General features: G+C 44.0%; 41 protein-coding genes (2 of these 41 running past the window's edge). 23 read left to right on the top strand and 18 right to left on the bottom strand.

From position 1 onward, the window contains the following. The 5 genes from acnD to MCT08_RS09015 form a co-directional block, all read left to right on the top strand. Positions 1-1,818: the 3' portion of a Fe/S-dependent 2-methylisocitrate dehydratase AcnD gene (gene acnD / locus MCT08_RS09035; RefSeq protein WP_274678279.1), read on the top strand. Its footprint begins 804 nt before the window's first position; 1,818 of the gene's 2,622 nt are visible here — the last part of the coding sequence; its start codon lies off the left edge, out of view; its stop codon occupies positions 1,816-1,818. A 12-nt stretch (positions 1,819-1,830) separates the two neighbouring features. After that, positions 1,831-3,006, top strand: coding sequence for a 2-methylaconitate cis-trans isomerase PrpF (gene prpF, locus MCT08_RS09030; RefSeq protein WP_274678278.1), 1,176 nt, complete (start codon positions 1,831-1,833; stop codon positions 3,004-3,006). A 29-nt stretch (positions 3,007-3,035) separates the two neighbouring features. Further along, positions 3,036-4,913: a propionyl-CoA synthetase gene (locus MCT08_RS09025; RefSeq protein ID WP_053309860.1), complete on the top strand. Its 1,878-nt coding sequence runs from the start codon at positions 3,036-3,038 to the stop codon at positions 4,911-4,913. A gap of 226 nt (positions 4,914-5,139) precedes the next feature. Beyond that, the gene (locus MCT08_RS09020) at positions 5,140-5,622 is read left to right on the top strand and encodes a GNAT family N-acetyltransferase (protein ID WP_053309859.1); all 483 of its coding nucleotides are present in this window, start codon (positions 5,140-5,142) and stop codon (positions 5,620-5,622) included. Between the two features lie 29 nt (positions 5,623-5,651). After that, positions 5,652-7,070 (top strand): bifunctional NUDIX hydrolase/phosphatase PAP2 family protein, encoded by a 1,419-nt coding sequence (locus MCT08_RS09015; protein WP_053309858.1) that lies wholly within the window; start codon positions 5,652-5,654, stop codon positions 7,068-7,070. 47 nt (positions 7,071-7,117) lie between these two features. Here the strand turns inward: MCT08_RS09015 and MCT08_RS09010 are convergent, their stop codons facing one another. Continuing rightward, a complete protein-coding gene (locus tag MCT08_RS09010; protein ID WP_261926790.1) occupies positions 7,118-7,924 on the bottom strand; it encodes a Cof-type HAD-IIB family hydrolase in 807 nt (268 codons plus the stop codon). A gap of 191 nt (positions 7,925-8,115) precedes the next feature. Between MCT08_RS09010 and queE the strand changes: the two genes are divergently transcribed. Both queE and queC read left to right on the top strand, forming a co-directional pair. Then, complete coding sequence (queE, locus tag MCT08_RS09005; protein ID WP_168522272.1) at positions 8,116-8,766, top strand: 7-carboxy-7-deazaguanine synthase QueE; 651 nt, start codon at positions 8,116-8,118, stop codon at positions 8,764-8,766. A gap of 10 nt (positions 8,767-8,776) precedes the next feature. Continuing rightward, on the top strand, positions 8,777-9,460 hold the full coding sequence (queC, locus tag MCT08_RS09000; protein WP_053309855.1) for a 7-cyano-7-deazaguanine synthase QueC: 684 nt from the start codon (positions 8,777-8,779) through the stop codon (positions 9,458-9,460). A gap of 197 nt (positions 9,461-9,657) precedes the next feature. Here queC and MCT08_RS08995 read toward each other — a convergent pair whose 3' ends face one another. The 3 genes from MCT08_RS08995 to MCT08_RS08985 form a co-directional block, all read right to left on the bottom strand. Beyond that, positions 9,658-10,008: a DUF2750 domain-containing protein gene (locus tag MCT08_RS08995; protein WP_053309854.1), complete on the bottom strand. Its 351-nt coding sequence runs from the start codon at positions 10,006-10,008 to the stop codon at positions 9,658-9,660. A 118-nt stretch (positions 10,009-10,126) separates the two neighbouring features. After that, entirely contained in the window at positions 10,127-10,741 is a 615-nt protein-coding gene (locus tag MCT08_RS08990; protein ID WP_274678277.1) for an OmpA family protein, read from the bottom strand. Position 10,742: 1 nt separating this feature from the next. After that, entirely contained in the window at positions 10,743-12,053 is a 1,311-nt protein-coding gene (locus tag MCT08_RS08985; RefSeq protein ID WP_168522267.1) for a TolC family outer membrane protein, read from the bottom strand. Positions 12,054-12,474: 421 nt separating this feature from the next. Between MCT08_RS08985 and MCT08_RS08980 the strand changes: the two genes are divergently transcribed. Continuing rightward, a complete protein-coding gene (locus tag MCT08_RS08980; protein WP_274678276.1) occupies positions 12,475-20,952 on the top strand; it encodes a Calx-beta domain-containing protein in 8,478 nt (2,825 codons plus the stop codon). A 97-nt stretch (positions 20,953-21,049) separates the two neighbouring features. On the opposite strand, the gene MCT08_RS08975 is transcribed toward MCT08_RS08980, so the two are convergent. Continuing rightward, on the bottom strand, positions 21,050-22,243 hold the full coding sequence (locus MCT08_RS08975; protein WP_168522263.1) for a class I SAM-dependent methyltransferase: 1,194 nt from the start codon (positions 22,241-22,243) through the stop codon (positions 21,050-21,052). A gap of 267 nt (positions 22,244-22,510) precedes the next feature. Between MCT08_RS08975 and yccX the strand changes: the two genes are divergently transcribed. After that, positions 22,511-22,786, top strand: coding sequence for an acylphosphatase (gene yccX / locus MCT08_RS08970; protein WP_053311586.1), 276 nt, complete (start codon positions 22,511-22,513; stop codon positions 22,784-22,786). 30 nt (positions 22,787-22,816) lie between these two features. On the opposite strand, the gene MCT08_RS08965 is transcribed toward yccX, so the two are convergent. From MCT08_RS08965 to MCT08_RS08940, 6 genes are all read right to left on the bottom strand, one after another. Further along, on the bottom strand, positions 22,817-23,146 hold the full coding sequence (locus tag MCT08_RS08965; protein ID WP_053311585.1) for a TusE/DsrC/DsvC family sulfur relay protein: 330 nt from the start codon (positions 23,144-23,146) through the stop codon (positions 22,817-22,819). A gap of 118 nt (positions 23,147-23,264) precedes the next feature. Continuing rightward, positions 23,265-23,933, bottom strand: a complete 669-nt coding sequence (locus MCT08_RS08960; RefSeq protein WP_053311584.1) for a Bax inhibitor-1/YccA family protein — start codon at positions 23,931-23,933, stop codon at positions 23,265-23,267. Positions 23,934-24,153: 220 nt separating this feature from the next. Then, the gene (locus MCT08_RS08955; RefSeq protein WP_274678275.1) at positions 24,154-24,921 is read right to left on the bottom strand and encodes an amino acid ABC transporter ATP-binding protein; all 768 of its coding nucleotides are present in this window, start codon (positions 24,919-24,921) and stop codon (positions 24,154-24,156) included. A 21-nt stretch (positions 24,922-24,942) separates the two neighbouring features. Next, positions 24,943-26,040, bottom strand: coding sequence for an amino acid ABC transporter permease (locus MCT08_RS08950; RefSeq protein WP_053311582.1), 1,098 nt, complete (start codon positions 26,038-26,040; stop codon positions 24,943-24,945). 1 nt (position 26,041) lies between these two features. Next, a complete protein-coding gene (locus MCT08_RS08945) occupies positions 26,042-27,247 on the bottom strand; it encodes an amino acid ABC transporter permease (RefSeq protein WP_274678274.1) in 1,206 nt (401 codons plus the stop codon). Positions 27,248-27,316: 69 nt separating this feature from the next. Next, complete coding sequence (locus MCT08_RS08940) at positions 27,317-28,345, bottom strand: amino acid ABC transporter substrate-binding protein (protein ID WP_053311580.1); 1,029 nt, start codon at positions 28,343-28,345, stop codon at positions 27,317-27,319. 458 nt (positions 28,346-28,803) lie between these two features. Here MCT08_RS08940 and MCT08_RS08935 point away from each other — a divergent pair, with 458 nt between their 5' ends. Next, positions 28,804-29,724: a precorrin-2 dehydrogenase/sirohydrochlorin ferrochelatase family protein gene (locus MCT08_RS08935; protein WP_261915530.1), complete on the top strand. Its 921-nt coding sequence runs from the start codon at positions 28,804-28,806 to the stop codon at positions 29,722-29,724. 90 nt (positions 29,725-29,814) lie between these two features. On the opposite strand, the gene MCT08_RS08930 is transcribed toward MCT08_RS08935, so the two are convergent. Both MCT08_RS08930 and MCT08_RS08925 read right to left on the bottom strand, forming a co-directional pair. After that, the gene (locus MCT08_RS08930) at positions 29,815-30,297 is read right to left on the bottom strand and encodes a YajQ family cyclic di-GMP-binding protein (RefSeq protein WP_053311577.1); all 483 of its coding nucleotides are present in this window, start codon (positions 30,295-30,297) and stop codon (positions 29,815-29,817) included. Between the two features lie 15 nt (positions 30,298-30,312). After that, on the bottom strand, positions 30,313-31,374 hold the full coding sequence (locus tag MCT08_RS08925; RefSeq protein ID WP_053311576.1) for a 3-deoxy-7-phosphoheptulonate synthase: 1,062 nt from the start codon (positions 31,372-31,374) through the stop codon (positions 30,313-30,315). A 208-nt stretch (positions 31,375-31,582) separates the two neighbouring features. On the opposite strand from MCT08_RS08925, the gene MCT08_RS08920 reads away from it, so the two are divergent. Both MCT08_RS08920 and MCT08_RS08915 read left to right on the top strand, forming a co-directional pair. After that, complete coding sequence (locus MCT08_RS08920; protein ID WP_168522256.1) at positions 31,583-32,473, top strand: putative PEP-binding protein; 891 nt, start codon at positions 31,583-31,585, stop codon at positions 32,471-32,473. Positions 32,474-32,591: 118 nt separating this feature from the next. Next, positions 32,592-33,071 (top strand): PaaI family thioesterase, encoded by a 480-nt coding sequence (locus tag MCT08_RS08915; protein WP_053311574.1) that lies wholly within the window; start codon positions 32,592-32,594, stop codon positions 33,069-33,071. Between the two features lie 22 nt (positions 33,072-33,093). On the opposite strand, the gene MCT08_RS08910 is transcribed toward MCT08_RS08915, so the two are convergent. Next, entirely contained in the window at positions 33,094-34,446 is a 1,353-nt protein-coding gene (locus tag MCT08_RS08910) for a hypothetical protein (protein WP_168522254.1), read from the bottom strand. A 100-nt stretch (positions 34,447-34,546) separates the two neighbouring features. Between MCT08_RS08910 and MCT08_RS08905 the strand changes: the two genes are divergently transcribed. After that, positions 34,547-35,380: a CvfB family protein gene (locus tag MCT08_RS08905; RefSeq protein WP_053311572.1), complete on the top strand. Its 834-nt coding sequence runs from the start codon at positions 34,547-34,549 to the stop codon at positions 35,378-35,380. Between the two features lie 175 nt (positions 35,381-35,555). On the opposite strand, the gene rsmF is transcribed toward MCT08_RS08905, so the two are convergent. From rsmF to MCT08_RS08885, 4 genes are all read right to left on the bottom strand, one after another. Continuing rightward, entirely contained in the window at positions 35,556-36,980 is a 1,425-nt protein-coding gene (rsmF, locus tag MCT08_RS08900; RefSeq protein WP_274678273.1) for a 16S rRNA (cytosine(1407)-C(5))-methyltransferase RsmF, read from the bottom strand. A gap of 105 nt (positions 36,981-37,085) precedes the next feature. Beyond that, positions 37,086-39,725: an MlaD family protein gene (locus MCT08_RS08895; RefSeq protein ID WP_261926813.1), complete on the bottom strand. Its 2,640-nt coding sequence runs from the start codon at positions 39,723-39,725 to the stop codon at positions 37,086-37,088. After that, positions 39,718-40,974 carry a paraquat-inducible protein A gene (locus MCT08_RS08890; protein ID WP_274678272.1) on the bottom strand — a complete coding sequence of 419 codons (1,257 nt, stop codon included), beginning with the start codon at positions 40,972-40,974 and terminating at the stop codon, positions 39,718-39,720. Before MCT08_RS08890 ends, MCT08_RS08895 begins: the two co-directional genes overlap by 8 nt. Positions 40,975-41,001: 27 nt before the next feature. Beyond that, positions 41,002-42,804 carry an ABC transporter ATP-binding protein gene (locus MCT08_RS08885; RefSeq protein WP_274678271.1) on the bottom strand — a complete coding sequence of 601 codons (1,803 nt, stop codon included), beginning with the start codon at positions 42,802-42,804 and terminating at the stop codon, positions 41,002-41,004. A gap of 92 nt (positions 42,805-42,896) precedes the next feature. Here MCT08_RS08885 and MCT08_RS08880 point away from each other — a divergent pair, with 92 nt between their 5' ends. The 10 genes from MCT08_RS08880 to rlmKL all read left to right on the top strand — a co-directional run. Continuing rightward, the gene (locus MCT08_RS08880; protein WP_274678270.1) at positions 42,897-43,370 is read left to right on the top strand and encodes a GAF domain-containing protein; all 474 of its coding nucleotides are present in this window, start codon (positions 42,897-42,899) and stop codon (positions 43,368-43,370) included. A gap of 99 nt (positions 43,371-43,469) precedes the next feature. Then, on the top strand, positions 43,470-44,093 hold the full coding sequence (gene proQ, locus MCT08_RS08875; protein ID WP_053311566.1) for an RNA chaperone ProQ: 624 nt from the start codon (positions 43,470-43,472) through the stop codon (positions 44,091-44,093). Between the two features lie 17 nt (positions 44,094-44,110). After that, complete coding sequence (gene prc, locus MCT08_RS08870; protein WP_274678268.1) at positions 44,111-46,105, top strand: carboxy terminal-processing peptidase; 1,995 nt, start codon at positions 44,111-44,113, stop codon at positions 46,103-46,105. Positions 46,106-46,246: 141 nt separating this feature from the next. Beyond that, positions 46,247-46,921 (top strand): hypothetical protein, encoded by a 675-nt coding sequence (locus tag MCT08_RS08865; RefSeq protein WP_168522242.1) that lies wholly within the window; start codon positions 46,247-46,249, stop codon positions 46,919-46,921. Between the two features lie 185 nt (positions 46,922-47,106). After that, on the top strand, positions 47,107-49,713 hold the full coding sequence (gene pepN, locus MCT08_RS08860) for an aminopeptidase N (protein ID WP_274678267.1): 2,607 nt from the start codon (positions 47,107-47,109) through the stop codon (positions 49,711-49,713). 48 nt (positions 49,714-49,761) lie between these two features. Further along, entirely contained in the window at positions 49,762-49,980 is a 219-nt protein-coding gene (locus tag MCT08_RS08855) for a DUF2835 domain-containing protein (protein WP_053311562.1), read from the top strand. A 182-nt stretch (positions 49,981-50,162) separates the two neighbouring features. Then, the gene (locus MCT08_RS08850) at positions 50,163-55,004 is read left to right on the top strand and encodes an NAD-glutamate dehydrogenase (protein WP_274678266.1); all 4,842 of its coding nucleotides are present in this window, start codon (positions 50,163-50,165) and stop codon (positions 55,002-55,004) included. 46 nt (positions 55,005-55,050) lie between these two features. Continuing rightward, positions 55,051-56,061: a quinone-dependent dihydroorotate dehydrogenase gene (gene pyrD, locus MCT08_RS08845; RefSeq protein WP_053311560.1), complete on the top strand. Its 1,011-nt coding sequence runs from the start codon at positions 55,051-55,053 to the stop codon at positions 56,059-56,061. 179 nt (positions 56,062-56,240) lie between these two features. Beyond that, positions 56,241-56,786: a cell division protein ZapC gene (locus MCT08_RS08840; RefSeq protein ID WP_168522236.1), complete on the top strand. Its 546-nt coding sequence runs from the start codon at positions 56,241-56,243 to the stop codon at positions 56,784-56,786. A gap of 499 nt (positions 56,787-57,285) precedes the next feature. Beyond that, positions 57,286-57,671: the beginning of a bifunctional 23S rRNA (guanine(2069)-N(7))-methyltransferase RlmK/23S rRNA (guanine(2445)-N(2))-methyltransferase RlmL gene (gene rlmKL / locus MCT08_RS08835; RefSeq protein ID WP_274678265.1), read on the top strand. It continues 1,744 nt past the right edge of the window; the window shows 386 of its 2,130 coding nt (coding positions 1-386); it begins with the start codon at positions 57,286-57,288; the stop codon falls past the right edge of the window.

Here is a 57,671-nt window from a genome sequence, read left to right as displayed (position 1 = left end):
ATAACAGAATTTCTGCGTAACCAGCGCGTGGTTTCGTGTTATCTGGAATTTTTTGGTGAAGGGGCGCGTAATTTGACCATCGGTGATCGCGCTACCATCTCTAATATGACACCTGAATACGGCGCAACCGCAGGGATGTTTTATATTGATGAACAGACTATCAATTACCTAAAGCTAACGGGACGAGATGCCGAGCAAGTGGCGTTAGTGGAACAATATGCAAAGCAAACGGGATTGTGGGCGGATGATTTGCAACACGCGGAATATGAGCGTGTGTTGGAATTTGATTTATCACAAGTACAGCGCAATCTTGCAGGACCTTCTAATCCACATCGTCGCTTACCCACCTCCGAACTCGCTCAGCGCGGTATCGCTGGTGAATGGCAAGAAAAAGAGGGTGAATTGCCAGATGGTGCGGTGATCATCGCCGCCATTACGTCGTGTACCAATACCAGTAACCCACGCAATGTGGTTGCAGCAGCGCTGTTGGCCAAAAAAGCGAATCAGCTTGGTTTGGTGCGTAAACCTTGGGTGAAAACGTCATTCGCTCCAGGTTCAAAAGTGGCCAAGTTATACCTAGAAGATGCGGGATTACTACCAGAGTTAGAGCAGCTTGGTTTTGGGATTGTCGGCTATGCATGTACCACCTGTAATGGTATGAGTGGTGCGCTGGATCCGCTCATCCAAAATGAAATCATCGAACGCGACCTTTACACCACAGCTGTGTTATCGGGCAACCGCAACTTTGACGGTCGTATTCACCCTTATGCCAAACAAGCATTCTTAGCTTCACCACCGTTGGTGGTGGCTTATGCGTTGGCGGGAACGATTCGTTTTGATATTGAAAAAGATGCATTGGGCATTGATGCACAAGGTAACCCGATCTATCTCAATGACTTGTGGCCGAGCGATGAAGACATTGATGCTGTTGTTAATCATCACGTAAAACCGGCACAGTTCAATCAAATCTATATTCAGATGTTTAAGCCAGAGAGTGAAGCAGCAAACAACAATCCGCTTTATGATTGGCGGCCAATGAGTACCTACATCCGTCGTCCTCCTTATTGGCAAGGTGCACTAGCTGGTGAGAGAAGTTTGTCTGGTATGCGTCCTCTGGCGATTTTGGGTGACAATATCACTACCGACCACCTATCACCATCGAACGCTATTTTAGCTTCTAGTGCCGCAGGTGAGTACCTGACCCAAATGGGGGTTCCAGAAGCTGATTTTAATTCGTATGCAACCCACCGAGGCGATCACCTCACCGCGCAGCGTGCCACTTTTGCTAACCCCAAGTTATTCAATGAAATGGTGCAACAGCGGGGTAAGGTTCAGCAAGGATCACTGGCGCGCATTGAGCCTGAAGGGCAGGTAACACGTATGTGGGAAGCCATTGAAACCTACATGAATCGTAAACAACCGCTCATTATTATCGCAGGAGCCGATTACGGTCAGGGTTCATCTCGTGACTGGGCGGCTAAAGGAGTGCGTTTAGCTGGCGTTGAAGCGATTGTGGCTGAAGGTTTTGAACGCATTCATCGCACCAATTTAGTCGGTATGGGCGTGCTACCACTGCAATTTAAAGCAGGGACTGATCGTCACACATTAGAGCTCGATGGTACTGAACTTTATGATGTTGTAGGTGAGATCAAACCGGGTGTCGATTTAGCTTTGGTTATCACTCGTACTCAAGGCGAAAGAAACGGTGAGAAACTAGACGTTGCGGTGACGTGTCGTTTAGACACGGCTGATGAAGTGAATGTCTATAACGCAGGCGGTGTATTACAACGTTTCGCGCAAGATTTTCTGGCTCAGTAGGGAGAAAGATAAGTGAGTAAATCATTAAAAATCCCAGCTACCTATATGCGTGGTGGTACGAGCAAAGGCGTTTTCTTTCGTCTTGAAGATTTGCCCATAGCGGCGCAACAAGCTGGAGAAATCAGAGACCAGCTGTTGCTACGTGTGATTGGTAGCCCTGATCCTTATGCTAAGCAGATTGATGGTATGGGGGGGGCTACATCGAGCACCAGTAAAACCGTCATTGTCAGTAAAAGCGAGCGAGACGATCACGATGTTGATTACCTGTTCGGACAAGTTTCTATCGATAAACCGTTTGTCGATTGGAGTGGAAATTGCGGCAATCTTTCCGCTGCAGTAGGCCCGTTTGCTCTTCATAGTGGCTTTATCGACGAAGAGCACATTCCCAATAATGGTGTGGTAACGGTGCGCGTGTGGCAAGTGAATATTGGAAAAACCATTTTAGTGCATGTGCCGATTTGTAATGGTGAAGTACAAGAAATGGGCGATTTTGAATTAGACGGCGTGACGTTCCCTGCTGCCGAAATTCAGGTTGATTTTATCAACCCCGCAGATACAGCGGCAGATGATAATCGCTCCATGTTCCCAACAGGAAATTTGGTTGATGATCTGGAAGTACCCGGTTTAGGCACCTTAAAAGCCACCATGATTAATGCAGGCATTCCAACCATTTTTGTTGAAGCGAATGCGATTGGTTATCAAGGTATTGAGCTGCAAGATCAAATCAATAGCGATGAAAAAGCGTTGGCGATGTTTGAATCGATTCGTGCTTATGGCGCATTAAAAATGGGATTGATTGAACATCTCGAACAGGCACAGCAACGTCAACATACGCCAAAGGTCGCGTTTGTGGCAAAAGCGCAAAACTATCTGTCATCGAGCGGTAAAGCGGTTTCTGCAAGCGAAGTGGATATTCTGGTCAGAGCCTTATCGATGGGCAAATTGCATCATGCCATGATGGGTACGGCGGCGGTCGCCATCGCATCAGCCGCTTGTGTGCCCGGAACTTTGGTGAATATGATGGCCGGTGGCGGCGAAAAAGAGTCGGTCACTTTTGGTCATCCATCGGGCTCATTGAAAGTGGGGGCGAGTGCTACCAGAATCAATAATAATTGGACGGTAGAAAAGGCGGTAATGAGTCGTAGTGCGCGAGTATTAATGGAAGGTTGGGTGAGAGTCCATCTTTAAAATAGAAAAATGACGTGAAGGAAAATGTTATGTCTGCATATTTAAAGGAATATCAATGGGCTCAATCCGAACCAGAATCATTTTGGCAAACGCAAGCTAAACAGATTGATTGGTTTGAATTTCCGAAAACCATATTACAAAAAGACAGCAACGGTATTGAACGCTGGTTTGCTGATGGTGTGCTTAATACCTGTTGGCTGGCGTTGGATTATCACTGTGAACAAGGGCGAGGTGAACGAACCGCCTTGATTTATGATTCTCCTGTAACGGGCAGAAAACGCCAATATACATATACCGAATTACGTAACCAAGTGGCAAAAGTCGCTGGCATGCTGGCTGAACAAGGCGTGACTAAAGGCGATAGGGTAATCATCTACATGCCGATGATCCCTGAAGCTGCGATGGCAATGCTCGCATGTGCAAGACTCGGCGCGATTCATTCTGTGGTCTTTGGTGGTTTTGCCCCCAATGAACTGGCAGTGCGAATTGAAGATGCCGAGCCGAAAGTGATCATGACGGCATCGTGCGGTATCGAAGTCGATAAGATTCTGCCTTATAAACCGCTGGTGGATCGCGCGATTTTAGACAGTCACTGGAAGCCAGAAAAAGTGTTGGTATTGCAACGCTCCGAGCATGTGGCTGAACTAAACCATGAGCGAGATATTGAATGGAATAGCGCGGTTAAAGCTGCACTTCCTCACGGTTGTGTTCCGGTGTTAGCAACTGATCCGCTTTATATTCTTTATACTTCTGGTACGACAGGTAAGCCGAAGGGCGTGGTGCGTGACAACGGTGGTCATGCGGTAGCGATGAAGTATTCGATGTCGACTATCTATAACATGCCGCAAAACGGAGTATTCTGGGCAGCTTCGGATGTGGGGTGGGTTGTTGGGCACTCCTATATTGTCTATGCGCCGCTTATTCATGGTTGTACCACTATCTTGTATGAAGGGAAACCGGTGCGGACACCAGACCCTGCCGCGTTTTGGCGAGTGTGTGAAGAGTATCAAGTCGAAGCGCTATTCTCTGCCCCGACCGCTTTTCGGGCCATTAAGAAAGAAGATCCTAATGGCGATGGTTTGAAGCGTTATGATTTGTCCAAGTTAAAAACTATTTTTATGGCCGGAGAAAGGCTTGATCCACCGACCTTAGAGTGGGTAGAACTGCACACCAACAAACCAGTTATTGACCACTGGTGGCAAACCGAAACTGGCTGGGCGATAGCGGGTAACCCTACTGGTTTAGAACTTATGCCAGTTAAGGCCGGCTCTGCAACTAAGCCGCTTCCCGGTTATCAGGTTGAAATTCTCAATGAATTTGGTGAAGTATTACCCGCGAATCAACAAGGGTTTGTTGCACTTAAACGGCCGCTACCACCAAGCTGTTTACCGACAGTGTGGCGCAACCATGATCGTTTTGAATCCGGCTACCTAGCGCAATTTGAAGGTTATTATGTTTCCGGTGATGGTGGTTATCTCGATGAAGACGGTTATCTGTTTATCATGGGGCGAATTGACGATGTGATCAATGTCGCTGGGCATCGATTATCGACGGGTGAAATGGAAGAAATTGTCGGTGCGCATCCTGCTGTTGCTGAATGTGCAGTCGTTGGTGTGTACGATGAACTGAAAGGGCAGTTGCCATTGGGTTTGGTGGTACTTAAAGATGGTATCAAGCTCGATGAGCTGGAATTAGAAAAAGAGTTAATTGGTAAAGTGCGTAGTGAGATTGGAGCAGTCGCTTGCTTTAAGCATGCCTTGGTGGTCGAACGTTTACCCAAAACGCGTTCAGGTAAAATTCTAAGACGGGTGATTCGTCAAATTGCCGATGGCGATGAATACGCCGTACCTTCAACAATTGATGATCCAGCTAGCCTTAGTGAGCTTGAAAAAGCGCTGCATCACTAGGTTTATTGACCATGGTATTAACGCCTCACATGCTGTGAGGCGTTTTTCAATGTGAGTAGCAAATAGTGATTTACTTAAATTATTATTAGGGTACTTTGTTCTCTATATCTTAACAATGAGACAGCTTTAGAAAGTGTTTGCATGAAAAGTGACTACGTCGAGATGTATTTTTTCAGAGCTATCTTATAAAATCGTGCCCCAGCTTTCTTCATTCATGGTGCAAAATATGTCGCAAATAACGATTGCCCCAGCCGGTGATACCGATTTGGCATCATTGAACCAACTAATGTATGACCTTCACCATGAACATCATCTCGCTTGCCCGCAATATTTCAAAACCGCAGAAGAGATAGAACAAGAGAAAAGCATTGCTCGCTATCTCGATGATCCAGAATGCTTAGTTTATGTCGCAAAAAAGCAAGGGGCGATTGTCGGTTTTATTACGGGGCATTTTTGTGAGCTGATCTCGACAGTTAGCCAACCTGTGCAAATGGGAAGTATTGATGAGCTTTATGTTGAGCCAAAAGAGCGCCAACAAAAGATCGCGCAGATGTTGCTAAACAAAATAGAACAAACTTTTGAAGACTATGGTGTAAGCGAAGTTTTTGTTGAAGTGTGGGATTTTAATCAGGGTGCGCAGTCTTTTTATCAGCAGTCAGGTTTTTCTCATCATATTCATTGGTTACGTAAGTCAATCGATAACAAATAGGTCGGTGGCTGATATTGATAGGTTTTAATGTGTTTAAGCAGTTTTTATTGATCAGCGGGATATTACTTTCACTGCTGTTTTCAACGAGTGGTCTTGCGCTAGAACAGGGTAAGAATATTCGTGGTGCCCTATGTTTGGTTAAAGCCGATGACAAGATTGTATTGGTCAATGAGATCATCACAAAACAGATTTCGTTACCTGGTGGCACCATCACCCCAGGAGAAACACCAGAGCTAGCCGCTCAGAGAGAAACATGGGAAGAAACCGGTTTAGTGGTGACGGTTGGAGCAGTATTAGGCTATACCGATAGTGCGGTTATTTATAGCTGTCGCAGCGATTCAGACGTTATTGCGTTTAAGTCCAAGAATGTATTTGATGGGCATGAATTACCGATCTGGTTTGCGCCTCATTACGGAGTTGAAGTCGCCAGCGCAATGTTGGTTGACCCGAATGAAATAAATGCATCCCAGTACCGCTACCCAGAACAGTGGCAATTTATCATAGACATGGCTACTCAAGCTGAGGATCAGCCAGTTAATTATGTCTCTGAGCTTATGGCGGCAGCGCCTAAGATCCACCAAATTCAATTACATTGGATAGTGTCACTGCAACAAGCGGTTACCTTATTGCCAGAACCACTGTTGAATGGTGTCAACCTAATGGCTAATTGGCTGACAAAATTGGCAAGCCCTTTATTTTTGATTGTTTTATTTCCATTGATTGCAGGCTATTTTGGAAAACAATCCGTTTTCAAAATGTTTTTTGTTGTCTCCGTGACATCGATACTTTCTTTGGTTGCAGAGCAAGGTTTTACCTTGCCAAGACCGCATGCTTATATTCCCTTTTTGGAGCAACACCAAGGCTATGGCAATGGATTTCCTAGTTTACCGATGGCGTTATGGGTTGGTGTCGGGATTATCTTACTTAGATCTTGTGGAAGGTTGTATTGGAATCGATGGGTTGCCTTATGCTTGGCGATAATGTCACTGTTTATGTTGAGTCAATTTTATATTGGTGAAGCATTCTTAACGGATATGGCAATGGGCGGATTACTCGGCTTTTTGATAGCATGGCATATCATTCGTTTAGAGTTGAAGCCTGATGTTGATATCAATACTCTGTTGAGTTCACGGGGTGTTTGGTGGGGCTTAACGATTTCAGTCGCGATTTTGACCGTGATATGGCCGTTTCCTATTTTCACTTTGTGGCTTGCAATATTGACCACTGCTTCAATGTTGGTGCTGGTTATGAAAAAAATAGAGTTCCGTATGACGGAGACGCAAATGTGGTTAGCCGTTATCGTGTTACTCGGGGGCAACTACCTCATTTCATATGCAGCAACATTTATTGCCTATAGCGGCTTGCTATCGTTAGTCGCTGAAACGCTACGCTTTCCAGTATTGATGGTTATTTTTGCTCTCTCATGGAGAAAAAAAGCGTATAAATAGAACGCCCCAATTGACGATGAGGCGTTTATTCGGTTAATACTTCAGCGTTAATTGAGCGCAAATTTCTCAATAGCAATAGCAACACCATCTTCATCATTACTTAGCGTAATATGATCTGCAATTTTCTTGGTTTGTTCCATCGCGTTGGCCATTGCTATGCCGAGCCCGGCAAACTCCAACATGTGGTGATCATTCTCTGCATCACCCATGCATATTACTTGATCGGCCGTTATTGCTAAGTGATCAGCAATCGCTTTAACGCCAACACCTTTATTACTCTGAGTGTTGAGAAACTCTAAAAAGAATGGCGCACTCTGAACAATGGTAAATTGTTGGTACAGTTCTTCAGGCAATTTAGCCACCGTATCGCTCAGTAGGCTTGGCTCGGCGACGATCATAGCTTTGATAATTGGGTGGTCATCTTCCAGTGCCTCAAAGTCCATTTCAGTGATAGACAACCCATTGATTCTTGCTTCCAGTTCAGTGTATTCACTGATATGTGGTGTAATTAGACCGTGTATTTGGCTGAAGGCGTGCGTATTTACACCAAATTGGCTTGCCAGTTTTGCTACTTGTTTTGCTGATTTTCCGTCGATGATCTGGTGGTGGATGATTTCACCAGTACCAATGTTTTGCACCATAGAGCCGTTGTAATAGAGTACAAAATCATCGTTAGAGTTCAGATTAAGTTCTTCCAATTTATCGCGCATACCGTCTATTGGGCGACCAGATGCAAGTACCACGGTGATACCTTGCTCCCGAGCTTTGGCGATAGCTTGCTTGGTTCTTTCTGTAATTTGCTTTTTGCTATTGAGCAGTGTGCCATCCATGTCTAATGCGATGAGTTTGTACATGTCTTACCTAAATTTAAAAAAGAAGAAGTGTGCAGCTTATTCAAGTTAGGATTCCAGTGCCACTGATTTAAGCAATTTTTTAGTTAATAGCGGGGGATTAATTTGACCTGAAGCTAGGCTTCCATTAAGGTCAGCGACCTATATTTTTGATACCAAGTTAGGCTGAGTTTACGTTGTACAAAATTAACGAAATGTTCGAAACCATCCAAGGTGAAGGTGTTTATACTGGTGTGCCTTCTGTTTTTATTCGTCTGCAACAATGCCCTGTAGGGTGTGCTTGGTGCGACACGAAACAAACTTGGGATGCTACGCCGCAAGATGAGCGCTCCACAGATGACATTTTAGCTAAGACTCAAGACAACCCAACTTGGTGTTCAGCCAGTGCTAAAGAGATTATTTCGCTTTATAAAAAACAGGGCTATCAAGCTAAACATATTGTCATTACTGGTGGAGAGCCCTGTATCTATGATTTACGACCGCTAACGCAAGCGTTTGAAGTAATAGGCTGCCAGTGTCAAATTGAAACAAGTGGAACATCACCGATACAAGCAACAGAGAAAACATGGGTTACGGTGTCACCAAAGGTGGCCATGAAAGGTAAATTACCCGTTTTAGATTCGGCGCTACTTCGAGCGAATGAAATTAAACACCCAGTGGCGACATCAAAAGATATCGATCAATTAGATGAGTTACTCTCAAGAGCAAATGTACCTACATCGACCATTATCGCCCTGCAACCGATCAGTCAAAAAGAGAGAGCAACGCAATTGTGTATTGATACATGTATTGCGAGAAATTGGCGTTTATCAATCCAAACTCATAAGTATCTCAGTATTGCATAGAGGATAAATCATGAAAAAAGCCGTTGTTGTATTTAGTGGTGGACAAGACTCGACCACTTGTTTGGTTCAAGCCTTAAATGAGTTTGATGAAGTGCATGCAATTACTTTCGATTACGGTCAGCGTCATAAATTAGAAATTGAGGTTGCCAAAGCGTTAGCAACAAAATTAGGTGTGGCGGCACATAAAGTCATGGATGTTGGCCTATTGAATGAATTAGCGATCAGCTCTTTGACCAGAGACGATATTCCTGTATCGCATGAGTTGCAAGACAATGGCCTACCAAACTCCTTCGTACCTGGCCGTAATATTTTATTTCTAACTTTAGCGGGTATTTACGCCTACCAAATTGGTGCAGATACTGTGATTACTGGGGTTTGTGAAACTGATTTTTCAGGCTATCCGGACTGTCGCAATGACTTTGTTGAAGCAATGAATAGTGCTTTAGTACAAGGTATGGATCGTCAATTTAAGATCAGTACACCACTGATGTGGTTGAATAAAGCAGAAACGTGGGCGCTGGCTGATCAGTACGATGCACTAGAGCTAGTGAGAAATGAAACGTTGACCTGTTACAACGGCATTATTGGTGATGGATGCGGCGATTGCCCATCATGTGAATTACGTAAGGTTGGTTTAAATAATTACCTTAGCAATAAGTCTGAAATAATGAATGAACTCAGACGCAAGCAGTGAACCGAAAGTGCTTATACCCTTCCGACTTGAAGTTGCAGCGGTGTTGGCTACGTTCGCTCACCCCAATCACATAGTGTATCTATGCTCATGGGGATGAACTCACTTGCCGCCTACCTGCAACTTCAAGTAGTTTTGATAGGATAAAACGAAAATGCTCCGCCTAAGGCGGAGCATTTATCTAAGATAACAGCGAATGGTTAAAGGTACATTTTAGCCAGATCAGCAGGCTCAACCTCTTTACCTTCTAGGCTTGCATTCCAGTTTGTACCGATCAACACACCATCTTCATCCAGCGTAATGAGCCAATCTTCAACAAAAATATCTAAAGGAATTTCTAACACTTCAAAATCAGACCACTCTTCTACATTGTGAGTTTCAGCATCTTCTTTCGCAGACCAAAAAGGCATCACTTCACTGTTTTCGAATTCCGTAGAGTCGCATGCAAGCCAACCATCTTCGTTTTTTAGCCCCCAAACTAATTGGGTTTCTTTTGTTTGTGCTACAAACAGTTCTAAGTTTGCTTGAAGGTCAGCAGTTAATTTGCTCATTATCTTTATCTCATAAGGTTACGACGTGGCAAGGATAGCATTTTGTGCCGTCAAACACATTACAATTTTGGAAAGTAAAAAGGGCAAAAATGCCCTTTATATCAATACCGTTTGTTGACTACTGCTCGCGTTTAGTGAAAATAGACCATTCTTCCTTAATTGAACCTTTATGACCAACAACGGTTGCAATCACTTTTCTGTTCATAGCATGGCTAACTTCATCATCGCCACTTTCGGCAAGGTTAGTATCACCAAAGCCAACGATACGAATCCTACTTTGGCTAATACCATAGCTAATTAAGGTATTTTCCACATTGTAAGCTCGCTTTTTCGACAGTGCTAAATTGTACTCAGCGCTTCCTACTTTGCTTGCATAGCCTTGCAGCTCAATAGACGTCGATGGATACTGTTTTAAAAACTCTGACATTGAACGGATTTGTCCACGAAATACAGGATTAATATCCGCAGAGTCATTAGCAAACAAGATCCTTAATTGAAGCTGTTCTTCGGTTTTAATGTAGGTACCACAGCCATCGTTATCAATATCTGATCTTAAAGGAGTATCAGGGCATAAATCTCGAGCATTAATCACCCCATCTCTGTCGTCGTCTTGTAAATCATCAATCTGTGTCGCCAAAGGCGTGGTGATATACTCATACTCATCATCAGCGTATAAAGTTGCTGAAATAATGAGTGCTGAGCTAGCCATGATCGGCAATAAATATTTTAACATTTTAATACTCCACCGCTTCGTGCCATTCTTTCGGAGTGTCAACTCTTAATGCTGTTAATAGCGTACCAGTTGCATTCATGACACGGTATTTTGCATATTGTTCATCGTATTTCGCATCTAAGTAGCCTTTGCGAGCTTCAAAAAGCTCGTTCTCGGTATTCAATACATCAAGCAATGTACGTTTACCCAAACGGTATTGTTTTTCATATGCGATAACAGTGTCGGATGCAGAATCAACATGATCAGCCAAAAATTCTTTTTGCTGTAAAGTTAAATCCAGTGCGCTCCAAGACAAACGTAATCCTTCTTCAACCGTGCGATAGGTCCTGTCTCTTAAATCTTTTGCTTTATTCATTTGATAGGCTGCACTTTGGGTACGATCTGAATCTGAGCCACCGTTGTACAAGTTATATCTCATCCGAAGCATGGCAGAAAATTCATCACTGCTACCTTCGATACCACCCGCGTCATCACGCCATGTCTGAGCTGCTTCAAAAGAGAGCGTAGGGTAGTTTGTGCCTTGAGTTTGCTTATATTGAAACTTGGCTGAATCGACATCGGCCTGTGCGACTTTAATTACCGGATGATTCTCATACGCTTTGGCAATCGCTGAATCTATAGTAAAAGGCAAAGCTGATTGGTCAGCGCGAGGGAAAATTAACCCTTGAGGTGTCTGACCAACAATACGTTTGAACTGAGTATGTACATCAAACAAGTTATTCTGCGCGGCTAATAAATTTGCGTGTGCTTTTGCTAAACGAGCCTCAACCTGAGATAAGTCAGCTGTAGAACCTATTCCTGACTCAACGCGTTTTTGAATGTCACGATATATTTTTTTATGCACTGCTAGGTTGGTTTCGGAAAGCGTTAGAATCTCAAAAGCTTTCGTTGAGTCGAGATAGATCTTAGTAACCTCTAATGCGATGTCTTGCGCGTCGGCGAGTAGTTGAAAGCGCACTGATTCTGCATCTGCAGCTGTTCGATCGATATCATTTAATGTAGATGAGCCATCCCAGATCAACTGAGTTAATGTTATCGTCGCCTCTTTGCGAGTTAATTCATTATCAATACCTGATGCTAAATCTACAGCCTCATAGCCTATGCCAGCATCTAAATCAATCTTTGGTAAGTAAGCCCCAGACGAAGCATCAGAGCTGTAACGTTTGCTTACGTACTCGTTGAATGAACTCTTAATATTTGGATTGGTTGCAAGCGTTATTGATACTGCCTGTTCAAGAGTCTGGCTATACGCAGAAACAGGAAAACTTAATGCTGTGGCACAGCTTAATACCTTAACTTTCGTCCAATTCACTTTCTAGCTCCTCAAGGTGCTTACATTTTGTTATCTAATACTACGGCATTAGTTGTCTCATTAATGAGACGATTTATCGAAAATGCAAATAAAATAACATTAATAAACAATTATCCGCCACCTGTACATAATCATATAACATAATTTTGTTTAATTAAGGTGAGAGGAATCACTAACAAAATTTAGATTAGTCTAACAATGCCAAAAAAACACCAGTTAATGTGATGTTAGTTCAATATATCAATGTGTGACTTAAGTCGCTATACCGCCAATTTTAATAATGTTGCATTAACACGCATACTTTGTTTTCTAAGTGTTAAGTGCTAATTTATATATAGTATGAATGACAGATTGCGCCGCCAACGAATTGACGAATTGAATTGTTGGTTTTTTGTGATAACTGGGATTGATGAGGCTTTCTATGGGACGTAGTACTTTTCTGTTGGGTTCAAATTTGGCTGTTGGCCAACGCATTGCGGTTGATGTTAACGGTAATGTCCGAATCCTAAACTCTGGCGAAAAAGCCTTACCCGGTGAGATCATCATGAGTCCCAGTAAGTTAGGGGAAAATGATGGATCACTCAATACCAATGTTCAAATTAGTCAAATTGCTCCAGATGGTAGCGGTACTGATATTACCGACGATGTAAATGCAATCTTTGCAGCATTAGAGCAAGGGATAGATCCAACTCAGCTTGGAGAAGAATTTGCAACTGCAGCTGGTGAGTCAAATGGTTCTAGCCCTACTGATTCGGTCAGCATCACACGAGATGGAGCGGAAATAATCGCAGCGACAAATTTCGACACTTCAGCACTTACTTCACTGGGCTTATCTCAGACACAAAGTTTAGGCTTGCTAGAGCAATATTTAAATATTAGTGAAGCGATCATCACCGATGGGGGCAATGGCCCCGGTCCAAACCCAGACAATGACAAGCCCGCCCTCGAGATCAGCGGTGGGGGTGCCGTGAACGAAGGCACGAGTGCAGAGTTCGTGGTGACGTTAACGAAAGCGACCGAAGCGGACGTGGTGCTGAATCTTGGCGTGAGCACCGATGGCGCTTACAGCGCTGAAGCGGGGGATGTGGGTGGCTTGAGCGTGAGCTACGAGCAAGGTGGCCAGACCTTCGCTTTAGCGGTGGATCCGAATGGCAATGTGACTGTGCCTGCGGGCGTCACCGCGATCCGAGTGGTGGTAGCAACCACCCCAGATGAGGTGTACGAAGGCGATGAAACCTTCGGCTTGGTGGTCACCGACAGCAATAACGTCACCAGCAATGGTAGCGTGACGGGTGAAGCGATCATCACCGATGGGGGCAATGGCCCCGGTCCAAACCCAGATAATGACAAGCCCGCCCTCGAGATTAGCGGTGGGGGTGCCGTGAACGAAGGCACGAATGCAGAGTTCGTGGTGACGTTAACGAAAGCGACCGAAGCGGACGTGGTGCTGAATCTTGGTGTGAGCACCGATGGCGCTTACAGCGCTGAAGCGGGGGATGTGGGTGGCTTGAGCGTGAGCTACGAGCAAGGTGGCCAGACCCTCGCCTTAGCGGTGGATCCGAATGGCAATGTGACCGTGCCTGCGGGCGTCACCGCGATCCGCGTGGTGGTAGCGACCACCCCAGATGAGGTGTACGAAGGCGATGAAACCTTCGGCTTGGTGGTCACCGACAGCAATAACGTCACCAGCAATGGTAGCGTGACGGGTGAAGCGATCATCACCGATGGGGGCAATGGCCCCGGTCCAAACCCAGACAATGACAAGCCCGCCCTCGAGATCAGCGGTGGGGGTGCTGTAAACGAAGGCACGAATGCAGAGTTCGTGGTGACGTTAACGAAAGCGACCGAAGCGGACGTGGTGCTGAATCTTGGCGTGAGCACCGATGGCGCTTACAGCGCTGAAGCGGGGGATGTGGGTGGCTTGAGCGTGAGCTACGAGCAAGGTGGCCAGACCCTCGCCTTAGCGGTGGATCCGAATGGCAATGTGACCGTGCCTGCGGGCGTCACCGCGATCCGCGTGGTGGTAGCGACCACCCCAGATGAGGTGTACGAAGGCGATGAAACCTTCGGCTTGGTGGTCACCGACAGCAATAACGTCACCAGCAATGGTAGCGTGACGGGTGAAGCAATCATCACCGATGGGGGCAATGGCCCCGGTCCAAACCCAGACAATGACAAGCCCGCCCTCGAGATCAGCGGTGGGGGTGCCGTGAACGAAGGCACGAATGCAGAGTTCGTGGTGACGTTAACGAAAGCGACCGAAGCGGACGTGGTGCTGAATCTTGGTGTGAGCACCGATGGCGCTTACAGCGCTGAAGCGGGGGATGTGGGTGGCTTGAGCGTGAGCTACGAGCAAGGTGGCCAGACCCTCGCCTTAGCGGTGGATCCGAATGGCAATGTGACCGTGCCTGCGGGCGTCACCGCGATCCGCGTGGTGGTAGCGACCACCCCAGATGAGGTGTACGAAGGCGATGAAACCTTCGGCTTGGTGGTCACCGACAGCAATAACGTCACCAGCAATGGTAGCGTGACGGGTGAAGCGATCATCACCGATGGGGGCAATGGCCCCGGTCCAAACCCAGACAATGACAAGCCCGCCCTCGAGATCAGCGGTGGGGGTGCTGTAAACGAAGGCACGAATGCAGAGTTCGTGGTGACGTTAACGAAAGCGACCGAAGCGGACGTGGTGCTGAATCTTGGCGTGAGCACCGATGGCGCTTACAGCGCTGAAGCGGGGGATGTGGGTGGCTTGAGCGTGAGCTACGAGCAAGGTGGCCAGACCCTCGCCTTAGCGGTGGATCCGAATGGCAATGTGACCGTGCCTGCGGGCGTCACCGCGATCCGCGTGGTGGTAGCGACCACCCCAGATGAGGTGTACGAAGGCGATGAAACCTTCGGCTTGGTGGTCACCGACAGCAATAACGTCACCAGCAATGGTAGCGTGACGGGTGAAGCGATCATCACCGATGGGGGCAATGGCCCCGGTCCAACTCCAGATAATGACAAGCCCGCCCTCGAGATTAGCGGTGGGGGTGCCGTGAACGAAGGCACGAGTGCAGAGTTCGTGGTGACGTTAACGAAAGCGACCGAAGCGGACGTGGTGCTGAATCTTGGCGTGAGCACCGATGGCGCTTACAGCGCCGAAGCGGGGGATGTGGGTGGCTTGAGCGTGAGCTACGAGCAAGGTGACCAGACCCTCGCCTTAGCGGTGGATCCGAATGGCAATGTGACCGTGCCTGCGGGCGTCACCGCGATCCGCGTGGTGGTAGCGACCACCCCAGATGAGGTGTACGAAGGCGATGAAACCTTCGGCTTGGTGGTCACCGACAGCAATAACGTCACCAGCAATGGTAGCGTGACGGGTGAAGCGATCATCACCGATGGGGGCAATGGCCCCGGTCCAACTCCAGATAATGACAAGCCCGCCCTCGAGATTAGCGGTGGGGGTGCCGTGAACGAAGGCACGAGTGCAGAGTTCGTGGTGACGTTAACGAAAGCGACCGAAGCGGACGTGGTGCTGAATCTTGGCGTGAGCACCGATGACGCTTACAGCGCTGAGGCGGGGGATGTGGGTGGCTTGAGCGTGAGCTACGAGCAAGATGGCCAGACCCTCGCCTTAGCGGTGGATCCGAATGGCAATGTGACCGTGCCTGCGGGCGTCACCGCGATCCGCGTGGTGGTAGCGACCACCCCAGATGAGGTGTACGAAGGCGATGAAACCTTCGGCTTGGTGGTCACCGACAGCAATAACGTCACCAGCAATGGTAGCGTGACGGGTGAAGCGATCATCACCGATGGGGGCAATGGCCCCGGTCCAAACCCAGACAATGACAAGCCCGCCCTCGAGATCAGCGGTGGGGGTGCCGTGAACGAAGGCACGAATGCAGAGTTCGTGGTGACGTTAACGAAAGCGACCGAAGCGGACGTGGTGCTGAATCTTGGTGTGAGCACCGATGGCGCTTACAGCGCTGAAGCGGGGGATGTGGGTGGCTTGAGCGTGAGCTACGAGCAAGGTGGCCAGACCCTCGCCTTAGCGGTGGATCCGAATGGCAATGTGACCGTGCCTGCGGGCGTCACCGCGATCCGCGTGGTGGTAGCGACTACCCCAGATGAGGTGTACGAAGGCGATGAAACCTTCGGCTTGGTGGTCACCGACAGCAATAACGTCACCAGCAATGGTAGCGTGACGGGTGAAGCGATCATCACCGATGGGGGCAATGGCCCCGGTCCAAACCCAGACAATGACAAGCCCGCCCTCGAGATCAGCGGTGGGGGTGCCGTGAACGAAGGCACGAATGCAGAGTTCGTGGTGACGTTAACGAAAGCGACCGAAGCGGACGTGGTGCTGAATCTTGGCGTGAGCACCGATGGCGCTTACAGCGCTGAAGCGGGGGATGTGGGTGGCTTGAGCGTGAGCTACGAGCAAGGTGGCCAGACCTTCGCTTTAGCGGTGGATCCGAATGGCAATGTGACTGTGCCTGCGGGCGTCACCGCGATCCGAGTGGTGGTAGCAACCACCCCAGATGAGGTGTACGAAGGCGATGAAACCTTCGGCTTGGTGGTCACCGACAGCAATAACGTCACCAGCAATGGTAGCGTGACGGGTGAAGCGATCATCACCGATGGGGGCAATGGCCCCGGTCCAAACCCAGATAATGACAAGCCCGCCCTCGAGATTAGCGGTGGGGGTGCCGTGAACGAAGGCACGAATGCAGAGTTCGTGGTGACGTTAACGAAAGCGACCGAAGCGGACGTGGTGCTGAATCTTGGTGTGAGCACCGATGGCGCTTACAGCGCTGAAGCGGGGGATGTGGGTGGCTTGAGCGTGAGCTACGAGCAAGGTGGCCAGACCCTCGCCTTAGCGGTGGATCCGAATGGCAATGTGACCGTGCCTGCGGGCGTCACCGCGATCCGCGTGGTGGTAGCGACCACCCCAGATGAGGTGTACGAAGGCGATGAAACCTTCGGCTTGGTGGTCACCGACAGCAATAACGTCACCAGCAATGGTAGCGTGACGGGTGAAGCAATCATCACCGATGGGGGCAATGGCCCCGGTCCAAACCCAGACAATGACAAGCCCGCCCTCGAGATCAGCGGTGGGGGTGCTGTAAACGAAGGCACGAATGCAGAGTTCGTGGTGACGTTAACGAAAGCGACCGAAGCGGACGTGGTGCTGAATCTTGGTGTGAGCACCGATGGCGCTTACAGCGCTGAAGCGGGGGATGTGGGTGGCTTGAGCGTGAGCTACGAGCAAGGTGGCCAGACCCTCGCCTTAGCGGTGGATCCGAATGGCAATGTGACCGTGCCTGCGGGCGTCACCGCGATCCGCGTGGTGGTAGCGACCACCCCAGATGAGGTGTACGAAGGCGATGAAACCTTCGGCTTGGTGGTCACCGACAGCAATAACGTCACCAGCAATGGTAGCGTGACGGGTGAAGCGATCATCACCGATGGGGGCAATGGCCCCGGTCCAAACCCAGACAATGACAAGCCCGCCCTCGAGATCAGCGGTGGGGGTGCTGTAAACGAAGGCACGAATGCAGAGTTCGTGGTGACGTTAACGAAAGCGACCGAAGCGGACGTGGTGCTGAATCTTGGCGTGAGCACCGATGGCGCTTACAGCGCTGAAGCGGGGGATGTGGGTGGCTTGAGCGTGAGCTACGAGCAAGGTGGCCAGACCCTCGCCTTAGCGGTGGATCCGAATGGCAATGTGACCGTGCCTGCGGGCGTCACCGCGATCCGCGTGGTGGTAGCGACCACCCCAGATGAGGTGTACGAAGGCGATGAAACCTTCGGCTTGGTGGTCACCGACAGCAATAACGTCACCAGCAATGGTAGCGTGACGGGTGAAGCGATCATCACCGATGGGGGCAATGGCCCCGGTCCAAACCCAGACAATGACAAGCCCGCCCTCGAGATCAGCGGTGGGGGTGCTGTAAACGAAGGCACGAATGCAGAGTTCGTGGTGACGTTAACGAAAGCGACCGAAGCGGACGTGGTGCTGAATCTTGGCGTGAGCACCGATGGCGCTTACAGCGCTGAAGCGGGGGATGTGGGTGGCTTGAGCGTGAGCTACGAGCAAGGTGGCCAGACCTTCGCTTTAGCGGTGGATCCGAATGGCAATGTGACTGTGCCTGCGGGCGTCACCGCGATCCGAGTGGTGGTAGCAACCACCCCAGATGAGGTGTACGAAGGCGATGAAACCTTCGGCTTGGTGGTCACCGACAGCAATAACGTCACCAGCAATGGTAGCGTGACGGGTGAAGCGATCATCACCGATGGGGGCAATGGCCCCGGTCCAAACCCAGATAATGACAAGCCCGCCCTCGAGATTAGCGGTGGGGGTGCCGTGAACGAAGGCACGAATGCAGAGTTCGTGGTGACGTTAACGAAAGCGACCGAAGCGGACGTGGTGCTGAATCTTGGTGTGAGCACCGATGGCGCTTACAGCGCTGAAGCGGGGGATGTGGGTGGCTTGAGCGTGAGCTACGAGCAAGGTGGCCAGACCCTCGCCTTAGCGGTGGATCCGAATGGCAATGTGACCGTGCCTGCGGGCGTCACCGCGATCCGCGTGGTGGTAGCGACCACCCCAGATGAGGTGTACGAAGGCGATGAAACCTTCGGCTTGGTGGTCACCGACAGCAATAACGTCACCAGCAATGGTAGCGTGACGGGTGAAGCGATCATCACCGATGGGGGCAATGGCCCCGGTCCAAACCCAGACAATGACAAGCCCGCCCTCGAGATCAGCGGTGGGGGTGCTGTAAACGAAGGCACGAATGCAGAGTTCGTGGTGACGTTAACGAAAGCGACCGAAGCGGACGTGGTGCTGAATCTTGGCGTGAGCACCGATGGCGCTTACAGCGCTGAAGCGGGGGATGTGGGTGGCTTGAGCGTGAGCTACGAGCAAGGTGGCCAGACCCTCGCCTTAGCGGTGGATCCGAATGGCAATGTGACCGTGCCTGCGGGCGTCACCGCGATCCGCGTGGTGGTAGCGACCACCCCAGATGAGGTGTACGAAGGCGATGAAACCTTCGGCTTGGTGGTCACCGACAGCAATAACGTCACCAGCAATGGTAGCGTGACGGGTGAAGCGATCATCACCGATGGGGGTAATACAAACAATCTACCGACTGCTGATGATTTCTCTCTATCTTCAGAACATAGCGTTGTTAAAGTTGATTTCTCTGACTTTGCAAAGGATGTCGAAGATGATGCAGATGCTAATCAATTTACTCAGGTGAAGCTTGCAGACTTGCCGGAACATGGCGATTTGTACTATTACGATGGTACAAACTATGTGAAGATTACCTCTGATATGATTGGTGGAGATAATCCACTTACGTTTCGAGATGATACAAGTGTTTACTATGTAGTCGATACAAATACTCAAGTGACTAGAGAAATTGATAGTTCGGATTTGAGTGCTGCTGGTGATGGTGTTAATACACTTAGTTTAGGCGGTATGACTATTAGTGGAGGAACCTTTATTGATGGAATATTTAACACTAATAGTGGTGCAACAATCGTCTATGATCATAATAAGAATCAAAATGGGGTTTACGTTAATACAACGCCAGGCAAGGGTGAAGCTCCTGGGCAGGAAACGTCAGCAGGTGAGTTTATCTCAGTTGCTAGTGATAAAGGGAATGTCACGTCTGCTACATTTAGCTTTACTAGTCTTCAAGGCTTATTAGGTACTAGTGCACATGCGAAAATAGTCGCTTACACCTATGACAATGGTCAGAGAGTAGGAGAGCCTATCGATCTCAATATTGATGTTACTCATCCGAATCCAGACCATATAGGAACCGCAACGCTTACATCAGTTAATACGTTTGATGAAGTGAGACTCGTGGTTGTCAATACGAAAAATGGTGGTCAGGGTGCTGGTTTCAATCTATCCGGTGTTGAGATGGTAGTATCTGGTGAGGTAGAAATTAAAGATGATTTTACCTATTGGGCGGTTGATTCAGATGGACAGCAAAGTGCTTCAAAAGGTACCGTTGATATTCACGCGTCTAATGTGCTGCCTGGAAATGAAATGTTAAATGGAAGTGTTGACTCCGTTAAATTTATGGAAGGGTTTGGAACATATCAATGGGCGACTTCCGCTGCCACTATCTACGAAGGCGCAGCTCACACTATATTAGATTATGACCCCATTAATGGCGTAACTATTGATACAGGGATTGCTAATGATGATGTATATATGGGAGCTGGGGCTGACACCATTTACCTAGGAGAAAGTCACTCTGTAACACAAGATATTAACCTGTCTAACCAAGATCTCGCGATTAATGAATTTGTTACTAAAAGTATCAATGAGCTTACTACGACAACCGAAGATGGTGCATTGACGGTTAGCGGTAGTTCTGATGCAGGACTTGATATCGCTCATGGCGGCGGCGGCAATGACAAGATCTATGGTGAAGATGGCTCTGACCTGATCTTCGGCGGTACTGGTCACGATATTTTAGATGGTGGTAAAGGTAACGATGCTGTTCGAGGCGGTTCAGGCAATGACACTATTATTGGTGGTGAAGGTAACGATATTTTAGTCGGTGATGAAGGTGCTGATATCTTCAAATGGGTTGATATGGATACGGCGACTGATAGAGTGACAGATTTCAATGCCGCGGAAGGTGATCAGTTAGATCTGTCTGATTTGTTCTCTGATATGGAAAAAGACGATATTACGGCTTTGCTTAACGATTTGAGTTCTGGAGATAATGAAGGCCATGTAAATGGTGTCGACGTGATTATTACCCAAGATAACTCGGCTGCGACCTTGAGCATCAGTAAAGGTGGTGAAAAACTCACTATTGATTTCGATGGAGCATCTGCCGTCGACATTACTTCTAATTTGATGGATAACTTAAATCATTTAAAGGATTAAAATAAGAAAACCGGAGCTTGAAAGGGCTCCGGTTTTTTATGTTGTCTGGATATCTTTGGTTACTGCTAGAGTGAATAGTTGTTTGCTGTGCTTGGTATTATAAAACCTTACAAGCAAACCCTTTCAAATAAAAACCTTCAGGATAGGCTGAATCTGTAAGGTGGTCGGCAGCTTGCTCGAATCTCTCTACAAACTTAACGCTGCGGCCTGCATCCAAGGCGGCATCAGCAATTATTTTTTGAAATAGGTCGGTTCCCATTAAGCCAGAGCATGAGTAGGTAAGCAGTGTTCCGCCTGGCTTTAAAATTTGCATGGCGAGCATGTTAATATCTTTATAACCATTTGCCCCTGACGTTAAGTTATTTTTGCTCGATACAAATTTTGGTGGGTCCATGATGACCACATCAAATTGTGTACCTTGATCACGGTACTCACGTAGCAATTTAAAAACATCGGCATTCAGGAAAACGGCTCGTTTTTTAGAAATATCAAAATTGTTAATTTCAGCATTATATTTAGCGGTATCTAGTGCTGGCTGAGATACGTCGGCATTGATAACACGCTGTGCACCACCTTTTAGGGCGTACAGGCCAAAACCTCCCGTGTAGGAAAAGCAGTTTAGAACCTCTTTATTTTTAACATATTTTAAAGATTTTTGGCGGCTATCTCGTTGATCAAGGTAGAAACCAGTTTTGTGTCCACCAATAATATCGACGCTTATTTTTACCCCATTTTCTTCAATGATGATTGATTTTGGCGGTTCTTGACCGTGAAGCACACCGGTTGTTTCTTCAAGACCTTCTTTTTTACGCACCGCGACATCTGAGCGCTCGTAGATACTGCATTCAGGGAAAACTTGGATAAGAGCATCAACGAGCGAGGATTTGTGGAACTCGGCACCAGCACTAAGTAGTTGGCAAACTAGGTAGTCTTGATATTTATCGATGGTTATCCCAGGTAAGCCATCTGACTCAGCAGCAATAAGTCTAAAACCTGTCAAGCCATCTCGCGCGATAATATCTTCACGTACTAGTAAAGCGTCTTTGATTCGTTGAACAAAGAAATCCGTATCAATTTCTCTTTTGTCAAAGCTCCACACGCGCGCTCTAATTTGAGAGGTGGGGGAATAGGCTGCTTTAGCTAACCACTGGCCGTCATGGGTAAGTACATCTACCGTTTCACCGAGGCCAGGTTCACCTTCAACCTTATTGATTCCTCTCGAGAAAATCCAAGGATGTTTACGGCGTAAAGACTTTTCTCGGCCTTTTACTAGATAAATTGCAGGTGTCATAGGTTACTCGATGAAATATTCAAAATGGGGGCATATTTTCATAGAAAAGGTTATGGAAAGCAAATAAAGAAACAGAGATACGCTATATGTTTGATTGCTAATTACTTGATCTTTAAAAGTCATCATTCATTACGATTTTTAATCAATGGGATATCCATCAATTCAACAAGCATTTATCTATTCCATAATATTAAATAAATGGTAGGTTTGTTGGGTTTAGGTTCAAATTACCAATGTATATGGTTTAGATGAGATAGCGAGGTATTCATGGCGACGCAATGCGATAAATTTGTAGTCTCAGGAATAGTGCAAGGGGTTGGTTTTCGTTACCACACAGCACATTATGCCTTGAAACTAGGTTTAACAGGGTACGCTAAAAATTTAAATAATGGTGATGTAGAAGTGATAGCTGTTGGAGATAGCGACAACATAGAACAGCTTTACCAATGGATTAAACAAGGACCAAAGACTGCGCAGGTTGAGTTTGTGATGCGTGAAAGTGGTTTTGCTTCTGAAAGTTTTAAAGGTTTTGAAATACGATAAGGCTATTTAGTGAGCCTTATCGTATATATTTTATAAGCACTTCGCGGGTTTAGGCAGACCTGCAAGTTTGGTTGCTTGTTTAGCGGGGCCTTGTTTAAATAGCTTAAACAAATACTTACTATTACCTTTTTCTGGTCCATGTGCTTTTTCCATGGCTTTTACAAGCATGCGTACAGCAGGGGACGTATTAAATTCTTCATAAAATTGGCGAACAAAGTGAATGACTTCTAAATGCGCATCCGTCAATTCGATCTCTTCATGATTAGCTAAAATTTGGATCATGCCTTCTTCCCACTGAGTGTGGTCAAGCAGGTAACCTTGAGCGTCAGTTTCGATGATTTTACCGTTGTATTCGAACATGTGAGTTCCTCAAATAACGATTTGCCGCTAGGGTATATCACGGTATGGCTGATCTCAACTATTTAGAAAGTAAAAAGCCCGAAAGCGTTCGCTCCCGGGCTTTTTCTAAACGGCTAGACTAGTCGTCGTTCATGATACCTAGAATGCTCAGTAAGCTGATAAACAGGTTCAAAATATTCAAATACATTGAGATGGTTGCATTGATGTAGTTAGTCTCTTCACCTCGCACGATACGGCTTGTATCAAACAAAATAAAGCCAGAAAATACGAGCGCTGAAATGCTACTAATAGCAAGTTGAGCCACTGTTGAGCCAACAAAGATATTAATAAGTGCCGCAACAATAACGATGATAAGACCAGCCATTAAGAAACTTCTCATGAATGAAAAGTCTTTTTTAGTCGTTATGGTATAAGCGGATAGACCCATAAAAACTAGGCCAGTCAAACCTAAAGCTTGAGCAATAATGCTTGGACCATTTGGAATCGCCACATAATGGTTCAGCATTGGCCCCAAGGCACCACCCATTAATGTAGTAAATACAAACGTCCAAACGATACCTGAAGAAGAGTTAACTGCTTTAGGCATTACAAAGAAAAGGATTCCGATGGCGGCTAGTTGCATAACTAACGCCATCATTGATGATATTTGCATAGCCATGGTAGCCATTGCTGCAATAGCACTGGTCATTAGCGTCATTGAAAGTAAGAAGTATGTATTCTTCAATACTTTGTTCGTTTGTAATGTGCTCTCTAAACTTGCTGAGCGAGTAAACATAGGGCTGTTCATAATCTTCCTCGTAAGGGTTTATGTCTTTAAGTACATTTATGGGGCTGAAAGTTCCATAAATCAAGCCCGATGTACCATTTCTTTCGTTCCATAATAGTAAAAATAGTCACGGACATGTTAATGAATGTGTAACATGATGTGTCGGTTAACATAAAAGAAAAAGAGGTGAAAAACACCTCTTTTATCAATTGGTTAGTAATTGGCAATCAAAGCTTGTTAATTAATGATGCAGAATTTGAGAAAGGAAGTTTCGTGTTCTGTTTGATTGCGGGTTTTCAAAGAACTCAACTGGGTTGTTTTCTTCAATGATTTCACCCGCATCCATAAAGATAACTCTATCGGCGACTTCTTTAGCAAAGCCCATTTCATGCGTCACACAAAGCATAGTCATGCCTTCTTCAGCCAACTCGACCATTACATCCAGTACTTCCCTAACCATCTCTGGGTCAAGCGCCGATGTTGGTTCATCAAATAACATGACTTGTGGGTTCATACATAATGAGCGAGCAATGGCAACACGTTGCTGCTGACCACCAGAAAGTTGACCTGGATATTTGTCCGCTTGATCTGGGATCTTCACCCTTTCTAAATACTTCATTGCGATAGCTTCGGCTTCGCCCTTAGGCATTTTCTTGACCCAAATAGGAGCTAGGGTGCAGTTTTCCAATACAGTCAGGTGAGGGAATAAATTAAAGTGTTGAAAACACATGCCGACTTCGCGGCGAACGGCTTCGATATTTTTTAAATCTTCAGTTAACTCATTGCCTGCAACGATAATTTGACCTTTTTGATGCTCTTCAAGTCGATTAATACAGCGAATCATGGTCGATTTACCTGAGCCGGAAGGACCACAAATAACGATTTTTTCGCCTTTTTTCACTGTTAGATTGATGTTTTTCAGTACGTGAAACTCTCCGTACCATTTATTCATATCATTAATCTGAATCATGACTTCTTCAGAGGGAGCTAGTTTGTGTTGTTGCGTCATAATACGTCCTTGAATTCTTAATTATCGTTTGTGACCAGTGTGGAGTTTGTTTTCGAGCCATATCGAGTATCTCGACATACCAAAACAAAACACCCAGAACACTAACGCGACAAATATATAACTTTCGGTCGCAAAGCCTAACCATTCAGGGTCAGTATTTGCGGCTTGTCCAATGCCTAAAACGTCGAACATACCGATAATGAGTACCAAACTGGTATCTTTAAATAAACCAATGAAAGTATTCACAATTGATGGAATGGTGATTTTTAGCGCCTGAGGCAAAATAATTAAACTAATTTTTTTCCAGTAGCTCAAGCCAAGCGCATCTGCTGCTTCATATTGACCTTTTGGTATCGCTTGTAGGCCACCACGAATCACTTCAGCCATATAAGCTGCACTGAACATCACGACCCCAATCAGTGCGCGGATCAGCTTGTCGGTTTCTGAGCCTTCGGAAAGGAACAGCGGTAGCATAACCGACGCCATAAACAGTACAGTAATCAGAGGAACGCCACGCCAAACTTCAATATATACAGTACATAAGCTACGTATAATTGGCATGTCTGAACGACGACCTAAAGCCAAGGCAACACCGATTGGTAATGACACCACAATACCGACTAAAGCGATGATCAATGTTACGAGTAGGCCACCCCACTTATGCGTATCAACAACTTCTAATCCAAAAAAACCACCGTACAGCAAAGCTGCAACCATAAATGGATAGATATTGACAAAGAATAACCATATCCATGTTTTTTTAGGCGTTTTTTCATACGCAAGTAGTACAGTGAAAATCGCTAGTGTGAAATAGAAAAGGCGAGGGCGCCAAAGTTCAGCTTCAGGGTAAAAGCCGTACATGAACTGATCCCATCTAACACTGATAAACACCCAACAAGCACCGTCACGAGTGCAATCATTACGTGTACTGCCTATCCAATCGGCATTGAATATTGCCCAATTAAAGACATACCAAATCAAGGATAGAGCTATATAACCGAGGACTAATGTAAGAACCGAGTTTACGGCGTTGTTAAAAAGGTTTTTTCGTAACCAACCGACCAGACCAACAGTATTAGCAGGAGGCGGAAGGCTAGGCTGAAATTGATGTACTTTCATCTTATCTCTCCACCAAAGCAACTTTACGGTTATAAATGTTCATTAACGCTGAGGTAACCAAGCTTAGAGTTAGGTAAACCCCCATCGTCATCGCGATAATTTCAATGGCTTGCCCAGTCTGGTTGAGTGTTGTTCCTGCAAAAACAGATACTAAGTCTGGATAACCTATTGCCATAGCTAACGATGAGTTTTTCGTTAAGTTTAAGTACTGGCTGGTTAACGGTGGGATGATGATGCGTAGTGCCTGTGGAATCACAACCAGTTTCAATGTTTTTGATCTTGGTAAGCCAAGAGACATGGCTGCTTCTGATTGACCGTGATTGACGGCATTGATACCAGAACGAACGATCTCAGCGATGAAGGCGGCTGTATAAATACTAAGTGCGACAAGTAAAGCGGCCAATTCGGGGATAATACTTATACCACCCTGGAAGTTGAACCCTTTTAGTGCTGGGTATTCCGCAGAGATAGGTCGACCCATAATAAAATAAACAACGACTGGTAAAATGACACACAGAGCGAAAATTATCCTGCCCATTGGTGTTTGTTGGCCGGTTAAACTTTGTCTGTTTTTAGCCCATATACCAATAATGATTGAAGTTATCAACCCAGCGATGAAGGTGAAAAATATCGCTGAACTGCCTGCTTCAAAAACCGGTGAGGGAAAGAATAGGCCTCGAACGTTAAGGAAAATTGAATTTCCTAACTGCATGCTTTGTCTTGGTGAAGGCAGTGCTTGTAAAACGGCAAAATACCAAAAGAAAATTTGTAACAGCAAAGGAATATTACGGAATGTTTCAATGTATACAGCGGCTAATCGACTCACCAGCCAGTTCGAGGACAAACGAGCAATCCCAATAAAGAAACCAAGGATGGTTGCTAGAATAACACCAAGCAAGGAAACCAAAGCCGTATTTAAAAGACCAACAACAAAGGTGCGTCCATAAGAGAATGTTTCATCATATTCAACAAGAGTTAGGCCAATCCCAAAGCCAGCCTCTTGATCTAAAAAATCAAAGCCGGTCGCGATACCGCGAGCGTCTAAGTTGGAAAGTGCGTTTGACACAATGGTATAAAAGAAAAAGATCAATGCCGATACTGCAATGACTTGAAATACGACTGATCGAAAGGTGGGATTATAGAACAGGTTTGCGCTTTTCGCCGAGGGAGCCTCAGACTTAGCCGCAATAGTATTAGTAGGTTTCATACAACTATAACCTCAAATCCATTTTCTAAAAAAGGCGGCCGAAACCGCCCATTTGGGTTTGTTTCACTATTAACGGAGTGGTGGAGCGTACATAAAGCCGCCAGCGTTCCACAAAGCATTTACACCACGTGAGATTTGCAGTGGTGAGCCAGTACCAACGGTGCGCTCAAAACTTTCACCGTAGTTACCAACTTGTTTCACGATTTGGTAACCCCAGTCATCACGAATACCTAAACCTTTACCTTTAGGTCCATCAAGGCCAAGGATACGTTTGATGTTTGGATCATTTGACTTGAGCATTTCATCAGCATTTTTAGACGTGATGCCGTATTCTTCAGCGTTAATCATTGCATTCAACGTCCATTTTGCAACGTTGAACCATTTGTCATCGTCTTGACGTACTACTGGACCAAGAGGCTCTTTAGAAATAATTTCCGGAAGTACAACCGCTACATTAGGGTCTTGTAAATTTAGGCGAAGGGCGTATAGGCCTGATTGGTCAGTTGTTAACACATCACAGCGACCAGCATCGAAACCTTTCGAAGTTTGAGCAGCAGTATCAAATACAACTGGCTTATAGCTCATACCGGTATTACGGAAGTAATCGGCTAAGTTAAGCTCTGTTGTGGTACCTGACTGAACACAAACAGATGCACCATCAAGTTCTTTGGCACTCTTGATACCAAGATCTTTCTTGACCATAAAGCCTTGGCCGTCGTAGTAGTTTACGCCAACGAAGTTAAGACCTAGGGCGCTATCACGTTGTAAAGTCCATGTTGTGTTACGTGAAAGAACATCGATTTCACCAGATTGAAGTGCTGTAAAACGTTCTTTAGCGGTTAGTGGCACATATTTTACTTTTGACTTGTCACCAAGAACTGCAGCTGCAAGTGCTTGACAATATTCAACATCAATTCCTTCCCATTCACCTTTAGAGTTTGGGTTTGAGAAGCCCGGCAGACCAGTACTTACGCCACAAGTCAAAACGCCTTGTGAAAGAACTTTATCTAGGGTGCTGTCTGCAGCAGAAGCTGTTGTCGCCATCATGGCAGTAGAAGCCGCTACAACTGAAGCAAGAAGTGTTAGTTTATTCGCCATTTGTATCCTTCCTGTATGATCCATGTTAAACCAGGTGACACCTGATACAACGTAGTAAAAATGTTGTGTTTCTTATTTCATTTGGCTGTATTTGCACACAAGAGCACATTTATAAATCAACCAGTTATAAGCGTAGATAAGGATTTGTATTTTCTCAAATGCATAATTTGAAAAGATTTTTGATTAGAGTCACAAACCTAAGCTGTGGTTAGAATGACTAAATGTTAAGTGAATGTAAATAGTGCAACAGTGATCAAGAGTAGGGCAACAGATGGAAGCAGTATCTTTATCTTTTAATATGAAATTAACATTTGTATCATTAGTTGGTTGTGGAGTTTTTCACTGGAAACTATTGAAAATTTAGTCAATAATTATTTTGCAGTGGATATTTGGTGTCGTCGTTGCCCTATTTTTGGTAGCATCTAGCGAATAGTTATTTACTTTATTCATGGAATGAAATGCAGTATTTTCCCCTGTTTCTAAATTTGAACGATAAACCAGTGTTGGTTGTTGGTGGTGGTGAAGTTGCGTGTCGAAAAGTCGATGCTTTAATCCGAGCTGGCGCTCTTGTCACGATTGTATCGCCTAAAATAGAGCCATACTTGTTAGAACTCGTTGAGCAAAAGCGTTGTCAATGGGTGCAAAATTTCTACTCATCCGAGTTACTCACTAACGATTATTTGCAAGTATGGGCAACGACGGATAACCCTTCTCTGAATCATCAAGTGCATAAAGATGCGAAAAATTCTCGAATTTTAGTCAATGTAGTTGACGATCAACCGTATTGTGATTTCATTACCCCTTCGATGATCGAGCGTGGGCGAATTCAAATTGCGATCTCAAGTGGGGGAGCATCTCCAGTTTTAGTTCGTAATATCCGAGAAACACTAGAGGCAGTGTTACCACAAAACTTATCATTATTGGCAGATTTTGGCTCATCTAAGCGAAATTCGATCAAACAGTCGTTAGCTTCTGTGTCGGAACGACGTAAGTTTTGGGAAGAGTTTCTCGGTGAGCCTAAAGTTGAAAATGCAAAAAATAGAGAGGATTTGGAGGCGCTATACCAACAAGCTTTGAAGCAACCTATTGATAATGAAGGGCAATGTACATGGATCAATTTTGGTGATGATGTAGAGCTATTACCGATTAAAGCGCTCCGTTATATGCAGCGTGCAGAGGTCGTATTCTTTGAAGAAAACTGCCCATTTGAGTTTATTGACCTCGTCCGTCGGGATGCGGAAAGGGAAAGTTTCCAAGATGCAGCGCAGCTTGCAGAAAAATTAAACCAAGCGAGAGCAGAAAAACGACGAATTTGTGTGTTGATGCCTAAGCAGGCAACAGATTACACACTGTTAATAGGGGCAGATTTAACCTTATAGCTATTAGCCGTTCGTTAGGTTTAAAGCTTTAATCGAGTATGCAAATTGCTTGAATAAAAATAAGCCACCGGTATGCGGTGGCATTTTAAGTTAGTCTCGGAAATTCTCGTATTGGAAGGGTTGTCCCATATCCGATTCACGCATAAGTGCGATTACCGACTGTAAGTCGTCTCTCTTCTTACCTGTGACTCGTACTTTATCACCTTGGATTGATGCTTGAACTTTTAGCTTTGCATCTTTAATCGCTTTCACTACTTTCTTCGCTGTTAAGGTATCCACTCCTTGCTTAAACTGGACATCTTTGTGCCAGCGTCTGCCTGTACCAACAGCTTCTTTGGCATCTATGGAGTTTGCGTCTACTCCTCGTTTTGCAAGGTTTCCGCGTAAGATATCCATCATCTGGTTCAGTTGGAAATCATGCTCAGCAGAGAGTTTTACGGTTTCATCTTTGAGTTCAAAACTGGCTTCAACATTTCTAAAGTCAAAGCGAGTAGCCAGTTCACGGTTTGCATTGTCGACAGCGTTACGAATTTCAACATTATCGACTTCTGAAACGATATCAAAAGAAGGCATGGTGGTTCCTTATATTTATTTTAAGTTGCGGCGGTCTGCGATTGCTTTAGCAAGCATATCAAGCATGGTCACTGTTTCATCCCAGCCTAAGCAAGGGTCAGTGATGGATTGGCCGTAAGTTAGGTTATCTAAGTCGTGCATTGGTTGATTGCCTTCAATAATAAAGCTCTCCGCCATAATGCCTGCGACAAAATCTTTTCCTGCTCGAATTTGCGCACAAATATCAGCGGCAACCTCGATTTGTTTTCTGTGCTGCTTCTGGCAATTGGCGTGACTGAAGTCAACAACAAGGCGCTGTGGTAGACCAAACTCAGCCAATTGCTGACAGGAATTCGCCACTGAATCGGCATCAAAATTAGGTCCAGTGTCCCCACCGCGTAAAATGACATGTCCATATGGATTACCACTGGTACGGTATACTGTCATGCGGCCATTTTTATCTGGTGAGTAAAAATAGTGCGAAGCTTGTGCAGCGCGAATAGCATCAATAGCAATTTTGATATTACCATTGGTGCCATTTTTAAAACCGACTGGGCATGAAAGTGCAGAGGCCATTTCACGGTGAATTTGAGATTCAGTTGTACGAGCACCGATCGCTCCCCAAGTGATGAGGTCAGCAATATATTGACCAGTGATCATATCGAGAAATTCAGTGGCCGTCGCTAAGCCTAGCTTATTGATATCAAGCAACAACTGACGTGCTTTATTTAGGCCGGTTTCTAATGCGTATGAACCATCTAAGTTTGGATCGGTAATTAAGCCTTTCCACCCAATTACAGTTCTTGGTTTTTCAAAATAGGTACGCATAACAATGAAAAGCTCATTATCGTATTGAGCTTGAATTGAACTTAAACGGCGTGCGTAATCTAAAGCGGCTTCAGTATCATGAACTGAGCATGGTCCAACGATAACGAGTAGACGATCATCTTGACCTGTGAGGATGTTTTCAATTTGACGACGTGAGTTGGCAATACGCTCAGCAACATCATTTGTGATCGGATGCGCATTTCCAAGCTCTGCTGGTGTTGGCATTGGACCCATTGCTTGAGTTCTTAATTCATCTGTTTTTAATGGCATACTAAAGCCTGTACTCTTATTGCGAAGCGCTAAAGATAGCGGAATTGGCAAGAGGAATAAACTGTAAAACGGAAAACTTATTATCGACAATGCGTAAAGTGAAAATTTATTCAGTATATTTTCATAAATATTTACTTTTGTTCTTGTATTCGATCCTCGCTATAGGTATTTTCCAGATTAAGATAATAAAAAGTGTTAGGGAGCAGTAATGAGTTTGACACAAAACAGCACGATGCATGCACAGTTAGTTCTTGGTGATGCTCTTCCAGCGGCCATTGAAACGAGTGGAAACGCTCAACATCTTTATGTCTCACTGTCAGATATTATATTGGATTCGCTATTTTATCACCCATCGATTGAGCAACATTTTGCGAACTTATCAGAACTAGAACAAGAATCGGCGCAGTCGATTCTCAATGATAAAGAGGTTTCTGAGCACTTTACCGCGACGATAGTGGATAAGGTATTGTCAGCGGTGCAAGAATCACATCAAACGATTCGAGTTTGCTTAAGTGATGCTGATAGCTATGCATACAAAGCATTGCTTGGTGGCTCGGTTGAACCCGAGGAAGTCAACCCAGCCATGGGAGTGAGAGGCGTCTCTCGCTTTGCTTCTCAACAGTACGCAAAAGCATTCTCCTATGAGTGCTCGGTGGTTAAAGCTCTACGCAATGCGGGTGTGAATGTAGAAATTGTCGTGCCTTTTGTTAGAACATTGAGCGATGCGGCTACGATCATCGACCGTCTTGCAGAGCAAGGATTACCGCGTGGTTTGCAAGGTTTGAAAGTACATTACTCTTGTGATGTGCCTTCGGCGGCGTTGTTAGCAGAGCGTTTAATGCACTATTTCGATGGCATCACAATTAATATTGATAATCTAACGCAATACACCTTGGGCATCGATAAGAACAATGCTGCACTTGCGCATCTATTTAATCCTGAAAGTGAAGCCGTTGTTGCACTATTGGACTTAGCCGTCAAAGCTGCTTGCCAAGCCAAAAAGCCGATTCTAGTGGTTACGCAATCTCTAGCCGACTATCCAAAACTTCAAGAGCATTTAGTGGAAAATACACAAGCAGATGTTGTGGTAAAAATATAATGAATTCAGCTGAGCGTAGAATAGTTACGCTCAGCTCTTACTTTTAGTAACAATTTATTGACATTTATCGCGCTGTAATTTGAACTGGTCCGACAACTATATAAAAAGGTCAGTTTATATGCTCTCCCCACTTACCAAAGCAAACCTCTACTTAAGCCTATTTGGCTTTTTCAAAGTACCACTTATTTGGTCATGCCGTCCCAAAATTTTGCAGTTGAATGATCAGTCGGTTGAGATCAGAATTCCTTTAAAGCGGCGCAATAAAAACCACTTAAATAGTATGTATTTTGGTGTGCTTGCGGTTGGTGCTGATGTAGCAGGTGGTTTTATGGCCATGCATAAAGCTGAACAACGGGGCAGCAAAGTTTCTTTGGCTTTTAAAGCCTTACAGGCTGAATTCTTAAAACGTCCTGAGGCCGATGTGCATTTTCATTGTCATGACGGTCAGCTCATTGACAGCATGCTGGATGAAACAATAGCCACTGGAGAGCGTGTTAATCAGATAGTGAAAATTACTGCAACATGTCCTACTTTACATGGTGATGAAGTTATGGCTGAGTTTCTTTTGACGCTATCTCTAAAGCGAATAGGGAAGTAAAACCATTAGATTGAATTGGACGTTACCCATCCAATTCAATTTGTTCAACATCGACAATTTTGCTGCGATTAAGCACTATTTTCCAACGATAGTAGCGCGCTTTACCTTGGTGGTTATCTTCTTTAATGATCAAGTTTAGTAAGTGCCGTTTTTCAACGGACTCGCGGCTGACTTGTCCACCGTTTAATTGGTAGATTCTGTTTGAGCCTTTGTCTATTAAACGAGTGATGGGGCGAAGATCAACCTGTAGCGTTTCACGTGTTTCTTCATAGCCGCTCATAAAACGAGAAGTCGACATTTGCGTTTCGGATCGATAATGCAGTACCTGCTCCTCACGTTGGACTACTCTCTTTTTGCGTATCGCTTTGATTCTATCGGGTAACTTATTGAGGTTGGTATAGTCTAGCCACTCTAGCTTATGTCCTACTGTTTTTCCTGTGGTTGGGTCTATGTAACGGCGTTTCCACTTAGGTTTACCCCGACGAATCCAACGCCATAGTATGTCTCGTAAGTCGTCTTTAAATATTTCGCGAAGCGCATAAACAAATGACATGGCGATGATGAAGGAAGCCGTAATTTCTCCCCAATAATCGCGAGCGGTAATCGCAATAATGGTAACAAAAAGCATGACTAATCCTGTTGCGATGCCTTTTACTGCCCGTTTCATATTGCTACCTAAAGACGTTACTTTCTCATTGAGTACGATTGGGTGCTCAATCAATCGTCTAAGCAGACGCATTTTATTGCTTAACCGAGTGATGTCATCGCCAGCTTTTGCTGAATTGTAGTTATTTAGCTTGCGGTGTGCTTGTTCTTTCTCGACTAAAGTAATTAAACGCTCTTTGATGGTTTTATAATCGCCATCACGATTCATATGTGCCACCAGCGAGAGAAACTTTTGTTCTGTGTACCAAGATAGGTAGTTATCGATGTTGGCGTAGTAGCGTTTTAAGTTCTCTTCGTAAGGAATACTTCGACGTAACTTTTTAAGGATGTCCAAAGAGAGCTCAATGACACTATCCACCTCATCCTCTGTGACGCTGTCACTCGTTGTGGTCAAATGAACCACTGCTTTGTCCAATGCAATCACATATTGATAAGCGAATAGGCTTAAACTGACACGGTATTGAGTCGAGGAGAGCCGACCGCGCTGGGCAAGGCGGCTATGCACCAAAGGCAGTAAAGTTTTATCACTGTAATAGGCACGTTTTTGATGGATAGAGCTATAGTAGAATTCTGACTCAGGCAGAATTTCGGGAGTTAAACCTAAATCACCAGGAATGAATAGATAAATGTCCAGATCAACCTCTTTGCTCTGGGACGTGGCATGTGAAATTTTAAGCGTAATCGCGTCTTGTTTATCTACATTAACCAAAGAAAGCTCCTGAAAAAATTACTTATTTTTCTCCTTCAATGGGGGAAAGGATAACAGAGATCACGTATAATCTCTGTAAAATTGAGGTGAGACAAAGTAAATGATTAATGTTGGTCAAATAAACAGTTTAGAAGTCGTGAAAATTGCCGATTTCGGCGTGTTTTTAGATGCAAGTGATTTTGGTACGACGTTACTACCGAATCGATTTGTACCCGAAGGTGTTGAGTTAGGGCAACAAATTGATGTGTTTTTGTATTTTGATTCAGATAATCAGCTAGCTGCGACAACCGAGACTCCCATTGCTAAAGTGGGCGAATGGGGTTTAATGAAAGTCGAAGGTGTTAACAGTACTGGTGTTTTTGTTGATTGGGGAGTCAAGGATAAAGACCTATTGGTTCCTTACAGTGAACAACGAGCGCGCTTTACTGAAGGGCAGACCATTCTGGTTTATGTTTATACCGATAAGGCTTCTGGTCGTATTGTAGGGACAACAAAGTTCAATAAAGTATTGGATAAGACTCCGGCTAATTACACGAAGAATCAACAAGTGGATCTGCTTATCGCTGAGCGTTCAGATTTAGGCTATAAAGCGATCATCAACGGTCAACATTGGGGGATGATTTTCCCATCGGATGTGTTTGGCAAGCTATTTATCGGCAAATCGTTGAAGGGGTACATTAAGAACGTTCGCGAAGATGGAAAAATTGACCTTGCTTTGCAAAAAGTTGGTGTCGAAAAAATGGATGAAATGAGCGCAAAAATCCTTGAACTTCTGGAGAAAAAAGGTGGATTCTTACCGTTAAGTGATAAGTCAACGCCTGACGCTATTTTTGCTACCTTCCGTACTAGTAAAGGCACGTTTAAGAAAAGCATTGGTGGTCTCTATAAGCAGGGCAAAATTACCATCGAACCTGACGGTATTCGTTTAGTTTAATTATTGTTGGAAGAAAAAAAAGGCCCAAAACTCAACCGTCTTTGGGCCCAGGGGAATGGCTCTTACAGAGCCTACGCTAATCACTAAAGAGTCGTGTTGTGCTTTCCTTATAAGTGTAGTCGGTATGCACGCGTTAGCGATGATTTTTTAAAATTTCATTCTATAGTTTATCCGTTTAGAATAGGTTTTTGTCTTTAACTAGCTCTCTTGGCAAGCCATTTTTAACGCGGTTACCGACCCATTTCCCTAACCCAATTACATCATTCCCGAGCTTTACGATGACTTCACCTTGGCTCGATGGTTGTTCTGGCCTGACATCTCTGCCCATATACCAATCTCTTGCTTCATCAACCGAAAGTATGACGCAATTGGCTTCATTGCCAGTAGCTAGCGCTGTCGCGACTTGGTGTTGCCAGCGATAACCTTTCTTATGCGCTTCAGCAATTTTTATCCCCATTCGAGAAAAACGTAATTCACCCAACATCGGCTCTAATGTGTTGGGAAATAACCATACATCGTTATCGCGCAACCATACGCTGGCGTCGCTAGGCAGCACAATATCCAGTGATTTTTTAAGCTGTAGTGCAATATCTTGCTGTACTTTGGTACTGGCTTTTTCAAATGGGAATTTACCCAAACGCTTTTTAACTTCAGGGCTCGGTACGGAACTTAATTTACGGACTTTCGCGACAAAGAAACCTTCACAATCGTAAACTTGCGGGAATATATGCAAAAAGCCATCTTCAGTTAATGAAGCACTGGCATTCTCAAATAAATCACCTAGAGAAACAAATTCTAACGCTTCGCCGAAGGTGGCCTTTAGATGGTGACAAACTTGTTGGTTTTCTTCTGTACTTAATGTGCAGGTAGAGTAAACCATTACGCCACCAGGTTTGAGAGCATGAAAAGCACTTTCGATTAAGTCTTTCTGTGTTTCAGCAATGGAAAGTACCGACGCTTTACTCCAGTTTTTCATTGCATCTGGATCTTTACGAATCGTGCCTTCACCAGAACAAGGCGCATCAATAAGTACTGCGTCAAATTGTTCTGGTAACCACCCTCCAAACACTCGACCATCGAAATTGCTAAGTGCACTATTGCGCACGCCACAACGCTCTATGTTGGCGTGCAGTACTTTGACGCGACTAGCTGAAAATTCATTGGCGACTAAAACACCTAAATTACTCATTTGAGCGGCTATTTGTGTGGTTTTAGAGCCGGGCGCTGCCGCCATATCTAATACAGCATTAAAGGGGGCGCTTTCATCCATAAATAGAGCTGAAACTGGCATCATGGAGCTGGCTTCTTGAATATAAAAAAGCCCCGCCATGTGTTCAGCTGTGTTGCCGAGAGGAACTTGCGACTCATCAGCTTCAATCCAAAACCCCGTATCACACCAAGGCACTGGAGACAATTGCCATCCTTTTTCTGCTGCTCGCTGGCAAAAGTGTTCGGTAGAGATCTTGAGTGTATTGACTCGAATACTTTTACGAAGAGGGCGCTGACAAGCTGCAATAAAATCACTCATAGTGAGTTCATTGGGTAATATTGCTTCAATTGTCGTAAGAAATGCTTCTGGCAATGTTATGTTGGCGTGCAAGGTTCTGTCTCATCTGGAAGTTTGGCTGCGAATTATATAAGAATCGAGATGAGATAAGAACCGTAAAAAATGCAGCTCGGAGGCTGCATTTTTTAAAGAGGCGGATTAAGGTTTGGGAATCGCTGTTCTCCACTGAGTCCACTCTGGTGTTGCCGCAGGGTACAAGTAAAACGCTTGCCCTTGTTTTGCGATAGGTTGTAACTGCTTTTGTTCGGGAGTCGCAAAGGTAATCCCTCCACGCACAATACTGTCTATGGTTCCAGCCTTTATGTTGGCGCCTGATAACCCGATAGAGACATCAACCCCAGAAACATTCCAAAACACACTGTTATTACGCACTAAATAAGCGAACGGTTTTTGAATTTCTACCGTGAAAATAACTCGGTCAGCGAAGTCGCCTAATTTTACATGGGTGACGACGCCTACTTCCATTTCTCGGTAAAGGACTGGTGTTCCTTCAGTCACTGAGCCTCGTCTTTCACTTTGCAGTGTAAACTCAACACCTGTTTCTTGCTTCGGCTGCTTTTCTAACTTGAATTGATAATTCGGCTTGCCAGTGCCTGGCCGTACTTCAATACTACTGGTGATTAAGTTTTGTAAGTTTTCGATACCATCTAGACCGATTTTAGTTTTAGCAACCCAGAAATGCGTGTCAACTCTTGCAACATCAGTGGCGTAACTAGGATCAATACGGGCTTTAAGAGTTATGATGCCGGTCTGAAAGTCGGGAGTTACAGATGTGACTTCACCGACAACAATATTATTGTATTTAATCGATGTCCCTTCAGTGATACCAAGAGAACTATCAGCAATCAAGGTCACTTCTTGTCCATATTTTCTCGCTTGCTCATAGCTGTCATATAATTTCCACAAGCTATTATTTTTATTATCGATACCTTGCAAGGAATCAAACGCAATACCACCTTGTAGCAATGTTTTGAGTGGTGCTGCTTTGACACTAACGCCGGCCAGTGATGCCTCGACTTCAACACCAGAACGATTCCAAAATACAGTTTGGTTCGTAATTAGGTGACGGTATTGATTCTCAATTTTCACCTCGATTTTTACACCGTCTTTCGTAAGCTTAAATCCAGAGACGCTACCGACTTGCAAATTACGGTATAGAAGAGGGCTACCTTGGCTGATTGGTGGTAATTCATCAGCTAAAAGAGTCAGCATTTGCGAACCACTTTGGTTGTATTTTGCAAGTTCCGCCAAAGACTGACTCGGGTATAAATGATATTCGGGATAAACTTTCTCGCTCCCTTCACTGACAAAACTAATTGAACCGGTTAATAATTGTTTGGCTGGAGGGATTGATACATTGAGTCCTGACTCCGTGAGCTCTGCGGTTGCCGACCCTGTAATATAAAAGCGACTTTGAGAGCGAATCAGGGATGAGTACTGCTCATCAATTAAGGTGTTTAAGGCTACGTGGTCTTGCTCTAACACGACGCCAATAACTGAACCGACAGCAATGCCTCGATATAGAATTTGAGTGCCAACATCTAACCCATATGAGCTGTCTGCAATAAGTTTAATCGCAATGGATTTAGCTTGTGACTGGTTGAACTCAAATTGTCGGATAGCGGTGAAGCTCCTTGCCTTGCTGCCTTCTCCTGGAACCAGAGTCAAATAATTACCTTTGATTAAGTTACCAATGTTTTCAACGCCCGAGAGTGAAACTTTTGCCTCTTCCAACACAAAGCGACTACCAGAATTTAGCATGTCACTGAAAGCAGGTTGAATGGCGGCAGAGGCAACGACTTGTTTTCGTCCTTGGCTTAATTGCAAGTCTGTCACTTGGCCAACTTCAATTCCGCGATACATGATAGGAGCTCCAGTTGAACCAATATTATGTTGATCGGGTAGGGTTATCTTGACGGGAATACCACGACCTGCTGTTTTTAAATCTCTATAGAGTCTAAACTGGGTATTCTGTTTGACGGGTTCTCCACCATCAGGGGAATCGACCGCGATGGACCCGCCAATAAGAGCGCTGAGGCTTTCTAATCGAACATCAACTCCCTCAAAACCAATACTGGCACCAATGCCACTGACATTCCAAAAACGGCTTTCATTAGTAATGATGTGTCGATATTCATCATCGACAGAGGCTTGGATGATGACTGATTTTGCGTCTTTATCGAGTTGATAGTTAAAGACTTCGCCTATAGGTATTTTCTTATAGACAATTTGAGAGCCAATAGAAAGCCCCCCTAAATCACGTGCTTTCAAAGAAATAATCAACCCTTGATCGGGTTGTAAATCTGAAGGGGCATTATCTAAAGCGCGAAAGATATTATTGTGATCCGTCGAGGTACCTTCATTGCCCGGTTGAATCGCAATATAGTTACCTGATACTAGCGCATCCAACCCAGAAATACCTGAAAGGCTAGCGGTTGGTTTGACTAACCAGAAACGCGTTTGGTCATTGAGCAGTTGGGTTGCTTCTGGATAAATATCTGCATCCACGTAAATGCTTTCTAACCCTTCAGATAAGTTGATATCACGTACCATACCGACTTCTAAGCCCTGGTAGCGAATGGTTGTTCTACCAGCAACTAAACCTTGAGCATCCGAAAAATAAATTTGAATTCTTTCCCCTGCATCATGAATTGCTTTTGTAACCAACCATCCGGCAAGCAACATGGTTAGTATCGGTAAAATCCACAGAGGAGAAATACCTTTATTTCTTTTCACATCAGGGGTGTAAGAATTCTGGGTTGAAGCTGATTTACTCATTTGAAAGCTCATTTTTTTCTGATGTATCTGGGTAGTTATCCCAGATGAGTCGAGGGTCCATGCTTTCAGCCGCTAACATGGTCAATACGACGACCATGCCAAAGGCGACAGCACCATAACCCGGTGTAAAATCGAGAATTTGCCCTCGATCGACTAATGTCAGCATAATTGAAATTACGAACAGATCCATAACAGACCATTTACCTATCCATTTAATAGCAAAGAAAATCGTCATGCGCTGCCGATGGTACACTTGCCGTTTGAATTTGATTGCAAGAAGCAAATAGGTCAGGCCAAAAATTTTGATAATAGGTACGACAATACTTGCGACAAAAATAATGATGGCGATTCCGACCATGTCGCTATTAATTAATGATGCAACACCAGAAAAAATGGTGTCTTCCAATCGTTGTCCATTGGTGATCAAGATTGATATTGGGATAAGGTTTGCAGGGAAAATAGCAATGCTTGCAGCGATTAAATAGGCCCAGGTACGCTGTATTGAATTAGGCTTGCGGTGATAGAGCTTTTGCTCGCAGCGGACACAATGGTGGTTTTCGGGTTGCGATAAATGACAATGATGGCAGTGGACATCTTTATGTTCAAATGTGTATTGATTTTCTGGTTTCCATGCTTCCCAATAACGTCTCACGCTGACGCGAGTAGCAAGTAGAACCGTAGCCAATTGTAGTAACACCAGACCATACAGCCCAACGCCAATATGAATATCTGAATAATCTTGAAGTTTAAAGCAAGAAACCGCTACGCTGACCAAAAAAACATCGATCATCACCCAAGGTTTTAGTTTGTGAATGATAATAAGCGAATAGTTGAGTACAGAAAACCAGTGAAAGCGCAGTGCCATATGCGCTGTGACCACTGAAGAACACACTAAAAATGGGGCAATCGAACTGCAAAACAAAACCAGTAATGCAATCAGAGAAAAGCCTTCATCCATCAAAGCCAATACCCCTGAGGGTAGGGTGGCGGGAATCATTACGCCAACCAAACGAATACTAATAAAATCGAAAAAATGCGAAGGAATGAACAGTAATAAGCAGGTTACCGCTATCGCAAGGTCACCAGATAAAGATGGTTTACCCCCGCGATACAGTTGAGTGCCGCAGCGAGGACAATAAGCACTTTTACCTTGTGCGACATCAACTATATCAACCGCCAGTTCGCAGCCTTGGCAGAGTCTGATAGCATTTGACGCACTAGGATGCTGTTCAAGAACTTTCACAGACAAACAAGAGCCCCATTTTGAGTGACGTTGTCACTGAGTGACGTGTGACTGTATATTTCCATATAACGTTTGATATAAACCATCTTGTGTTACTAATTCCCGATGCGTACCAGTCTGGCTTACTTGGCCATCTTCAAGCACGTAAATGATGTCTGCCTGTTTCACGGCTGAAAGGCGATGCGCAACAATTAATGTGGTTCGGCCACTCAAAAAATCGTTTAGAGCATCATGCAGCGCTGCTTCAGTGGCTGTGTCTAAGGCTGAAGTGGCTTCATCCAAAATAACGAACCTAGGATCACTAAGCACCATACGAGCAATCGCTAAACGTTGACGCTGTCCACCTGATAGCCGAATGCCGTTTCGCCCAATTAAAGTATCCAGTCCGTCACTCAAATTAGCAATAACATCTTGCATTTGGGCAATTTGTAGCGCCTGCCAAAGTTGGGTTTCATCGTAATGCTCACCCAAAGTCAAATTATGCCTCAAAGTATCGTTAAATAGTATAGGTTGCTGTAATACAACGGCTATATTATCTCTAATAATATCAAAACTGATCTCTTCGGTTGTGGCGCCATTAAAACGAATTTCTCCAGATTTGGGTTGATACATACCAATCAACAGCTGAATCAGTGTTGATTTACCACCACCACTAGCGCCGACTAAGGCGACTTTTTTACCGCGAGGAATACTCAGTGACAGATCTGTTAGCACATTTTGGTTGTTATCGTAGGCAAAATTGATGTGTGATATTTCTACATCAACCTGCTTTTGCTGCGTAAATGGGTTGATTTTACTTATCGGTCTTGGCTCTTCATCAAGCGATAGTAGAGCGTTGATGCGAGTAAAGGCGGCTTTGGCACTGTACCAAGAAAATTGAATGCCTAGCAGCTCTTGAACCGGACCTAGCATAAACCACAAATAGCCAAATACAGCAAAAATTTGACCAATGGTTAAATCACTAAACAGAACCATCAACATTGCTACGGCTCTGAAAAGCTCAAAACCGAGTAGGAAGAGAAGAAAAGAAACGCGCCCAGCAGCTTCAGATTGCCAAGCATACTTATCAGCATCGATTCGCACTTGGTTCGCTTGCATTTTTAATTGATTTAGAAATACACGTTCTTTATTAGCAGCACGAAGTTGGTAAATACCGTCTAAAGTTTCTACCAGCCGATTTTGAAAACGCTCATAAGATTGGTTTTCGCGTTTCTTGAGGTGCTTTACTTTACTGCCCAGTTTACGTGAAAAGTAAATGACAATTGGATTCACTAATAAAATGAACAACCCAAGTCGCCATTCAAGCCATAGCAGCACGGCTGCAGTACCAATAACAGTAAAGAGGCTAATGATAAATTTGCTCAGCGTACTACCAATGAACTGATCGATAGTTTCGATGTCTGTAATCAAGTGAGCATTGATACCGCCACTACCTCTTGTCTCGTATTGTTGAATACTAATTCGACCTAATTTATCTATCATTTTAGCGCGCATATGATAGGTGATGGTCTTAGAAACAAGAGTGAATTGGCGGCTTTGAAGAATATTCAGAGCCTGGCTTACGCTGCGCATCAACACGACCAGCAATAAGGTTAACCCAATATAGCCTGTTGGGGTTTGCCATGCTGTCGGTAAGACGGTATTCATCATTGCCAAACCGGATGCGGGTTTATTGAGAAGTACTTCATCGACCATCAATGGCATAAGCAAGGGGATAGGGACACTGATTAAAGTGGCAGCTATTGCAATGGCGTTGGCAAACAGCAAAGTTGCTCGATGTTTTTTTACTTGTTTTATCAACCAAGAACGGCTAATAGTGTCACTGGAATTAATCATTGTAATGAGAATGCATCCTATTTATATTGTGGCGAAATTGTACGTCGTTCAAAAACGGATGTCTTTAGTTTTCAATTGGAAGTTTAGCTAATATGAACATAGAACATTACCAGCGCTTAACCAAACAAGCCTTATCGCTATTGGAATCTGAAACGGATCTAATTGCGAACCTTTCGAATTTAAGTGCGTTACTTAATATGGAATTAGAGGATCTCAATTGGGTTGGCTTTTATTTGATCAAAGATGGTGAACTAGTGCTTGGCCCATTTCAAGGTCAACCCGCCTGTGTTCGCATTCCGTTAGGGCGAGGCGTATGTGGTACGGCAGCCGCTAGCAATACTGTTCAACGTATTTACGATGTCCACGCATTTGAAGGGCATATCGCTTGTGATGCGGCGAGTAATTCTGAGCTTGTTATTCCATTTTCAATCAATGGTAATGTAGCAGGGGTATTAGATATTGATAGCCCAAGTATTGGCCGTTTTTCGGAAATTGATGAAAAAGGACTAACAGAATTGATGGTTGAGATAGAAAAGCTGCTCAATTCACACGCTAACAAGGCATAAATTGGTCATTGCCTGTGGTTTTTCGCATTTAGGTCACTATAATACCGAACATATTTATATTAATGCCTCGCGGAAAAGCCGCATAAACCAGGAATCCTCATGGAAAACACTGAAAAGTTAAAAAACAGCAAAGAAGTGATTGCGTACATTGCTGAATGTTTCCCAAAGTGCTTTACTTTAGAAGGTGAAGCCAAACCTCTAAAAATTGGTATTTTTCAAGATCTTGCTGAACGTCTAAGCGAAGATGAAAAAGTGAGCAAAACTCAGCTACGTGCTGCGTTAAGACAGTACACGTCATCTTGGCGTTACCTACATGGTGTTAAAGCGGGTGCGACTCGCGTTGACCTTGATGGTAACCCATGTGGTGAGTTAGAAGAAGAACATGTAGAGCATGCACAAGCTGCCTTGGCAGAGAGCAAAGCTCGTGTGCAAGCGCGTCGTAAAGAACAAGCACAGAAAGCACGTGAAGAAGCGAAAGCGAAGCAGCCAAAAGCGAAGAAGCCTCAAGCTCGTCGTCCTCAAGCTAAAGCTCAGAAAGTTGAAAAACCGGTAGAGACACGCGCTTTAAATGCCGATGAAATGATCACTGGTAAGCAAGTGAACGTAAACATGGGTAAAGGAAACATGGCTGCGACCATTGTTGAAATTAATAAGGAAGATGTGCGCGTTCAACTTGTTAACGGCCTACAAATGGTTGTAAAAGTGGAGCACTTGCGCGCTTAAAGGAGAAATTCCTACGCATGAAATGCCGTTCAAAATTAACGTTGATTGCTGCTAGCCTATGGCTAGCAGTTTCATCAGCTCAGGCTTTAGAAGCCAAGTTGAGTCAAGAGGATCTTCCTCTTCTCACTCCTGAAGTTCAACATGAAACGGCGAGTAAACGTGTTACTTCCCGTTTCACCCGTTCTCATTACAAGCACTTCAATCTTGATGACAGCTTTTCTCAAGCAATATTCAATCGTTATCTAGAACTGCTTGATTATAATCGTAATATCTTTACTCAAACTGATATCGATTCTTTCAAAGCATGGTCAACTCAACTTGATGATCAACTTAAAGCGGGTAACAACCAAATTGCATTTGATGTGTACAATTTATCAATGCATAAACGTTTTGAACGCTTTCAATATGCTCTTTCTCTTTTAGATCAAGAAATTACTTTTGATACTGATGAATCAATGGAGCTTGATCGCTCAAAGGCTTCGTGGCCGAAAGATAAAGCAGAGCTGGATGAACTGTGGCGTAAACGCGTTAAATACGATGCGTTAAACCTTAAGTTAACGGGTAAAGAGTGGCCAGAGATTAAGGAAACGCTAGGTAAACGTTACAACAATGCCATTAAACGTTTGTCTCAGACTCATAGTGAAGATGTTTTCCAGCTTTACATGAATGCCTTTGCTAGAGAAGTGGATCCACACACTAGCTATTTGTCTCCACGCAATGCTGAACAGTTCCAATCAGAAATGAACCTCTCATTGGAAGGTATTGGTGCGGTATTGCAGATGACAGATGACTACACGGTTATTCGTTCGCTGGTAGTTGGTGGTCCTGCATCGACCAGCAAGCAGTTAGCTGAAGGTGACCGGATTATTGGTGTTGGCCAAGATGGTAAAGATATCGTTGACGTTATTGGTTGGCGATTAGACGACGTTGTACAACTGATAAAAGGCCCGAAAGGAACCAAGGTTCAGTTGCAAATTTTGCCGGAAGGTAAAGATGCCAAAAGTCACGTTGTAACTATTGTGCGTGATAAAATTCGCTTAGAAGACCGAGCGGTTAAGTCTGAAATCATTGAAAAAAATGGCAAGAAAATCGGTGTGTTAGAAGTACCGAGTTTCTACGTTGGTTTATCAAAAGATACAGACAAACTTATTGCGGAGCTTAAACAAAAAAGTGTTGATGGCATCATCGTCGATTTACGAAACAATGGTGGTGGAGCTCTCACTGAAGCTACAGCGCTTTCTGGTCTGTTTATCGAAAGTGGTCCTGTCGTTCAAGTTCGTGATAGTTATGGTCGTGTTAACGTCAACAGCGATACCGATGGCAAAATCAGTTATCAAGGTCCAATGACGGTACTGATTAATCGCTACAGTGCTTCTGCATCTGAAATTTTTGCAGCGGCAATGCAAGACTATGGTCGAGCGATTATCTTAGGAGAGAACTCCTTCGGCAAGGGTACGGTTCAACAGCATCGTTCGCTTAATCATATTTATGATTTATTTGATAAAGAGTTAGGCTACGTTCAATACACTATTCAGAAGTTTTACCGAATTGATGGTGGTAGTACGCAAAATAAAGGGGTTGTGCCTGATATAGCGTTCCCAACCGCGATTGAAGCGAGTGACACGGGGGAAAGTGTTGAGCCAAACGCTCTACCTTGGGATCATATTGATAAAGCGAAATATGATAAGTTACAGGGTAATGAAAGCCTAATTGTTAGCTTGTCGACTAAACATCAAGCTCGTATCGCAACAGACAGAGAGTTTGGTTTTATTCGCGAGGATATTGCTAAGTACAAAGCAGAGAAAGATGACAATACCATCTCTCTTAATGAGCAAGTACGTAAGCAAGAAAGCGATAAAGCCGATCAGTTACGTTTGACTCGGATTAACTTGCGACAAACCGAGAGTGGTGATAAACCATTCAAGACATTGCAGGACATACCAAAAGATTACGAAGCCCCAGATGTTTATTTAGATGAAGCCGTTGCAATTACGGTCGATATGCTAAATTAATTGAGCTATCCAATCTAAAGCGAGCCCTACGGCTCGCTTTTTTGATCTTATTTAGACCAAATAAATAACGTGATATAGATCAAATACCGTCGCGCCATCGTAAAACTGGTCCTAAGCTTAATGAAAAGTGAGGGACGTGCTATGAAATGGATTACTCTAATTGTTGCCTGTATTACCGTTTTAGTTACGCACAGTGTTTACAGCAGTGAAAGTACTAAACATACTGATTTAACCCAGTTTGACCTTCCATTTTTGCTTGGTGATTGGTATCTACTCAATGCTAACCCTGACTCATCTTCTGAAAATTTTCGAGCCATTAAATTGACCTTGAAATCGAATTACCGTTTTACAATTAATATCCAGAAGAAAGATTTTAGTGTTGATCAATGGCAAGGTGATTTTGATGCTAATAGCAACACATTGATACTTGGAGTGACATCATCTCAGCCACAAGTTTACGAGTATGAAAGCAATCATAATTTACTTAATCTAAACGGCGTGACTTTTACTAAGGTTTTACCGAACGCCTTAGCAGGCGTTTGGTTAAGTGAACAAATATCAGGTGAAGATTTATCCTCTAGTAATATCAGCCAGTTAGACTTGGTATTACAACCTGATTTTGTCTTTATGTTACGAGTAAGTGGCATTAATGGCAACGAGTCAGTTCATAAAGGTGTTTACTATACAGAAGGTGATCACCTAGTCCTGCTCTATAAAGATGGAGAGCATGATACACGCTACACTTTAGCCCGTGATACCTTGACGTTAGAGGTTGAAGGCGGGTCTATGTTTGCAGTCTTAACACGTGTTCGTTAGCTAAATTGGATCCACTGTTTTGGCTCTTATCGGTAGTCATTTCTGTTTTATATGTTTAAATTGTCAGCAATTTAATGGGGTATTTGTATAAAATACCTCGTTTTTTGATATGAGGGGTTGTTATTAATGATAACAAGCCTTAGATATAGGCAGTCACATTTCATTTCGTCAAAAAGGATTCCGACATGGCTCATACTCCGCAAGCCAAGTACCGCAAAGATTATCAAGCGCCGTCACACAGCATCACAGAACTTGAACTTACCTTCGATCTCTTTGATAGCAGTACATTGGTGACAGCTGTCTCTCAAGTCCAGCAAAAGAACGAAAGCAACCAGCTACTACTTGATGGTGAAGGCCTTGAACTAAAGTCATTGAAAGTCAATGGAGTAGAGTGGCACGATTTTCAATTGCTGGAAACTGGTTTGTTGATCTCTTCACTACCTCAACAATTTGAATTAGAGATCATCACTCAAATTAACCCTGAAGCTAACACAGCATTAGAAGGTTTATACAAATCGGGTGGTGCGTTCTGTACCCAATGTGAAGCGGAAGGTTTTCGTCGTATTACCTATTACCTCGACCGTCCGGACGTATTGGCGAAATACACCACCACCGTAATTGCAGATAAATTACAATATCCATATTTATTAAGTAATGGTAACCGTATTGACCAAGGCGATTTGTCGGAAGGGCGTCACTGGGTTAAATGGCAGGACCCACATCCGAAGCCAGCCTATTTATTTGCCCTTGTTGCTGGCGATTTTGACGTATTGCGTGATCAATATAAAACCAAGTCAGGTCGTGATGTCGCTCTCGAGATCTTTGTAGATAAAGGTAATTTAGATCGTGCTGGACATGCGATGACTTCTTTGATTAATTCAATGAAGTGGGATGAAGAGCGCTTTGACCTTGAATACGATTTAGACATTTACATGATCGTTGCGGTTGATTTCTTCAATATGGGGGCAATGGAAAACAAAGGCTTAAATGTTTTTAATTCCAAATTTGTACTGGCAAACGAGAAAACGGCAACCGATACCGATTACTTAGGTATTGAAGCCGTGATTGGTCACGAGTATTTCCATAACTGGACTGGAAACCGAGTCACTTGTCGTGATTGGTTCCAGTTGAGTTTAAAAGAAGGGCTGACCGTTTTTCGTGATCAAGAGTTTTCATCCGATCTTGGTTCCCGTGCAGTGAACCGGATCAGCAATGTGCGTACCATTCGTGGGCCACAATTTGCTGAAGATGCCAGCCCTATGTCACACCCAATTCGCCCTGATAAAGTGATAGAAATGAATAACTTCTATACTTTGACGGTTTACGAGAAGGGCAGTGAAGTTATTCGAATGATGCATACCTTATTAGGTGAAGCTGCATTCCAAAAAGGGGTGAAGCTCTATTTTAAACGTCACGATGGCACGGCGGCAACTTGTGAAGATTTTGTTTCCGCAATGGAAGATGCATCAGGTGTTGATCTTGCGCAGTTCCGTTTGTGGTATAGCCAGTCGGGAACACCGATTGTTTCAGTCAGCAGTGAATACAATGCACAACAGCAAACTTATTCGTTAACCATTGAGCAAGTGACTGAAGAAACGCATGAACAAAAAGAAAAAGCGCCACTGCATATTCCGTTTGATATAGAGTTGTATGCTAAAGATGGCGATGTGATTCCGTTACAGTGTAATGGAAAACCTATTGCCAATGTGCTTAATGTGAAGGATGCGAAGCAAACCTTCGTATTCGAGAACGTTACGGAAAAACCAGTACCTTCTTTGCTGCGTGAATTTTCTGCGCCAGTTAAGCTTGAATACGAATACAGCGATGATGAACTCACATTCCTTATGGTGAATGCACGTAATGAATTCGCCCGCTGGGATGCAGGACAAATGCTACTGGCGAAATATATCCGTAGTAATGTACTTGGGGTTCAAGCCGGTAAAGATGTTGACCTAGCTGAATCGGTAATTGATGCATTTCGTGGTGTTTTGCTTAGTGATTCACTTGAACCAGCGTTCATTGCTGAAATGCTATCTTTACCAAGTCATAACGAAGTGTCTGGGTGGTATAAGCGTGTTGATGTTGATGCCATTGCCATGGTACTTAAAGCAATAAAAGTCCAGTTGTCGAATGCTCTCGAAGATGAGCTTACTGCGGTATACAACAGCTTAAAACAAGCACACTATTCCATTGATCACCAATCGATTGGTAAAAGAGCATTGCGCAATACTTGCTTGGCATATCTAGCTTACACCACTAAAGGTAATGATTTGGTGGTAGCGCAATACAATACGGCCAATAACATGACCGATACCATGGCGGCCATGAGTGCGGCGAACAGTGCTCAACTTGCTTGTCGTGAATCGCTAATGGCTGACTACAGCGATAAGTGGAAACACGACGGTTTAGTCATGGATAAATGGTTTATCCTGCAAGGCACGAACCCTGCACAAAACGTGCTAGATGTAATTAAACAAACCATGAATCATGAAGCGTTCAGTCTAAAAAATCCTAATCGTATTCGTAGTTTAGTCGGTTCATTTCTGAATGCGAACCCCGTTAACTTCCATGCTAAATCTGGAGAGGGTTATCGATTTGCAGGTGAAATTCTACGTGAATTAAACAACAGTAACCCACAAGTTGCTTCGCGCCTTATCGACCCATTACTGAAATTCAGATTGTACGATGAAGAGCGTCAAGCGCTGATCAAAGCAGAGCTTGAAATGCTGAAATCGATGGATGATTTAGCTCGAGATCTATTTGAAAAAGTGACAAAAGCACTTGAATCTTAACTAGTATGAGGCGGCAGTAATGTGTCGCCTCACTTTTCATTGAACGCTATGAATCAATATTACTTCTCGTTAAACATTTCCTACCAAGCGTACTTAGCGCACTATTCTGGTGTTGCTAGTAGTGTGCAAGTGATCACCGATCAAGGTTTACGTCTACAACTGCCTGCAGCTAAATTTCGTCCATTTATTAGTCAAATTGGAGTAAAAGGTCGATTTAGATTGATAACTGACCAAAATAATAAGTTTGTAAAGTTAGAAATGCTGTGACCGACTGATTTCCTAGATATTTAAATAGGAATCTCAATCACATTCTCAAACATTTCACCTCAGACCACCTTCAAAATCATTAACTATTTATCAATAAAACTTTTACAATATAGCCATGCACTGCACAGTGTAAGCGCTATGCTTACATCATCCCTACAAAAATAATAATCTTGGAGTCTGCCATGACTGCGCGTGAAACTTTAGTGCCAGTTTTACTTGAAAAAGTGTATCAACTGATTCAAGACAAACTCGACCTTGCTCATCAACCCTTAGTGACTCAACTTGCTCAACATTTGTTTAGTAATATTTCCAATGACGATCTCACTGAACGTAATGAATCGGATCTTTATGGTGCGGTGGTTAGCCTTTGGCATCATATCAACGAAAAAAATCCAGAAGAACGTTCGGTACGTGTCTTCAACCCAACAGTAAGCCGCCAAGGTTGGCAATCAACTCATACAATTGTTGAGATTGTTATTCCAGATAGTCCATTCCTTGTGGACTCAGTCAAAATGGCATTAAGCCGTTTAGATCTTTCATCGCATTTAATGCTTAATGGTCCCACTCAAATTGCCCGTTCAGAAAATGGTGATATTACATCGATTAACCAAGGTGAAGGGGCATTGCAGTCACTTTTCCATATTGAGGTTGATCGCCTGAGCAGTAAAGACACAATGACAGTGTTGAAAAATGAGTTATTGAGTATCTTAAGTGATACCAGTTTAGTAGTGCAAGATTGGCGACCAATGGTTGAAAAGCTAGATCAAGTCATTGCTCAGCTCGAAACCCAAAAAGAATTTATCCCAGTGGAAAGCGATCGTTATGAAGAGACGATAAAGTTTTTGCGTTGGCTTGGTAACCATAACTTTACCTTTATGGGCTACAAAGAGTTTGATTTGGTTTCTATTGAAGGGGACACCGAATTAAGACCTACACCCGATCAAGGTTTGGGGTTATTTGCGGATGCTAAGCGAGTTCGCAGTGTTAAATTATCTGATTTTCCGGATTCAGCGCGCCTTGAGGCAAAAAAGCCATTTTTGCTTATTGTGACAAAAGGCAACACTCAGTCTCGTATTCATCGCCCAGCTTATACCGATTACATTGGCATTAAGAAGTTTGATAAATCGGGAAAAGTGATTGGTGAACATCGCTTTAGTGGTTTGTATACTTCTGCGGTGTATAACCAGAGTGTAGAAACGATCCCGCTCATTCGTGAAAAAGTTGAACGTATTTTAAAATCCAGCCGTTATCGTGAAGGTTCTTACTCATACAAAGCACTGCAAAATATTCTAGAAAACTACCCACGTGATGAATTACTGCAAGCGCGTGAAGAAGAGATGCTTGAAGTTGGAATGGGTGTTGTACAAATGCAAGATCGGGATCTGCTGCGCTTATTTGTGCGAAAAGACCCGTTTGGACGTTTCTTCAGCTGTATGGTGTATGTTACCAAAGAGCGTTACAACACAGAACTTCGTCGTCAAACTCAAAGAATTTTCCAACAATATTTTGGTTGTGAACAAGAAGTCGAATTCACTACCTATTTTTCTGAAAGCCCACTTGCGAGAACACATTACATTGTTCGTGTTGATAACAACAACATGGATGTCGATGTTAAAACAGTAGAGCAAAATTTAATGGAAGCATCATCAACTTGGGACGACCGCTTGTCTGACGCGATAGTGTCTAATTTTGGCGAAAGTAAAGGTTTGCCATTATCAAAAGACTACATGCGTGCATTCCCTCGTTCGTATAAAGAAGACATGATGCCCGGTTCCGCTGTCGATGATATTCAAAGACTCGAAGCGCTAAATGAAGAGAACAAACTGGGCATGTTGTTTTATCGACCTCAAGAAGAGGCGGTAGATTCCAAAGCGGTTCGCTTGAAACTGTATCACCGAGATCAACCGATCCATCTATCTGATGTGATGCCCATGCTTGAAAACTTGGGGTTAAGAGTGATTGGTGAGTCACCTTATGAAGTGCGAAAACTCAATGGCCAAACGTATTGGATCCTTGATTTTTCTATGTTGCATAAAAGCGAGAAAAGTGTCGATCTTCGTGAGGCACGAGATCGTTTCCAACAAGCGTTTGCGGCAATTTGGGCTGGTGAATTAGAAAGTGATGGCTTCAACCGATTAGTGCTGGGTGCATCACTTACTGGTCGTGAAGTGTCTATTCTTAGAGCTTACGCTCGTTATATGCGCCAAGTGGGTTTCCCATTCAGTCAGCAATATATTGAAGATACGCTTAGCCATTATCCTGATGTAGCAAAAGGGCTGGTGGAGCTGTTCTTAAAACGTTTTGATCCTAAATATAAAGGCGCTCAAAAAGGTCAAACCGATCTTATCAATACCATCACAGAAGAGTTAGATCGTGTTGATAGTTTGGATGATGATCGTATTATTCGTCGTTATATGGAAATGATCACGGCAACCATTCGTACTAACTACTTCCAATTGGATGAAAATAAACAGATCAAACCTTGGTTGTCGTTAAAAATGAAACCAAGTGAAATTTCTGAAATTCCAGCACCAGTACCAGCTTTTGAAATCTTCGTTTATGCACCTGATATCGAGGGGGTACATCTACGTGGTGGTAAGGTCGCGCGTGGTGGTCTACGTTGGTCTGACCGTCAAGAAGATTTCCGTACAGAAATTTTGGGCCTAGTTAAAGCGCAGCAAGTGAAAAACACCGTTATCGTACCAGTTGGTGCAAAAGGTGGCTTTGTGTGTAAGAAACAACATATGTTTACGACACGTGATGAGATTTTTGCAGAAGGCCAGCGCTGCTATAAACGCTTCATTCGTGCATTGCTTGATGTATCAGACAACATTATTGAAGGTGAAGTTATACCGCCCAAAAATGTGGTTCGCCACGATGACGATGATCCGTATTTGGTTGTCGCAGCAGACAAAGGTACTGCAACATTCTCAGATCTTGCCAACTCAGTATCGGCTGAATATAACTTCTGGTTAGGTGATGCTTTTGCCTCTGGTGGTTCAAATGGCTACGATCATAAGGCGATGGGGATCACCGCAAAAGGTGGTTGGGAATCCATCAAACGCCATTTCCGTGAAATGGGGATTGATTGTCAAACCACCGATTTCACTGCGATTGGTATTGGTGATATGGCCGGTGATGTGTTTGGTAATGGCATGCTGTTATCCAAACATATTCGTATGCAGGCCGCATTTAACCATTTACACATCTTCATTGACCCAACGCCTGACTCAGCGAAAAGCTGGGAAGAGCGTAATCGACTATTTAATTTACCGCGCTCTAGTTGGGAAGATTACAACCCAAAATTGATTTCAAAAGGTGGTGGTATATTTTCTCGCAAAGCGAAATCAATCACGCTAACGTCTGAAATTCAGAAAATGTTGGGCACGAAGAAAGCGACAGTAGCACCAAATGATCTGATTAAATTGATCTTAAAAATGGAAGTCGATCTTCTTTGGAACGGTGGGATCGGTACTTACGTTAAGTCATCAAAAGAAACACATAGTGATGTGGGTGATCGCGCAAATGACGCATTGCGTATTGATGGTCGAGAGCTACGAGCCAAAGTGATTGGCGAAGGCGGTAATTTAGGTATGACTCAGCTTGGCCGAATCGAATACGCTTTGGCTGGCGGTCGTGTGAATACCGACTTTGTTGATAACGTCGGTGGTGTTGATTGTTCAGACAATGAAGTCAATATTAAGATCTTCCTTAATGGCTTAGTCGCAAACGGTGATCTCACCGTTAAGCAACGCAATCAGATCTTAGAATCGATGGAAGATGAAGTCGGTGAGATTGTTCTTGATGATGCATACGACCAGTCAGAGTCTATTTCGGTGACAGAGCAGCAAGGCGTATCCTTGGTGAAAGAGCAAATTCGTTTTATCCATACCTTGGAAAAAGCTGGCCATCTTGATAGAGCATTGGAATATATTCCAGATGATGAAACGTTGCTTGAACGTGAAAAACAAGGTTTCGCTTTAACGCGTCCAGAGCTTTCTGTGCTGGTTGCCTACGGTAAAATGGTTTTGAAAGAGCAGTTAGCCTGTGAAGAAATTTCACACGATGAATTCCATGCCCAACAACTGATTCGCTATTTCCCGACAGAGTTACGTCGTAACTATTCGCAACACATGCAAAACCACCCATTGCGTGCAGAAATTATTGCCACCGCTTTGGCCAACCAAATGGTTAATGAAATGGGCTGCAATTTTGTCACTCGTCTTCAAGAAGAGACTGGGGCAAATGTGGTTGATATTGCGAACGCTTATACTGCAGCCAGAGAAATTTATGGTTTAGGGCAAGTGCTAGAACAAGTTAGACAACTGGATAATAAAGCAGAGGCGGGTGCGCAATACGAAGTTATTTTCTTAGTGCGCCGAACATTGCGTCGTTTATCTCGTTGGTTATTACGTAATCGCTCTGGTAAACAATCCGTTAAAGAGCTGGTTGCTTTGTACCAAAATGATGTACACGCTGTTGCTGCAGATTTAGACACCATGCTGGTCGCAGATGAAGTAACCGAACATAACGCGATGGCTCAAGTATGGATCGATAAAGGGATTAATGCTGAACTTGCTAATTATGTTGCTCGTTTGTCTAGCCTTTATTCAGTACTGGATATATCCACAGTGGCTCGTGAAAAAGGTAAAACAGTCGCTAAAACTGCCAAACTTTACTTTAACTTGGGCGATCGTTTGTCGTTGCATTGGTTCTTAAAACAGATCAACGGCCAAAGTGTGGATAATAACTGGCAAGCTTTAGCTCGTGCCGCATTCCGCGAAGATTTAGATTGGCAGCAACGCCAATTAACGGCTCAGGTACTCAATTGTGCCTGCAGTTCGGATGAGTTAGATGTAATCAAAGCGCTAGACGAATGGATAGTGAGTAACGAACTGTCATTAGTTCGTTGGGAGAGCATTTTAAATGAGTTTAAAGTGGGGTCTGTGCATGAATTTGCAAAATTCTCGGTGGCATTAAGGGAATTAGTACTTTTAAATTTGAATTGTGCAGCAAATGAGTAAATAATAACGCCCCGTTTATACGGGGCTTTTTTATTTCGGAGGCACAATGCTTTACCGCTTAGCCAGGACTGGCTTTTTCCAACTTGATGCCGAAAAGGCACATGATCTTGCGATTGAAAACTTTAAACGCTTAACAGGCACTCCTCTCGATCTCTTCTATCGCCAACACTTACCTAATCGTCCAGTAGAATGTATGGGACTAACCTTTAAAAACCCAGTAGGGTTGGCAGCAGGTCTCGATAAAAATGGTGAATGTATCGAAGCATTTGGTGCGATGGGTTTTGGTTTTGTGGAAGTCGGTACGGTAACACCGCGTCCTCAACCAGGTAACGATAAACCACGCCTATTTCGTTTAGTGCAAGCGGAAGGCATTATTAACCGCATGGGCTTTAACAACTTAGGGGTTGATAACCTTGTTGAGAATGTAAAGAAAGCCAAGTACGACGGAATCATTGGTATCAATATTGGTAAAAATAAAGATACGCCGATTGAAAATGGCGCAGATGATTACCTAATTTGTATGGAGAAGGTGTACCAATACGCGGGATATATTGCTGTAAATATTTCGTCTCCCAACACTCCAGGGTTAAGATCTCTTCAGTATGGTGAAGCATTAGATGATCTGCTTGCTGTATTGAAAGCAAAACAGTCTGAACTTGCCAAGCTGCATGATAAATATGTGCCGCTAACATTGAAGATCGCACCGGATCTCAATGATGATGAAATTAAGCAGATTTGCCAATCGTTGATCAAAAATAACATCGATGGTGTTATTGCAACTAACACCACATTAGATCGTTCGTTAGTGGAAGGAATGAAATTTGCGAACGAGGCGGGTGGGTTAAGTGGACGTCCTGTCCAATCTAGAAGTACTGAAGTGATTAAGTGCCTATACGAACAACTAGGTGACAAACTACCTATTATTGGGGTAGGTGGTATTGACTCTTGTATCGCAGCGAAAGAAAAAATGCTAGCAGGGGCTAAACTTGTTCAGGTTTATTCTGGATTTATCTACCACGGCCCAGGTTTGGTTAGAGATATTGTAAAAAATCTATAAAGCATTTGATTTACCCCGTTTATATAAAAGTGACTGGGTCATAGTAAGAGGAAATGAACTATTCATTTCCTCTTTTTTTTTCTATTTCTATTCTTAAAATTGAAGTTAATGATTAACAAAGGTAATTAAGCGTTTTGCCTAATAGTTTGATAATCCACTAAAATTAAAGAGTTGGAACGATGCTTAAACCAAGTGACAAATGGAATTGGTACTACTCGGATAGTGAAGGCTATCTGATGCTAGACCTTGGCGATGAGATGGTTTTTAAAACCAATCTTTCCCGTAATCTACTTGTAGACTGCGCCTTTGTTAATAATCATTTTTCAGTTGATGATGCATCGGCATTTCAAACCTATAGAGAACAAATTAGTTACCTTGGCTTGAGTGAGCCACGACAAGCAGAACTGGCACTGTATTGTGTAGCTGCAAAGCGCTTTCATAAGCCAGTTCAGCCGAAAAGTTGGTTCTTTGACTACCAAGGCCAAGGTTTTGCACCCTGTGAAGGTGATGTTGTTCAACTTCTAAACAGTTGCAACCAAGGCTATTTTATTGTTTTGGAAGCAGGGGATTGTGCCAGTCTTTGCGCCCTTGTTGATTTACAACCTTTCGTACTCAATGCAGGTTCAAAACAACTTGAATTTGGCCAGGTTATTAAAGTGATGCATGACAGAATGTCTTGCGCCAACCATATTTTACTTGAAGAGCATATCGCTTTAGTCAGTTAGCACTAGCGAAGTTCTACCTATTTCCGTTCCTTTGTTTCATTTCCTATCGGCTCATTAGCCGATTTTTTTTGCCTTTCTATTACCTTTCTTACTATTAATCTCTCGCAGACACAGCCTCATAGTCAATCTCAAATGTGAGATTTGTACAAAATTAGCACATCTATTTTGCAGAAAGTGACAGTAACCATATCGATTTAAGATATGAAATGAGGGTGATTCTTCCCATTTTTAAGTTATTTGTAGCTAAATTACACCAATAAATCTCGCTTGGTATAGTCCAGTTTTGGTGTGAATAAATACTCACTTCGTGTGTGGGCCTTGATAAACGGTAGATAAGTGATTGGTGTGATTTTTGTGGCGATTTTGCTTCATAGAAGTGGAAAGTGATGAGGAGTTGAGCAGTTGAAGGTTTGAGTAGCCCAAAGAAACACTTTGTTTTACTCAATGAACAGAATGTCAGGTATAATGTTAGGTCATTTTTTACCAGTAAAAGAACAGTATGAATCAATATCTAGCGGTTACCTCAAACGGTCTTGAGAACCTATTAGTTGAAGAACTAACAAAATTAGGGATTGCTGACGCAAAACCCGTACAAGCTGGGGTGAAATTTAAAGCATCTAAAGAGCAGATTTATCGCTGTTGTTTGTGGAGCCGACTAGCATCAAGATTTGTTCTTGTTCTTTCTGAATTTAACTGTCAGAACGACATGGATCTTTACTTGTCCGCAACGGCCGTTAATTGGGTTAATCATTTCCATAGTTCGAAGAAGTTTGTGGTCGACTTTAATGGTACAAACCGCGAAATCCGCAATAGCCAATATGGTGCGATGAAAGTTAAAGATGCCATCGTTGATTGCTTTACTAATAAGAATCTCCCTAGGCCATC

The sequence above is a fragment of the Vibrio aestuarianus genome, assembly GCF_028858425.1.
GTDB classification, from domain to species: Bacteria; Pseudomonadota; Gammaproteobacteria; order Enterobacterales; family Vibrionaceae; genus Vibrio; species Vibrio aestuarianus.
This window is presented reverse-complemented; position numbering and strand designations above follow the sequence as displayed.

Coding starts and splice junctions, on each gene's coding strand:
- queC (WP_053309855.1), top strand. CDS start 8,777: ATGAAAAAAGCCGTTGTTGTATTTAGTGGTGGACAAGACTCGACCACT.
- MCT08_RS08945 (WP_274678274.1), bottom strand. CDS start 27,247: ATGAAACCTACTAATACTATTGCGGCTAAGTCTGAGGCTCCCTCGGCG.
- MCT08_RS09010 (WP_261926790.1), bottom strand. CDS start 7,924: ATGTACAAACTCATCGCATTAGACATGGATGGCACACTGCTCAATAGC.
- pyrD (WP_053311560.1), top strand. CDS start 55,051: ATGCTTTACCGCTTAGCCAGGACTGGCTTTTTCCAACTTGATGCCGAA.
- MCT08_RS08855 (WP_053311562.1), top strand. CDS start 49,762: ATGAATCAATATTACTTCTCGTTAAACATTTCCTACCAAGCGTACTTA.
- MCT08_RS08880 (WP_274678270.1), top strand. CDS start 42,897: ATGAACATAGAACATTACCAGCGCTTAACCAAACAAGCCTTATCGCTA.
- MCT08_RS08925 (WP_053311576.1), bottom strand. CDS start 31,374: ATGCCATTAAAAACAGATGAATTAAGAACTCAAGCAATGGGTCCAATG.
- MCT08_RS08950 (WP_053311582.1), bottom strand. CDS start 26,040: ATGAAAGTACATCAATTTCAGCCTAGCCTTCCGCCTCCTGCTAATACT.
- MCT08_RS08920 (WP_168522256.1), top strand. CDS start 31,583: ATGAGTTTGACACAAAACAGCACGATGCATGCACAGTTAGTTCTTGGT.
- MCT08_RS08965 (WP_053311585.1), bottom strand. CDS start 23,146: ATGTTCGAATACAACGGTAAAATCATCGAAACTGACGCTCAAGGTTAC.
- MCT08_RS08885 (WP_274678271.1), bottom strand. CDS start 42,804: ATGATTAATTCCAGTGACACTATTAGCCGTTCTTGGTTGATAAAACAA.
- MCT08_RS08895 (WP_261926813.1), bottom strand. CDS start 39,725: ATGAGTAAATCAGCTTCAACCCAGAATTCTTACACCCCTGATGTGAAA.
- MCT08_RS08935 (WP_261915530.1), top strand. CDS start 28,804: ATGCAGTATTTTCCCCTGTTTCTAAATTTGAACGATAAACCAGTGTTG.
- pepN (WP_274678267.1), top strand. CDS start 47,107: ATGGCTCATACTCCGCAAGCCAAGTACCGCAAAGATTATCAAGCGCCG.
- prc (WP_274678268.1), top strand. CDS start 44,111: ATGAAATGCCGTTCAAAATTAACGTTGATTGCTGCTAGCCTATGGCTA.
- MCT08_RS09020 (WP_053309859.1), top strand. CDS start 5,140: ATGTCGCAAATAACGATTGCCCCAGCCGGTGATACCGATTTGGCATCA.
- MCT08_RS08930 (WP_053311577.1), bottom strand. CDS start 30,297: ATGCCTTCTTTTGATATCGTTTCAGAAGTCGATAATGTTGAAATTCGT.
- MCT08_RS08975 (WP_168522263.1), bottom strand. CDS start 22,243: ATGACACCTGCAATTTATCTAGTAAAAGGCCGAGAAAAGTCTTTACGC.
- MCT08_RS08840 (WP_168522236.1), top strand. CDS start 56,241: ATGCTTAAACCAAGTGACAAATGGAATTGGTACTACTCGGATAGTGAA.
- MCT08_RS08865 (WP_168522242.1), top strand. CDS start 46,247: ATGAAATGGATTACTCTAATTGTTGCCTGTATTACCGTTTTAGTTACG.
- MCT08_RS08915 (WP_053311574.1), top strand. CDS start 32,592: ATGCTCTCCCCACTTACCAAAGCAAACCTCTACTTAAGCCTATTTGGC.
- MCT08_RS08850 (WP_274678266.1), top strand. CDS start 50,163: ATGACTGCGCGTGAAACTTTAGTGCCAGTTTTACTTGAAAAAGTGTAT.
- proQ (WP_053311566.1), top strand. CDS start 43,470: ATGGAAAACACTGAAAAGTTAAAAAACAGCAAAGAAGTGATTGCGTAC.
- MCT08_RS08955 (WP_274678275.1), bottom strand. CDS start 24,921: ATGACGCAACAACACAAACTAGCTCCCTCTGAAGAAGTCATGATTCAG.
- MCT08_RS08960 (WP_053311584.1), bottom strand. CDS start 23,933: ATGAACAGCCCTATGTTTACTCGCTCAGCAAGTTTAGAGAGCACATTA.
- queE (WP_168522272.1), top strand. CDS start 8,116: ATGTTCGAAACCATCCAAGGTGAAGGTGTTTATACTGGTGTGCCTTCT.
- MCT08_RS08940 (WP_053311580.1), bottom strand. CDS start 28,345: ATGGCGAATAAACTAACACTTCTTGCTTCAGTTGTAGCGGCTTCTACT.
- MCT08_RS08980 (WP_274678276.1), top strand. CDS start 12,475: ATGGGACGTAGTACTTTTCTGTTGGGTTCAAATTTGGCTGTTGGCCAA.
- MCT08_RS08995 (WP_053309854.1), bottom strand. CDS start 10,008: ATGAGCAAATTAACTGCTGACCTTCAAGCAAACTTAGAACTGTTTGTA.
- MCT08_RS09025 (WP_053309860.1), top strand. CDS start 3,036: ATGTCTGCATATTTAAAGGAATATCAATGGGCTCAATCCGAACCAGAA.
- MCT08_RS08990 (WP_274678277.1), bottom strand. CDS start 10,741: ATGTTAAAATATTTATTGCCGATCATGGCTAGCTCAGCACTCATTATT.
- yccX (WP_053311586.1), top strand. CDS start 22,511: ATGGCGACGCAATGCGATAAATTTGTAGTCTCAGGAATAGTGCAAGGG.
- MCT08_RS08905 (WP_053311572.1), top strand. CDS start 34,547: ATGATTAATGTTGGTCAAATAAACAGTTTAGAAGTCGTGAAAATTGCC.